The sequence below is a fragment of the Burkholderia sp. Bp8994 genome (genome assembly GCF_003853805.1).
GTDB lineage: Bacteria > Pseudomonadota > Gammaproteobacteria > Burkholderiales > Burkholderiaceae > Burkholderia.
On record NZ_QTQH01000014.1, the window covers coordinates 57,672 to 113,873 of the forward strand.

The following is a 56,202-nucleotide window of genomic DNA, read 5'->3' on the forward strand; positions in this document are numbered from 1 at the left end:
TCGAACGGCACGCGGATGCCGGTCTTCTGCTTGATCGCCGCGATCTGCGCGGCCCAGTCGGCCCATTCGGGCGGGCAGTTGTAGCAGATCGCCGATTCGTCGGCATGGGCCGCGGGTGCGAACGCGACGAGCGCGGCGCAGGCGACGGGGGCTGCGAGCACGCGCAGCAGCGAGGTCAGGCGAAAGGACACGATGGATCTCCGGGCGGGGGCGGGGTAGCTTGCGCGCGCCGTGCACGATGGCGCGGCGCGTGCGTTCAGGCTTGGTGCAACTGCAGGTCGGCGGCCGGCGGCGCGACCGTCGCGCCGTCGCGCACCGTATGCGGCAGGATCAGCGACGTGCGCTCGATCGTCGCGCCGCCGATGCATTCGACGAGGCGCTGCCATGCATGACGGCCGATGTCCTGGTTCGGCGTCGCGACGCTCGCGAGCGGCGGTGCGAGCAGCTCGCCGATCGCGATGCCGTCGAAGCCGAGCACCGACAGGTCGTCGGGAATCGAGAAGCCCGCGCGGCGCAAGCCGCGCATCACGACCATCGCGAGCAGGTCGTTGCTGCAGAAGAGGGCGGTCGGGCGCGTGGCTCGCGCGGTGAGGTGCGCGAGCACCGCGTCGGGCAGCTCGGCCGCGTTGAAGTCGACCTCGACCGGCGGCAGCGTCGCGACGCCGGCCTCCTCGAGCGCCTGCGCGTAGCCGAGATGGCGCTGGCGAGCGCGATCCGACGCGGCGAGCGAACCGGCCAGCATCAGCACGCGGCGATGACCGCGTGCCGTCAGCATGCGCACGCCGTCGTAGGCGGCGCTGCGGTTGTCGACCGACACCGACGGGCGGCGTTGCGTGTCGTTGTGCATCAGCACGTAGTGCGGGCCGTCGCGGTCGAGCATGTCGAGCAGCGGATGCGTGTCCGCATCGGCGACGGTCAGGATCAGCCCCTCGACGCGCTGCTCGCGCAGTGTCTCGATCGCGTGGCGCTCGCGCGCCGCGTCGTATTCGGTCGTCATCAGGATCAGCTTGAAGCCGGCCGCGGTCGCGAGTTCGTCGATGCCCTGCAGGCAGTCGGCGAATACAGGGTTCGACAGCGTCGGCAGGACGACACCGACGAGCCGCGTGCGCTCGCCGCGCAACTGCCGGCCGAGCGGGCTCGGGCGGAACTGCAGCGTGTCGATGGCGGTGCGGATGGTCGCCAGCGTGGCGGGGCTGACGGTATGCGGCGCGTTGATCGCACGCGAGACGGTGGCGATCGAGAAGCCGGCGAGCGCGGCGACGTCCTTGATGGTCGGGGGCATGAAGTTACGCGATGTAAACGTTTTCGACGGGAGAATTATCGAAAGCGTTTGTGACTTCGCGATGACTGACGAGACGTCTGTTTCGTAAAAGATGCGATACAAACATCAGACGGTTGGCGCCCGGCGAGCGGGGCGGATTCGATTGTATCGACGGATGCTGCGGCGCGGGAGGAAATCGGCGACGGTGTCGCGCCGACGTCGATTGCGGCGCTCGAGTTCGGGTATGGACAGGGCAGGCCGACATGCTGCATCGCGATGCAATGCGCGCGAATCAGCTAATGCATGCGCAAGCAATGGTAGAATCGCGTCCGCCCTTTTGCCGGGGTGATGAAATTGGTAAACATAGCGGACTTAAACGATTGAGTGCCCGGCCGGAAACGACCGGTGCAGAACCCTTCAAATTCGGTGAAACCCCTGACGCGCGCCGTGCGTCGAGGCAACGCCGAGCCAAGCCTCGCGGTACGACTGCAGCGAGGAAGGTGTAGAGACTAGACGGGGGGCGCCTAAGGCGCACGGGCGGTAATACCGCCCGCGCGCGACGGCGAAGGCATAGTCCAGCGCACGAACGGCGTCGTTTCGACGACGCCGGCTTTGAAAGAAGCAGTGTGACGAAAATCCGCCGCCTTAACTGGCTTGCCGGTTCGAGTCCGGTCCCCGGCACCAAGATCGCTTCCATGCGATTCCATGACGTTCCGAAAACCCGCGAGAAACAAGCCGCTCGCGGGTTTTTTGTTTTTCAGGTCGTGCTTCGCTTCGATGGCGGCGGCCGGTTCCCGTAGATCCCCCGCGCTGGCCAAACGCAAACGTACCGGCGATTGAAATATCGATTCCCCGCGATTTGCTTCAGGCGTCCGCTCGTCGCCCGAATGAGGCGCGCTTCAACACCCGGCTATCCGCTTTCCGCGCCGAAAAACAGCCGGCGTTCTGGAGAGCACCTTTCCGCTGCAGGCCACTAACAGCAGAAAAACGGCTCATTACACTGCGCCCGTCGCATCGCGGGGAAACATCGATGCGACGCACATTCGCAGCACGCAACCGTTGCGACCAGCAAACGAAAGACCTGGGGGTAAATCGTCATGAACATGCGTTTGGGGATCATCGCACCCGCCGCCTTGCTTGCTGCCGCGGCGCATGCACAAAGCAGCGTGACGCTGTACGGCAAGATCGAGGACGGTATCAACTACACGAGCAACGCACGCGGCCACGGCACCGTGCAACTGCAAAGCGGCTATGACTACGGCAGCCGCTGGGGCATCAAGGGCACCGAAGACCTCGGAGCAGGCTACCAGGCGATTTTCACGCTCGAGAGCGGCTTCGACGTCAACAACGGAAAAATGAGCCAGGGCGGCCGGGAATTCGGCCGTCAGGCGTTCGTCGGCATCGCGTCGGACCGATACGGCACCCTGACGTTCGGTCGTCAGTACGATCCGAGCGTCGACATCTTCTCGCCGCTCACCGCAAACGGCAACTGGACCGGCTACCTGTTCTCGCATCCGTACGACAACGACAACACCGACTACTCGTTCCGCGTGAACAATGCGGTCAAGTACGTGTCGCCCGTATGGCACGGCGTTACCGCGGAGGCGATGTATGGATTCAGCAATCAGGCGGGCGGCTTCGCGAACAACCGTCTATATGGCGCCGCGCTGCAATACCAGCAGGGCGGGCTGACGGTCGGCGCCTCGTATTTGAAGATCAACAACGCACGCAATGCCGATTCGAACGGGGCGATCACCGGCGACAACACGTTCGATGCATCGTCGCAGCAGAACATCGGCATCGGCGTGAATTATGCGTTCTCGAATGCCCTCGTGGGATTCACGTATTCGCACGTCGACGTCTACGATCCGACTTCGAACGCGTATTTCACCGGTACGACGCAGCCGGCGGGCGGTGCGTGGCAGTCGTGGAAATTCGACAACTTCGAGGTGAACGGCCTCTATCACTTCACGACCGCGTTCTACGTCGGCGCGGCATATACGTACACGCAGGCCCGCGTCGCGTCGACGGTCGGCGCGTTCAATCCGAAGTGGCATCAACTGAGCGCGAAGCTGAACTACGACTTGTCGAAACGCACGTCGGTATTCGTCGAAGGTGTCTATCAGCATGCGCTGAACGCGCACACTGGAACCGACTTCGACTACGCGTACGTTCCGGGCGCCGCCGATATCTCGTCGGGCCCGAATCAATTCGTCGCGCGAGTCGCGCTGCTGCATCATTTCTGACGCTGCTATCCGGGCGGTTATCGGTCATGTGTGGGTAAAAAAGTCCTGAACTTCGGGCTTGAAGGGAAATGTCGGCTCGACGGGCCATGGCGGGCCACTTCGCTGCGACGAAAGCGCCGCCGTGTGATACTTGGCACGTACGTCGCACAGGCCGTCGCCACCATCGTCGCGCACGTGACGCGGCCGATGGAATCAAACGACGTTTCCCTCCCGCAAGACCACCCGCCATGACCGACTCGAACTACCACTATTACGAACCGTCGCAAGGCCACGGGCTGCCGCACGATCCGCTGAACGCGATCGTGGGCCCGCGCCCGATCGGCTGGATTTCCTCCCGCGGCAACGACGGCACGCTCAACCTCGCGCCGTACAGTTTCTTCAACGCATTCAACTATCGTCCGCCGATCATCGGCTTTTCGAGCACCGCCGCGAAGGACAGCCTGCGCAACGTGCAGGAAACCGGCGAGTTCGTCTGGAACCTCGCGACGCGCGACCTCGCCGACCGGATGAACCAGACCTGTGCCGCCGTGCCGTACGACGTCGACGAATTCGAACTCGGCGGCCTGACCGCGATTCCGTCGCGCCTCGTCGGCGTGCCGCGCGTGGCGGAAAGCGGCGTCAACTTCGAATGCAAGGTGACCGACGTGATCCGGCTGCGCGATCACCGCGGCGTCGAGACGCCGGCCACGCTGGTGCTGGGCGAGGTCGTCGCCGTGCATATCCGTCACGACCTGCTGAAGGACGGCATCTTCGATACGTTCGGCGCGGGCATCATTCTGCGTGCGGGCGGCCCGTCCGCCTATGTGCACGTGACGCCCGACAGCCGCTTCGACATCGCGCGCCCCGACGCGTGATGCATTGCATCATCGACGCATCGCGCCATCGCGCCATCGCGCCATCGCGCTTTCGCGCTTTCTCGCCCATCGCACCATTACGCGCCGGAATGATCCGGCGCGCGAGCGCTGAAGCACGCGGACGCGCACCGACAAAGACAAAGACCCCGCCGAAATCCAGGATTTCGCGGGGTCTTTCGCTTCGTACCCTCCGACACGCGTGACAGACGCGCATCGATTCCGCGCTCCCCGACGCGTTGACGCATCGCAGCACACGCAACCGTCCTTCAAACCCACCGGCAATGCCGCTCGCCCATCGTCGCCGCCATGGCAAATCTGCTCACCCCGAACGAGCGGGTTGGGCATCGACGTCCGGTACTGCAAGGCATACATTCCCAAGGTTGGCGTGCTTATCCGCGTGCCAGCCCGCGCGTGAGCCGGCAACCGGCCGCGCGTTCCAATCAGCGTGAGACACAATCGAGCGTGGAGACGACACGATGAGCCTGTCAGAGCCATTGCGTCTGCATGTGCCGGAGCCCACCGGGCGCCCGGGCTGCAAGACGGATTTTTCCTATCTGCATCTATCGCCGGCCGGCGCGGTTCGCCGCCCGCCGATCGACGTAGCGCCGGCGGACACCGCCCATCTCGCCCGCAGCCTGGTGCGCGTGCTCGACGATCACGGCGAAGCCCTCGGCCCGTGGGCGCCGGATCTCGACGATGCGCGCCTGATCGCCGGGATGCGCGCGATGCTGAAGACCCGCATCTTCGACGCGCGGATGATGATCGCGCAGCGTCAGAAGAAAATCTCCTTCTACATGTTGAGCCTCGGCGAAGAGGCGATCGGCGCCGCGCATGCGATGGCGCTGCGTCACGGCGACATGTGCTTCCCGACCTACCGCCAGCAAAGCATCCTGATCGCGCGCGACGTGCCGCTCGAACGGATGATCTGCCAGCTGATGTCGAACGAAGGCGACCCGCTGAAGGGGCGCCAGCTTCCGGTGATGTACTCGGACCGCGAAGCCGGCTTCTTCTCGATCTCCGGCAATCTCGCGACGCAGTTCATCCAGGCGGTCGGCTGGGCGATGGCGTCGGCGATCAAGGGCGACACGAAGATCGCGTCCGCCTGGATCGGCGACGGCGCGACCGCGGAAGCCGACTTCCACACCGCGCTGACGTTCGCGCACGTGTATCGCGCGCCGGTCGTGCTGAACGTCGTCAACAACCAGTGGGCGATCTCGACGTTCCAGGCGATCGCGGGCGGCGAGGGGACGACCTTCGCCGGGCGCGGCGTCGGCTGCGGCATCGCTTCGCTGCGCGTCGACGGCAACGACTTCCTCGCGATCTACGCGGCGTCGACCTGGGCCGCCGAACGCGCGCGCCGCAATCTCGGCCCGACCTTGATCGAGTGGGTCACCTATCGCGCCGGCGCGCATTCGACGTCGGACGATCCGACCAAATACCGGCCGGCCGACGACTGGGCCCATTTCCCGCTCGGCGATCCGATCGCCCGCTTCAAGCAGCACCTGATCGCGAAGGGCATCTGGTCGGACAGCGCGCACGACGCGCTCACGGCCGAACTGGAAGCCGAGGTGATCGCCGCGCAGAAGGAAGCGGAGAAGTTCGGGACGCTGGCCGACGACCGCATTCCGTCGCCGGCGTCGATGTTCGACGACGTGTACAAGGAGCTGCCCGCGCATCTGCGCCGTCAGCGCCAGGAACTGGGAGCGTGATCATGGCGCAACATGAAACAACGACGGCATCGGCCCAGCCGATGACGATGATCCAGGCGCTGCGCTCCGCGATGGACGTGATGCTCGGCCGCGACGACGACGTGGTCGTGTTCGGGCAGGACGTCGGCTACTTCGGCGGCGTGTTCCGCTGCACCGAGGGGCTGCAGGCCAAGTACGGCAAGTCGCGCGTGTTCGATGCGCCGATCTCGGAAGGCGGGATCGTGGGCGCTGCGGTCGGGATGGGCGCGTATGGCTTGCGGCCGGTCTGCGAGATCCAGTTCGCGGACTACTTCTACCCGGCCTCCGACCAGATCGTGTCGGAAGGCGCGCGGCTGCGCTATCGCTCGGCGGGCCAGTTCACCGCGCCGATGACGATCCGGATGCCGTGCGGCGGCGGCATCTACGGCGGCCAGACGCACAGCCAGAGCCCGGAAGCGATGTTCACGCAAGTCTGCGGACTGCGCACGGTGATGCCGTCGAATCCGTACGACGCGAAAGGACTCCTGATCGCGTCGATCGAGAACGACGATCCGGTGATCTTCCTCGAGCCGAAACGCCTGTACAACGGGCCGTTCGACGGCCATCACGAGCGTCCGGTCACGTCGTGGCTCAAGCATCCGGGCAGCGAGGTGCCGGAAGGCTATTACACGGTGCCGCTCGACACGGCCGCCGTCGTGCGGCCCGGCAACGACGTGACGGTGCTGACGTACGGCACGACCGTCCACGTGTCGCTGGCGGCCGCCGAGGAGACCGGCATCGATGCGGAAGTGATCGACCTGCGCACGCTGTGGCCGGTCGATCTCGACACGATCGTCGCGTCGGTGCGCAAGACCGGCCGCTGCGTGGTGGTGCACGAGGCGACGCGCACCTGCGGCTACGGCGCGGAGCTGGTGTCGCTCGTCCAGGAACACTGCTTCTACCATCTGGAGGCACCGGTCGAGCGGACGACGGGCTGGGACACGCCGTATCCGCACGCGCAGGAATGGGCGTATTTCCCCGGGCCGGCCCGGGTCGGCGAAGCGTTGCGACGCGTGATGGAGGCCTGAGATGGGGATTCATGTCATCAAGATGCCGGATATCGGCGAAGGGATCGCCGAGGTCGAGCTGGTGGCCTGGCACGTGCAACCGGGGCAGACGATCGCCGAAGACCAGCCGCTCGCCGATGTGATGACCGACAAGGCGGCGGTGGAGATTCCGTCGCCGGTGGCGGGCAAGGTGCTGGAGCTCGGCGGCCGGATCGGCGAGATGATGGCGGTCGGCAGCGAGCTGATTCGTCTCGAAGTCGAAGGCGACGGCAACCTGAAATCGGGCGCGAAAGCACACGATGCAGGCCCGGATGCGACGCAGCGAGCGGCGGCGGTCGACGTGCCTGCCGATTCATCTTCTACCGCTGAGGGATCCGAAACACATGCGTCGTCGAAGGCAGCGACGCACGCCGCATCCCGCGCGCCGGCCGAGCCGCGCCGCGCGGAACATGCGGCGCCGCCGCGCGCGGCGCTCGCGCCGGGCGAACGGCCGCTCGCGTCGCCGGCGGTGCGCCAGCGCGCGTGGGACATGGGCATCGAGCTGCGCTACGTGCGCGGCACCGGCGAGGCCGGGCGGATCCTGCATGCGGACCTCGACGCGTATGCGCGCACGGGCGGCGGCGCCGCGCGCGGATCGCAAGCGCGCGGCTACGCCGAGCGCAACGACGCAACCGAGGTGCCGGTGATTGGCCTGCGGCGCGCGATCGCGCGCAAGATGCAGGAAGCGAAGCGCCGCATTCCGCACTTCAGCTACGTCGAGGAGATCGACGTCACCGAGCTCGAAGCGCTGCGCGCCGAGCTGAACCGGCGCCACGGCGACACGCGCGGCCGGCTCACGCCGCTGCCGCTGCTGATCCGCGCGATGGTGATCGCGCTGCGCGACTTCCCGCAGATCAACGCGCGCTACGACGACGAAGCCGGTGTCGTCACGCAATACGGCGCGGTGCACATGGGCGTCGCGACGCAGACGGACGGCGGCCTAACGGTGCCGGTGCTGCGTCATGCGGAGGCGCGCGACGTATGGTCGATCTCGGCGGAAATCGCGCGGCTCGCCGACGCGGTGCGCGCGAACCGCGCGCAGCGCGACGAGCTGACCGGCTCGACGATCACGATCTCGAGCCTCGGCGCGCTCGGCGGCATCGTGTCGACGCCGGTCATCAACCATCCCGAGGTCGGCATCGTCGGCGTGAACCGGATCGTCGAGCGGCCGATGATCCGCGACGGCGCGATCGTCGCGCGCAAGATGATGAACCTGTCGTCGTCGTTCGACCATCGCGTCGTCGACGGAGCGGACGCGGCCGAATTCATCCAGGCCGTGCGCGAGGTGCTCGAGCGCCCGGCGCTGCTGTTCGTGGAGTGAGCCCGATGAAGAACGAACACACCACGCTGCTCGTGATCGGCGGCGGGCCGGGCGGTTACGTCGCCGCGATTCGCGCGGGGCAGCTCGGCATTCCGACGGTGCTCGTCGAGCGCGACCGGCTCGGCGGCACGTGCCTGAACATCGGCTGCATTCCGTCGAAGGCGCTGATCCACGTCGCCGACGCGTTCGAGCAGGCGCGCGGGCAGGCCGGCGAGGGGATGCTCGGGATTCGCGTGCGCGCGCCGGAGATCGACATCGCGAAAAGCGTCGCGTGGAAGGACGGCATCGTCGAGCGGCTCACGCGCGGCGTCGGCGCGCTGCTGAAGAAGCACGGCGTGCGCGTGCTGCACGGCGACGCGCGCGTCGTCGACGGCAAGACGGTCGACGTCGTCGCCGGTGACCACACGACGCGGATCGCCTGCGAGCACCTGTTGCTCGCGACGGGTTCGGAGCCGGTCGCGCTGCCGTCGATGCCGTTCGGCGGCCACGTCGTCTCGTCGACCGAGGCGCTGTCGCCCGCGTCGTTGCCGAAGCGGCTGGTCGTCGTCGGTGCCGGCTACATCGGGCTCGAACTCGGATTCGTCTATCGCAAGCTCGGCGTCGACGTCAGCATCGTCGAGGCGGCCGAGCGCGTGCTGCCCGCATACGACGCGGAACTCGCGAAGCCGGTCGCCGATTCGCTCGCGCGGCTGGGCGTCGGGCTATGGACGGGCCACAAGGTGCTGGGCCTCGCGAGCGACGGCGCGGTGCGCGTGCAGGCACCCGACGGCGCGGAGAAAACCCTGCCGGCCGATCGCGTGCTGGTCGCGGTCGGCCGCCGGCCGCGCGTCGACGGCTTCGGGCTCGAATCGATGCCGCTCGATCGCAACGGCCGCGCGCTGCGTATCGACGACGAATGCCGGACGTCGATGCGCAACGTATGGGCAATCGGCGACGTCGCCGGCGAGCCGATGCTCGCGCATCGCGCGATGGCGCAAGGCGAGATGGTGGCCGAGCTGATCGCGGGACGGCGCCGCAAGTTCACGCCGGCCTCGATCCCGGCCGTGTGCTTCACCGATCCCGAGGTCGTCACGTCCGGCTGGTCGCCCGACGACGCCAAGGCGGCCGGTGTCGACTGCATCGGCGCGTCGTTCCCGTTCGCGGCGAACGGCCGCGCGATGACGCTGCAGGCGACCGACGGTTTCGTGCGCGTCGTCGCGCGGCGCGACACGCACCTGATCGTCGGCTGGCAGGCGGTGGGGCGTGGCGTGTCGGAACTGGCCGCCGCGTTTTCGCAGTCGCTCGAGATGGGCGCGCGGCTCGAGGACATCGGCGGCACGATCCACGCGCATCCGACACTCGGCGAAGCGATGCAGGAGGCGGCGTTGCGCGCGCTGGGACATGCGCTGCACGTGTGAGCATCAGCCGGCCCGCGCGGCTGATCGAAGCCCCGCCACGGCGGGGCTTCTTGTTTGTGTCGATCGCGGGCGTCGGCTTCGTGTCTCCCGCGCCGGATTCGACATGACGGTTCGCGCTTCGACTATCCGGATTGCCGACGATCGGTCAAGGCCGACGCCGCGCTCGACGCGCGCCCGGGCGCGCATGTGATCGGTTCGGAACGCTTGGCCTGAACCGGAACCGGCGACGCCAAGCTGCCGGCGGCACGGCTGAACGAACGGACGGCCAGCGCCGGCGGTTCGCGCACGACGCCGTCAAGCGGGCCGACCCGTTGCAAGACTGTTTCGTCATACCAGGCAATAGCGGACATGTGGCGTGCATGCTGACCTACGATGAAGACATCGCGTCCATCGTCTGCCCAACCATGTGCACCCACTACCGCGCCCCCGATGAAGACCCGGGCATCAGCGAGCTGAGGATCGGCATCGGCGACCTGTTCCGCCGCGATCCGTGGGAACCCGACGTATATCCCGATTACGCGGCGCCCATCGCGCGTGCCGACGGCGACGGTCTCGCGGTCGTCAGCGCGGTGTTCGGCTTCTGGCCGAAGTTCATGCAGCCCGAGCGTCTCGACGAGCACGGCCGCAAACGAAAGAAGCTCGATACGGTGAATGCGCGCGCGGAGACGGTCGGCGCGTCGCGGCTCTACGGCAATGCCTGGCGCAACGGCCAGCGCTGCCTGATTCCGGTGCGCTGGATCTTCGAGCCGTGCTACGAGACGGGCCGCAACGTGTGGCACCGGATCGGTGTCGACGGCTGGCAACCGTGCTGCGTCGCCGGCCTCTGGCGGCGCTACGAAGCGGCCGACGGCCGCGAGCGGATCGGCATGACGATGCTCACGGTCAACGCCGACGATCATCCGGTGTTCGCGCGCATGCACCGGCCCGGCGACGAGAAGCGGGGCGTCGTGATCCTGCGTCGCGACGACTACGACGAATGGCTGCATGCGCGCGACGTCGAGGCCGTGCGGCGCATGCTGACACTCCTTCCTGCGACCGACATGGTCGCCGCACCCGATCAGGTGTCGCCCGCCGGCGCCTGAGCTTTCATTTTTCATACACTTTTCATACGCAACCGATTGCTGCGCAGGTCGGACGTATCCCGTTCTCTCAGACGATTTCTAAAATTCCCGGATTCCGGGTAATCACCGATATCAGCCAAGTTGTATATACAAGATCATCCGCTGGCAATGTCGGCACACGTCGTGCCCGTTGCGCGCCAGCGTGCTGACCGTGCGTGCGTGGCGCATGCCGGCGATCCACGGCGCCCCGCACCCGGCGAGCCGAAAGGGCGGCTCGGCACGTTTTTCGTCTCGTCCCAACCATTTGTGATCCTCAGTATCTTGGAGATTTACCCGTGTCAACGAATCCCAGTGGAAAAGCCGGCGGTCTGATCGAGGTACGCTCGATCGATTTCATTCCCGACGCCGAACGCCACGGCGGACTGCTGAGCCAGTTCACGCTGTGGCTGTCCGCGAACATGCAGATCACGGCCATCGTCACGGGCGCGCTGGCGGTCGTGCTCGGCGGCGACGTGTTCTGGTCGCTGATCGCGCTGCTGCTCGGCCAGCTCGTCGGCGGCGCGGTGATGGCGCTGCACGGCGCGCAGGGGCCGCAGCTCGGGTTGCCGCAGATGATCTCGAGCCGCGTGCAGTTCGGCGTCTACGGCGCGATGATCCCGATCGTGCTCGTGTGCCTGATGTACATCGGTTTTTCCGCCAGCGGCTCGGTGCTCGCCGGGCAGGCCGTCGCGCAATTGCTGCACGTCGACGACGCGGCCGGCATCCTGTTGTTCGCGGCCGTGATCGTCGTGCTGACGGTGTTCGGCTATCGCGCGATCCACTTCGTCGGCCGGATCGCGAGCGTGATCGGCATCGTCGCGTTCGTCTACATGTTCACGCAGCTGTTCGCGAACCACGACGTCGGCGCACTGCTCGCGAACCGGCACTTCTCGCTCGCGAGCTTCCTGCTGTCGATGTCGCTGTCCGCGTCGTGGCAGATCGCGTTCGGCCCGTACGTCGCCGACTACTCGCGCTACCTGCCGCGCTCGACGTCGTCGGTCGCCACGTTCCTCGCGGTCGGCCTCGGCTCGGTGATCGGCGCGCAGGCGGCGATGGTGTTCGGCGTGTTCGCGGCGGCGCTGGCCGGCAGCCAGTTCGCGCACCACGAGGTGTCGTACATCGTCGGCCTCGGCTCGACGGGCGCCGTGGCCGCGCTGCTGTACTTCAGCATCGCGTTCGGCAAGGTGACGGTGACCGCGCTCAACGCGTACGGCAGCTTCATGTCGATGGCGACGATCGTCAGCGGCTTCCGCGGCAAGGGCGCGGTGTCGTCGAAGAGCCGTCTCGTGTACATCTTCGGGATGATCTGCGTGTCGACGCTGATCGCGCTCGCCGGCCGCCATTCGTTCCTGAAGGAATTCACCGCGTTCATCCTGTTCCTGCTCGCGTTCTTCACGCCGTGGAGCGCGATCAACCTGGTCGACTACTACTGCTTCACGCGCTCGCGCTACGACGTGCCCGCGCTGTCCGATCCGGACGGCCGCTATGGCCGCTGGAACGCGATGGCGATCACGATCTACGTGGTCGGCATCCTGGTGCAGCTGCCGTTCATGTCGACGCACATCTATACCGGTGCGCTCGTCGACGCGCTCGGCGGCACCGACATCTCGTGGATCCTCGGCCTCATCGTGCCGGCCGTGCTGTACTACGTCGGCGCGCGTGCGTCGCGGCGCAGCATCCCCGAGCGCCTGATCCTGCCGCTCGAACGCGGCGAGGTTCATCACTGACGCATCGCGTCGTCCGCCGGGCCGGCCTGCAGCCGGCCTGAGCGGCCCGCCGCGCCGAACCGGGCGCGACCGGCTGCCGCGCTGTACCTCACCTTCGTTATCCGCGATGCCGGCATGGCAGACCACCGTGCCCGGCATCGTTCCATTCTCCTTTCATTGAATAGTATGACTAAGCAGATGAACGCACGAGACAATCGTTCCCGAGCGCGATCGGCGCATGCCGGTCTTCGCATGGCCGTTACGGCCGCATGCCTGGGTGGGTCGGGCGCCGCGCTCGCGCAGGACGGCGTCACGCTGTACGGCGTGATCGACGAATTCGCGCAGTACGTGAATACCGGCAACGGCTACACGGCGGCGATCGGCTCGGGCGGCCAGTGGGGCAGCCGCTTCGGGCTGAAGGGCGGCGAGGACATCGGCGGCGGCCAGAAGATCGAGTTCGCGCTCGAGAACGGCTTCAACGCGAACGACGGTTCGCTGGCAAGCTCGGGCAGCATGTTCAACCGGCAGGCGTGGGTCGGCATCGCGGGGCAGTGGGGCAAGGTGCGCGCGGGCCGCCAGAATTCGCCGCTGTTCAACGACCAGGGCGGGCAGGACGCGTTCGGCGGCGTCACGCAGGCGTCCGGCATGGACAACCTGACCGTGTTCGCGTTCCGCACCAGCAATACGCTGTCGTACCAGAGCCCCGAGATCGCCGGTTTCCAGGCCGGCCTGTATTTCGGATTCGGCGACGCGGGCGGCGTGCGCTCGGCAGGCTCGAGCCAGCAGTTCGACCTGACCTACGAGCACGGGCCGTTCGCGGCATTCGTCGCAGGCCAGTGGCTGAAGAACAAGACCGCGACCACGACCGATCGCACGATCATGGCCGGCGCGTCGTACGCAATCGGCAAGGCGACCGTGTACGGCGGCTTCTCCGCGGTGAAGTGGGCCGACCTCGGGATCGATTCGCGCGTGTACGGGCTGTCGGTCAAGTACCAGCTCAATCCGGCGAACTACGTCGCGCTCGGCTATGCGTACCTGCATGACCAGACTTCGCAGGGCGACAACGCGGACCAGTTCGGGCTGATGTACGAATACGACCTGTCGAAGCGCACGAGCTTCTACGGCGCGCTGTCGTACCTGCGCAACCGCAACCAGGCCGGCTACACGCTCGCCGGCGCGGCGAACCCGGGCCTGCCGCTCGCGTATCCGGGCGCGAATGCGCGCGGCGTGCAGCTCGGCATCGTGCATCGCTTCTGACGAGGCATCGGGCGCCGGGCCGCGGGTCGGCGCCTGTTTCCCGTCACGGGTGCGCGCAATCGCGCGCCGGCATGCGTGCGCCCGCATTCGCGCGCCAACATCCGCGCGCTCACATCCCCAGCCGTTCCGCGAGCGAATGACGCTGCATGCAGCGCTCCATCGCGTCGAGGAACGCCTGCTCGGCCGCGTTCATCTTGCGGTCGCGATGCCACAGCAGGAACACGTCGACGTCGACGAGCCCATCGTCCGGCGGCAGCCGCCACAGGCGTTGCTGCGCGATGTCGTCGCGCACGATGTGCTCGGGCAGGCAACCGATGCCGTAACCGGCGAAGATCAGCCGCCGCACTTCCTCGAGGCTCGGCGACGACGCGACGATGCGCCCGGTGAAACCCTTCTGGTCGCGGAACACGGTGAGCGGCGACAGGCTGTCGCCGATCTGGTCGCTCGTAAACGACACGAAGTTTTCCGCGAGCAGGTCGTCCATCCGCAACTGCGTCTGCCCGAACAGCCGGTGATGGCGGCCGCAGTAGATCGCATAGCGCTGCCGCAGGAAGCAGCGCATCTCCAGCTTGTCGTGCGGCGTGCGGCACAGGCCGAGCCCGGCGGTGGCCGTCTTCTGCAGCAGCGACGACAGGATGTCCGACGAGCGCATCACCTCGATCTGCAGGTCGATGCGCGGATACGCGCGATGGAAGTCGGCGAGGAATTCGTCGTAGACGGGCGACTCGATGCGGCTCACCGTCAGCAGCCGGATCGAGCCGGTGAGGTCGGCCGTGCTGTCGTCGAGCTCCGTTTCGAGCCGCGACACGCCGCCGTAGATGTCGCTCGCGATCCGGTACACGGCTTCGCCGGCCGGCGTCGGCGCGAAGTGCGCGCCGCGCCGCTCGATCAGCTTGCGCTCGAGGGCCTCCTCGAGCCGCCGCAGCGCCTGGCTCACGGCCGGCTGCGTCACGTGCAGGCGCGCGGCCGCGCGGCTCACGCTGCGCTCCTGCATGATCACCAGATACGTGCGCAGCAGGTTCCAGTCGAGGCGGTCGTTGAGGAAGGGGGCGAGGTCGGCGCGCATCGGGTCAGTCATTAGCTGAATTTATACGCGAAATAATAACTTGAAATTTGACTAATGATGTGCGGTCGCCGATAAAGGAGGGGCGCCGCACCGTGCGGCGCGAGGCCGCGACAGACGGCCGGCCATCACGATATCGCGCGTGCCGCGGCGCGCGCCAGGAGCCCGCATGACCCAGTCCCTTCCTTCCGCCCGCCAGCCGGCGCGTGCCGCGACGGCCGCGTTCATCGGCACGATGATCGAGTGGTATGACTTCTACATCTACGCGACCGCCGCCGCGCTCGTGTTCGGCGAACTCTATTTCCCGTCGCATGACCGCTTCGTCAGCACGATGGCGTCGTTCGCGACGTTCGCCGTCGGCTTCTTCGCGCGCCCGCTCGGCGGCATCGTGTTCGGCCACCTCGGCGATCGCATCGGCCGCAAGAAGGCGCTGATGACGACGCTGATGATGATGGGCGTCGCGACCGTCTGCGTCGGGCTGCTGCCCGACTATTCGAAGGTCGGCATGCTCGCGCCGGTGCTGCTGGTCGCGCTGCGCGTCGTGCAGGGGATCGCGGTCGGCGGCGAGTGGGGCGGCGCGGTGCTGATGGCGGGCGAACACGCGCCGCAGGGGCGCCGCACCTTCTTCGCGTCGTTCGCGCAGCTCGGCAGCCCGGCCGGGCTGATCCTGTCGCTGGTCGCGTTCCGCGCGGTCACGTCGATGGACAAGGCCGACTTTCTCGCCTGGGGCTGGCGCCTGCCGTTCCTCGCGAGCTCGGTGCTGCTCGTCGTCGGCATCCTGATCCGGCTCGGCGTGAACGAGTCGCCGGAGTTCGCGCGCGTGAAGGAGACGAACCGTACCGTGAAGCTGCCGGTCGCCGAAGTGTTCCGCTCCGCATCGGGGCTCGTGCTGCTCTGCATCGGCGCGAACACCATCGGGATCGCGGGCGTCTATTTCACCAACACGTTCATGATCGCGTACACGACGCAGTACGTCGGCGTGTCGCGCTCGCTGATCCTCGACAGCCTGTTCGCGGTCGCGATCATCCAGTTCATCGCGCAGCCGATCGCCGCGTGGATCGCCGAGCGCATCGGCGGCGCGCGTTTCCTGAAGATCGCCGCGCTGCTCGCGATGCTGTCGCCGTACCCGATGTTCATGCTCGTGCAGGGCGGCACGTCCGCGTCGCTCGTCGCGGGCATCGCGCTCGCGGTCGTCTGCATGGCCGGTTTCTATTCGGTGATCGCCGGCTTCGTGAGCGGCGTGTTTCCCGCGCACGTGCGCTATTCGGCGATCTCGCTCGCTTATCAGATCTGCGGCGCGATCGCGGGCGGCCTGACGCCGCTCGTCGGCACCTGGCTCGCGCATCGCTTCGCGGGCCAGTGGTGGCCGCTCGCGGTGTTCTACACGGGGCTCGCCGGCGTCTCGCTGCTTTGCATCGTTGCGCTCGACGCGCGCCGCGCGGCCCGGCCGGCCGCCGCCGAAGCGCTCGGCTCGCGCTGAAACTCAACGAACGAATTCATCGGAGTGCAAATGAAAGACCTGCTGGAAATCGACGGTGCCCGCCTGTGGCGGAGCCTGGCCGAGATGGCGCGCATCGGCGCGACGCCGCGCGGCGGTGTGCGGCGCCTTGCGCTGACCGACGACGATCGGCGCGGGCGCGACCTGTTCGCGCAGTGGTGCCGCGACGCGGGAATGACGGTGAGCGTCGATGCGGTCGGCAACCTGTTCGCGCGGCGCGCCGGCACCGATGCGCAGGCCGCGCCGGTGCTGATCGGCAGTCATCTCGACACGCAGCCCGAAGGCGGGCGCTTCGACGGCGTGTACGGCGTGCTCGCCGCGCTGGAGCTCGTGCGCACGCTGAACGATGCGGGCATCGCGACCGACAAGCCGCTCGAGATCGTGTCGTGGACCAACGAGGAAGGCGCGCGTTTCGCACCGGCGATGCTCGGCTCGGCGGTGTTCACGGGCGCGCTGCCGCTCGACGACGCGCTCGCGAAGCAGGATGCCGACGGTGTCACGCTCGGCGCCGCGCTGGACGCATGCGGCTACCGCGGCACGCGCGCGCCGGGCGGCGCGCTCGACGCGTATTTCGAAGCGCATATCGAACAGGGCCCGGTGCTCGAGGCGAACGGCACGACGATCGGCGTCGTCACGGGCGGGCAGGCGATCCGCTGGCTCGACGTGAGCGTGACGGGCGTGGCCGCGCATGCGGGCACGACGCCGATGCCGTATCGCAAGGACGCGTATTTCGCGAGCGCGCAGATCGCGCTCGAACTGGAACGGATCGTCGCGGGCTACGCGCCGCGCGGGCTCGCGACGATCGGGCAGGTCGGCATCCGCAACGCGTCGCGCAACACGATCGCAGGCGACGTGACGTTCACGGTCGACCTGCGCCATCACGACGATGCGCAGGTCGATGCGATGGAGCGCGAGCTGCGCGATGCCGGCGCGCGCGTGGCCGCCGCGCGCGGCGTTCAGGTGTCGATCGAGAGCTGCTGGCGCAGTCCGGCGGCGCCGTTCGACCGCGCCTGCGTCGAACTGGTCGCGCAGGCGGCGGACGCATTCGGCTACACGAACGAGCGGATCGTCAGCGGCGCCGGTCACGACGCGATCCTGCTCGCGCGCCGCGTGCCGACCGCGATGGTGTTCATCCCGTGCGTCGACGGGCTGTCGCACAACGAGGCCGAGGACGCGTTGCCCGACGACGTGACGCGCGGCACGAACGTGCTGCTCCACGCGGTGCTCGCACGAGCGGGCGTCGCGACGCGCGTGGCCGCGGCCGCGCACGACGCATGACACGGCGAATCGACGAGGACCCACGATGAAAACCTATTTCCACCCCGAACAGTTGCTGCACCATCCGCGCACCTACCTGTCGCGCGGCAGGATGCGCGAGCCGCAGGAGGTGCCCGAGCGCGCGGCGCGGCTGGTCGCGGCGGTGCATGCGCTTGACTTCGACGTGCGCGAGCCGGCCGACCGCGGCACCGCGCCGATCGCGGCCGTGCACGACATGAACTACCTGCGTTTTCTCGAGGAAGCGCATCGCGACTGGAAGCGGATGCCCGACGACTGGGGCGACGAAGTGATGTCGAACGTGTTCGTGCGCGACCCGAACCCGCTGCGCGGCGTGCTCGCGAAGGCCGCGCGCTATCTCGCCGACGGCAGTTGCCCGGTCGGCGCGAACACGTGGCGCGCCGCGTACTGGTCCGCGCAGAGCGCGCTCGCGGCCGCGTCGGACGTGAACGACGGCGCGCGCGATGCGTACGCACTGTGCCGGCCGCCCGGCCATCACGCGCGCCGCGATGCGGCCGGCGGCTTCTGCTACCTGAACAATGCGGCGATCGCCGCGCAGGCGCTGCTCGGCCGCCATCGCAGGGTTGCGATCCTCGACACCGACATGCATCACGGGCAGGGCGTGCAGGAGATCTTCTACGGCCGCGACGACGTGCTGTACGTATCGATTCACGGCGACCCGACCAATTTCTATCCGGTCGTCGCCGGTTACGAGGACGAGACGGGCGCGGGCGCCGGCGACGGCTACAACCTGAACCTGCCGATGCAGCATGGCGCGCCCGAGTCGGCGTTCTTCGAGCGGCTCGACGACGCGCTGCGGGCGCTCGCGCGGTTCCAGCCCGACGCGCTCGTGCTCGCGCTCGGCTTCGACATCTACAAGGACGACCCGCAATCGCAGGTGGCCGTCACGACCGACGGGTTCGGCCGGCTCGGCGGCGCGATCGGTGCGCTCGGCTTGCCGACGGTGATCGTGCAGGAGGGCGGCTATCACCTCGAGAGCCTCGACACGAATGCGCGCGCGTTCTTCGGCGGGTTCGCCGGCGCGCGCTGAGGCGCTGAGGCGCTGAGACGTCGATACGTCGATACGTCGATACGTCGATACGTCGAAGCGGCGGCCCGCGATGCGCGATGTGCGGCCGTCAACGAAAATGCCCGCACCGGAATCCCGGCGCGGGCATTTCTCAATCGCGGTGCCGCGTATCGGCACCACGCGGGTCACCGGGCGCTCACGAATTCGCGGCGACCGGCGCGCGGCGGCGCTGGATCATCTGCAGCGCGACGAGCGCGAGCCCCGCCGCCGCGATCAGCCCGCCGACGAGCGGCACCGCCGCGTAGCCGAAGCCGGCCGAGATCGCTGCGCCGCCCGCTGCCGCACCGACTGCGTTGCCGAGGTTGAACGCGCCGATGTTGACGGCCGACGCGAGGCCCGGGGCTTCGTGTGCGGCACGCATCACGCGCATCTGCAGCGGCGGGACCACCGCGAACGTCGCGACACCCCAGACCAGCAGCGTGACAGCGGCGCCGGCATGGGTGCGCGCGAGCAGCGGGAACGCGGCCATCGTCACGATCAGCAGCACCAGGAAGCCGATCAGCGTGCCGTCGAGCGAGCGGTCGGCGAGGCGGCCGCCGGCGATGTTGCCGATCGAGAAGCCGACGCCGATCAGCACGAGCATCGCGGTGACGAAGCCGGGCGTCGCGCCGGTCAGGTGTTCGAGCGTCGGGGCGACATACGTGTACAGCGTGAACATCGCGCCGGCGCCGAGCACCGTGGTCCCGAGCGCGCCGAGCACGACCGGGCGCGTCAGCACCGACAGTTCGGCACGCAGGTTCGGCATCCTGCCGGCTGCGCCCTTCGGCAGCGCGGCGAACAGGCCGGCGATCGCGATCAGGCCGAGCACGGCGGTCGCCGCGAACGACATGCGCCAGCCGATCATCTGGCCGAGCCAGGTCGCGGCCGGCACGCCGCCGACGTTCGCGATCGTAAGGCCCATGAACATCGTCGCGACCGCGCTGGCCTGCTTTTCGCGCGGCACGAGGCTGGCCGCGACCACCGAGCCGAGCCCGAAGAACGCGCCGTGGTTCAGGCTCGTGACGAGTCGTGCGAGCAGCAGCGTCGTGTAGTCGGGCGCGACGGCCGACAGCAGGTTGCCGATCGTGAAGATCGACATCAGCGCGATCAGCGCCGAGCGGCGCGACCAGCGCGCGAGCAGCAGCGTCATCAGCGGCGCGCCGACCATCACGCCGATCGCATACGCGCTGATCAGCATGCCGGCCTGCGGAATCGACACGTGGACGCCGTCGGCGATCACGGGCAAGAGGCCCATCGGCGAGAACTCGGTCGTGCCGATGCCGAACGCACCGGCGGCGAGCGCCAGCAGCGGCAGCGTGGCGCTGCCGCCCGGGCGGGAAGGGGAAGAAGTCGTGGTGTTCACGCGATGCGCTCCGGTAAGCATGGGGCAACGGCACCGGGCCGTTGTGGACAGGGTGAAGTGTGCCTGCGTTACTTTTGCGGAAAAAGCCGTGCTCGGGCGAAATTATCTTGATTTCATGTCAACAATGCGCGATTGGGACGGCACGCGCGTACGGCCGCCGGGCGGGGCTTCCCGCGATGCGACGGCCGGCCGCCGGCCGTGCGGACGATCGAACCGTATCCGGAGCAAGGTTTTCGTCGTCGGACGGAACGCGGCGTCCGGGTGGGTGCGCGATCCGCTTGCGCGCCGCGCTCGATGCGCGGCGGGTGTTCGACGTGATGCGGGCGGCAGGCGGGGGCGTGCGGGGCGGGCCGGCGCGCGGCGTCGTCAGGCCGGTCGGGCGACGGGCCGCACAGCCGGCGAGGCCCGGCGCGAGCGCGTCATCCTTCCCGCCAACCCACCCTTTGCCGGCGCGGCTTGCCGCCAAAAAAATCCCCGGTCACAGGGGGACCGTGGCCGGGGCGGAAAGGCATCCTCTCTTTGGCACGAGGGCGGATGCGGGCGCAGTATATTTCGGTGCATAACGTTTCGAAGTGACGTTAAACGGCCTTTTTTGGCGTCAATTTGAAAATTCCGGCGTGATGGCGTCGATCGTCACCCATTCGAAAGATTGGTCGTGCACTCGGACGGACGTTCCGGGGGCACGATGACGGCAATGCCGGCCGTCGTCCGAAGCGACTGCGCGCAGACGGCCGAATCCGCTGCCGCGCGACGAGGCGGAATCCGCCGGCGTCGCGCGGGTCGCGCATGCCAGGCCGGTCGGTCAGTCCGCCTGCCCGGCCGCATCGCGCACCGCCTCGAGAAACCGCGCGACGACGGGCGAGCCCGGCGCCGCCGCACCGTCGAACACGAACTCGATGTCGAAGCGGCTCGCGAGTTCGTCGAGTGCGACGAGCCGGACCGTGCGCGGGCACGTCGGCGACGCGCTTTCCGGCACGAATGCGCAGCCCATGCCGGCTGCGACGAGACCGATCAGCGTCGGGATGTCGCTGCCGACCTGCGCGATGCGCGGCGTGAAACCGGCCCGGTCGCACTGAGCCATCAGGAAGCGGTGGTGCGCGGCGGAGCGCTGCGCGTCGAACCAGACGAACGGCTCGTGCGCGACGTCGGCGAGCGTGCGCGGCGCGTGGAAGCGGCCGCCGGGCGGCGCAGGCATCGCGAGCACGAAGCGATCGCTCAGCAGCCGCACGCCCGACAGATGCGGCGCCTCGTCGCGGCGCCACGCCATGATGCCGCCGTCGAGCTGGCCGAGCATCAGCGCCGCCGCCTGTTCGGCCGACAGCATCGGCGCGATCGACAGCTTCACGTCCGGACACGCGTCGCGAAACGCCTTCAGCACGTTCGCGACGACCGGCAGCGGCAGGCAGTTCGGCAGCGCGCCGAGGCGCAGTTCGCCGAGCTGGCCGGCCGCGCTGCGCAACGCGCGTTCGCGGCTGTCCCGCAATGTCGCGAGCAGGCCCGTCGCATCCTGCAGGAAACTCGCGCCGGCCGCCGTGAGCGTGACGCCCGTCGCGCGGCGGATCAGCAGCGGCGTGCCGATCGCATCCTCGAGTTCGCGGATCTGCCGCGACAGCGCAGGCTGGACGATGCCGGCCGCGCGGGCGCCGGCCATCACGCTGCCGGCTTGCGCGACGGCCACGAAGTAACGCAGGTGACGCAGTTCGATCTGGCGCATGCGGTGTCGGCTCCGGTGTTCGGCCTCGATTCTATGGGTATGCCTGTCAAGCATGGTAAGTGCCATCCAATGGTATTGGAAAGCATGGCGAGCGTGCCGTACGATGGTCGTCGTTGGCGGGCCGGTTCACCGGCCCGTGCGTTCTCCTTGCCCCGATTCCCGACCGTGTCCCGCATCATGCCGCTTCATATCCAGACCCCCTATATCCGCTCGCAAATCGCGTCGCGCCGTCTCGGCAAGAACATCCGGCTGAAGCTCGACGCGCTGCAGCCGTCCGGCTCGTTCAAATTGCGCGGCATCGGCGCGGCGTGCGAAACACGGCATGCGGCCGGCGCGCGCCGGTTCGTGTCGTCGTCGGGCGGCAATGCGGGCATCGCGGTCGCGTATTGCGGCCGCGAGCTCGGCGTGCCGGTGCTCGTCGTCGTGCCGGAAACCGCGTCGGCCCGCGCGCGGGAGCTGATCCGCGTCGAGGGGGCGGAGGTGGTCGTGCACGGTGCGAGCTGGGCCGAGGCGAATGCGTTCGCGCTGTCGACCGTCGGTACGCAGGACGCGTTCGTGCATCCGTTCGACGATCCCGTGCTGTGGCAGGGGCACGCGACGATGATCGACGAGATGGCGGTGGCCGGCCCGAAGCCCGACGCGGTCGTGCTCGCGGTCGGCGGCGGCGGGCTGCTGTGCGGCGTGCTCGAGGGGCTCGCGCGCAACGGCTGGCACGACGTGCCGGTCGTCGCGGTCGGGACGGAAGGCGCCGACAGCTACGCGCGCTCGGTCGCGCACGGGCATCCGGTCGAATTGCCGGCGATCACGAGCATCGCGACGTCGCTCGGCGCGAAGCGGCCGTGCGACGCGGCGGTCGCATGGGCGAAGCGGCACGCGATCCATCCGGTCGTCGTGTCGGACGCGCAGGCGGTGGCTGCGTCGCTGCGGTTCCTGGACGAGCACCGGATCGTCGTCGAGCCGGCGTGCGGTGCTGCGCTGGCCGCGCTCGAAGAACCGGTGCCGGTGCTTGCTTCGGCGTCGGAGATCGCGGTGATCGTGTGCGGCGGCGTGACGGCGACGGCCGAGCAGATGCGGACGCTGAACGCGACGCTGCGGTAACGCGCTCGGGCATGTGACGCAGCGCAGCCGGATCGTGATGCGGACGAAGATGTCACGGTGAAGTGACGGCGAAGTGACGGCGGGGCGGGACCGGTCGCGGGCATCCGCGGAATCGGGGGCGTGTCGTCTGTCGCGACGGGCTGTTTCCGCTCGCGGGTTAAGTCACGCCGGGCGCGCGCAGCCAGTGGCCGGGGGCAAGATCTTCTCGTCTGAGGGTGACGGGGCGGGGATCGGCCGGCGCACCGCGCGCACGGCGCGCGGCGCGGCGAGGGCGCGCGCGGTCAGTTCGCGGACGGCGCGCTGGCGCCGGTCGGCGCGGACGACGCGACGGGGCCGGCAGCAGCGGGTGCGGACGTCTTGCCTGCCGGCGCCGGAGCGGCGTTCGAGGGCGTCGGCGCGGACGCCGCCGGCGCAGGCACGGACGATGCCGCCGTGGTAGCGGCAGACGTCGACGTGGCCGGCGCCGAAGCGGAAGTGGGCGTCGAAGCTGAAGCGGGTGCGGAGGCTGACGCGGGCGTCGAAGCCGAGGTGGGCGCCGAGGTCTTAGCAGGTACCGCAGCCGAAGCAGGCGCCGAAGCCCGCGCCGAGGCCGAAGCTTGTGCCGAACCCGAACCCGAACCCGAACCCGAACCCGAACCCGAACCCGGCGCGGCACCCGCCGCAGCCGCCGAACCCACGCCGGCTTCCAACCCCGACCCGACGGCCCGCATCGTCCCCGGCGCGACCACGGACGATGCCGCAGCAGGCACGGCCGGCACGACCGACGTGCCCTGCGTCGGCGCGACGCTCGGCACGGACAGCGGCACCGGCGCCGCCGGCGGCGTCGGCACGACCGGCGTCGTCATCTTCATCGGCTCGCCCTGCGGCGTCGGCGCGGGCTCGGGCAGCGGCGTCACGGGCTCCTTCTCGGCCGCCTTCACGGTCGCGCGATCGCGGCGGGCCGGATCGATCTTCAGGAAATGCTCGACGAGATTGAAGAAGCGCTCGTAGAACACGCCGGCGGGAATCGTCTCGCTCGCGGTCTTCACGAGCGCGTCGTCGCTCGACCCGATCGGCAGCGACAGCGAACCGAACACGCTGAGCCCGACGCTCGCCGACGTATTCGACTTCTTCAGCGTGTAGCGGTCCTGCACCGCGTTCACGTACGCGATGCTCGACGAGCCGTCGGCAGTCGCGTCCGCGCACACGACGTGAAACTCAATCACGACATGCATGTCGTTGCTCGGCTGGAAATTCTTGCTGCCGTCGACCGCGTCGTTGCGCGACGAGGACACGACATAACCCTGGCTCAGCAGCGCGCGCCGCGCGGCCTCGCAGGAAGCGTCGGATTTCGAGTGGAACGTGTGCGCATACGGGCTGCTCGTCGCGTCGAACTGCTCCTGCTGGTAGATCGGCTTGGGTGGCGACGAGCACGCCGCCAGCACGGTCGCGGCCGCGAGCGCGCACGAAACGGAAAACAGGCGAAATCGGTTGTGCATGGCGTCTTTCAATAGGCTCGGCGAGATGCCGCGCGGGGCTGCGGGCGCAACGCACGCGGCGGCGGGGCCGGTGCGATGCGCGTGGCAATCTCGTATGGCCGGGGCGTCATTATAGTTTCGTTTGATGTCGCGCTCGCTTCAGCCGGCCGGCGCCGGCCGCGCGGCGGCGAGCAAGCGCGACGCCAGCGGGTGGTGTTCGCCGCGCCGCGAGCGGATCGCATGGATCTCCTCGGTCACGTCGGCCGCGCGGCCGAGCCGGCGCAGCCCGCGCAGCAGCGATGCGTCGTTCGCGCCGAGTTCGCTGAGCGGAAACACGCCGAGGCCGCGCGCCGCGAACACGGCCATCAGCGCGCTGTCCTCGAATTCGCCGGCAATGCGGGGCACGATCCGTTCCCGCTCCAGCCACAGGTCGAGGCGCGCGCGCAGCGCCGAGTGGGCGGTCGGCAGCAGCACCGGCAGCTCGGCGAGGCACGCCGGAAAGCGCTGCCGCGCGGCCGGCGTGACGAGCGCCGCGGGCCCGTACCAGTCGACCGGCGACGCGACGAGCCGCTCGCTCGTCACGCGCAGGTTCGACCCCGACGGTGCACCCTGGCCCGCCAGCACGAGGTCGAGGTGATGGAGCGCCAGTTCCGCGAGCAGCGCGTCGTGCTCGCCCTCGTGGCACAGCAGCCGCAGCGTGGGCGTATCGAGCACCGGCGCGAGGAGCGCATGCGCGGCGAGCTTCGAGATCCCGTCCGCGAGGCCGACCGCGAGCCGCACGGTCGGCTGGCTGGCCGCCGCGCGCACTTCGTCGGGAATCAGCCGGCCCATCTCGAAGATGACCTCCGCACGCGCATACGCGGCCTGGCCGGCGTCGGTCATCGCGACACCGCGCCCGGCCGGGCGCAGCAACTGGTGGCCGAGCGACTTTTCCAGTTCGCGGACCTGCGCGCTGATCGTCTGCACGGCCATGTCGAGCCGCTCGGCGGCCCGCGCGAAGCCGCCTTCCTTCACCACGACCCAGAAATAGTACAGGTGTCGAAAATTCAGCATCGGATCGTTATTTCGTAAAAACCGAACCAAAGATCAGATTCTCTCTGATTTTTTCGAAGTCGTGGGGTGACTATCATCGGGCTTTCCACCTTCGAATCGGCCCTTTTCATGGACTACCTGCTGACGCTTGCCGCCGACCCCGCCGTCTGGGCCGCGCTCCTGACGCTCGTCGTGATGGAAGTCGTGCTCGGCATCGACAACCTGATCTTCATCTCGATCCTCAGCAACAAGCTGCCCGAAGCGCAGCGCGCCCGCACACAGCGCCTCGGCATCGCGCTCGCACTCGTGATGCGCCTCGCGCTGCTCGGCAGCGTCGCGTGGATCGCGAGCCTGACCGAACCCGTGTTCACGCTGTTCGATCACGCGTTCTCGTGGCGCGACATGATCCTGCTGTCGGGCGGCCTGTTCCTCGTGTGGAAGGCAACCACCGAGATCCATCACCACGTGTCGCATGACGGCGACGGCGCGGGCGCGTCCGGCGGCGCGGCCGGCCTGACGATGTGGGCCGCGATCGGCCAGATCGTGATGCTCGACATCGTGTTCTCGATCGACAGCATCGTGACCGCGATCGGCATGACCGAGCACGTCCCGATCATGTTCGTCGCGGTGATCGTCGCGGTGTCCGTGATGCTGTTCGCCGCCCAGCCGCTCGCACGTTTCATCGACCGCAACCCGACCATCGTGATGCTCGCGCTGTCGTTCCTCGTCGTGATCGGCATGACGCTGATCGCGGAAGGCTTCGGGTCGCACGTGCCGAAGGGCTATATCTACGCGGCCATGGCGTTCTCGGCGTTCGTCGAGGGCATGAACATGCTGGCGCGGCGTGCGAAGGCGAAGCGCGTGGCGCGGCGCGAAGGTCATTGAGCCAAGCGGGCGGGACGTGGCCCGCCCGCGATTCGGAATGTCCGACGAAAGGAGAAACGCGATGAAATGTCCGGTCTACAAGACGCCCGACCTGCTGATGGCCGAGCGGCAATCGATCGAGATCGACTACTGTCCGACGTGCCGCGGCGTGTGGCTCGATCGCGGCGAACTCGACAAGCTGATCGCGCGCGAAACCGGCGACGGGCCGGCGCGCCGCGACGAGGTGCCGGTGCGGCACGATGCGCAGGCGCCGCGCGGGCGTGACGACGGCTGGGGGCGCGACGGCCGCGTGCCCGACGACCGTTACCGGCACGACGGCCGGCGTCGCAAGAAGTCGGTGTTCGACCTGTTCGATTTCGATTGAACGCGACGGCGAGCGTGTACTGCTCGGCACATCGAAAAAAAGCCCCGCCGCGCGTCATGCCCGGCGGGGCTTCGTCATTCGTCATTCGTCATGCGCGTCGCGTGACGAACACGCGCCGACGTTACGCGTTGCCGGCCGTCACGTCGATGCGGCGCGGGCGCGTTTCCTCGCGGCGCGGAATCGTCAGCGTGAGCACGCCGTCGCGCAGGCCCGCATCGATCCGCGACGTGTCGAGGTCGGGGCTCAGCACGAACGTGCGCACGTAGCGCGGCGCGCGGACTTCGGCGTGACGCACGCGCAGGTCGGCCGGCGTGTCGATGCGTGTGTCGGCTTCGATCGTCAGCGTGTTGTCGTGCACCTTCACGTCGAGGTTTTCGCGCGGCACGCCGGGCAGGTCGGCACGCAGCGTGACGCGCTGCCTGTCTTCGACGATATCGACGGCCGGCGTGATCGCGGGCCGGCGCACGGCTTCGGCGGCGGCTGCCTGCGCGGCACCGGTCTGGCGTTCGGTCAGGGTCTGGCTCTGGCTCGTATTCATATCGTTCTCCTGAAGGTTACTGAACGGTGATCGCGCGCGGCTTCGAGGCCTCGCGCCGGCCGACGCGAATCAGCAGGCAGCCGTTCTCATAGCGGGCGCTGACGTTGTCGGCGTCCGCGTTCTGCGGCAGCTCGACCACGCGGCGGAACGCGCCGTGAAAGCGCTCCTGCGCGTAGGTGCGTACGTCGTCGCCGGCGTCGTGCGGTGCGGGTTTGCGCTCGCCGCTGATCGTCAGCAGGTCCTTGTCGATCGAGACGTCGAAGTCGGCCGCGGCCATGCCGGGAGCGAACGCGACGATCTCGATCGCGTCGTCGGTCGCGCCGACGTTCAGCGCGGGGAACGCGCTCGGACGCACCGCGCGGATGCCGGTCGGGGGCTCGCCGAACAGGCTCGCCATCTGCCGCTGTACCCGGGCGAACTCGTCGAACAGGTCGTGACCGAAATGAATACCGCTCATGAGGATCCTCCGGAACATGAGACGCGAAAGACACGATGGCGCGACGCCGATGGCGAGTGCGACGCACGGTTTTCCGCTGAGTCGAAACGGGGGCAGTGCGCGTGACGGGCACTGCCTGGCAACGGGTAATTAGAGGCCGCCGCGGTCGTTTTCAAGAGGGAAAGTGCAATCGGCATCAACGCGTCGTGACGGGGATCGATGCGACAATCGTCGCGCTATCCACAGACCACGGAGACGGAACGGACATGGAGATTCAACGCATCGCGATCGTCGGGGCCGGCGTGATCGGCGCGAGCTGGGCGGCTTTCTATCTGTCGAAGGGCTTCGACGTCGTCGCGACCGATCCCGCACCACAGGCCGACGCGCGGCTGCGCGACGCGCTCGCGGCCTTCCTCGGCGAGCGGGCCGCCGAACTTTCCGCGCGGCTGTCGTTCGACGCCGATCTCGTGCGCGCGCTCGACGGCGTCGATTTCGTGCAGGAAAACGGCCCCGAGCGGCTCGACCTGAAGCGCGCGCTGTACCGGCAGATGGACGACGTGCTGCCCGCGCGCGTGCCGATCGCGTCGAGCTCGTCGGGCCTGAAGATGTCCGAGATCCAGACCGCGTGCGACAGGCATCCGGAACGCTGCCTGATCGCGCATCCGTTCAACCCGCCGCACCTGATTCCGCTCGTCGAGCTGGTCGGCGGCAGCGCGACCGACCCGAGCGTGATCGCGCGCGTGAAGGCGTTCTACGACGCACTCGGCAAGCAGACGATCGTGCTCAACAAGGAGATGACCGGCCACGTCGCGAACCGGCTCGCGGCCGCGCTGTTTCGCGAGGTGTATCACCTCGTCGGCGAAGGCGTGGTGAGCGTCGCCGATGCGGACAAGGCGGTCGCGTGGGGGCCGGGCCTGCGCTGGGGCTTGATGGGGCAGTGCCTGACCTATCACCTCGGCGGTGGCGCGGGCGGGATCGCACACTTCCTCGAACACCTGTCGGGGCCGATCACGACGTGGTGGGACGACCTCGGCACGCCGTCGTTCGATCCGGCCGTCGATCGCAAGCTGAACGACGAACTGCGCGCGATCCAGGGCGAGCGTTCGATGCAGGAACTGGCGGCCGAGCGCGACCGGCTGCTCGTCGAGCTGATCGACGCGCGCCGCCGCAGCTTCCTGCCCTGAGCGCGTCGCCGCGCGGCGTTCCGGTCGCGCCGGGAAGGCTATTGCTGCAGGGCCGTTTGCGGTGCCGGCTGCGGCGTCTGCGCGAGCCACGCGGGCAGCGCGGCCTGCACCAGTTCGCGATTGCGCGCGCGCGTCGCGGTATCCGGCGGATAGTTACCGTCGTTGGTCGGCAATTCGCCGTCGAGGTAGGCCTGCTTCAGCTGGGCGACGACTTCCGCGCGCGTGAGGCCCTGCGCGGGGGCGGCGGCATCGGTTTGCGCAAAGGCGGGGGACAGCAGCGCGGCTGCGGCGGCCGCGACGGCGATTCGCACGACGTTCATGGTGTGCTCCGATCAAGGGGACGGGACAGCGGACGCGCGGCACACTGCCGTGCGTTCCGATGCGGCCCATTGTCGCGAGCGGGGACTGCGCGGACGCTGACGCGTTCCGGGCAAGATGGTCAGTTGCGCGCGAACACCGCGGCGGCGTTGGCGTGAAGGCGGCAGCCAGCCTTACAGCTCGGCCGCCGCCGCGATCAGCGTCGCTTCGAGCGCGAGCGTCGAGCGCGACGCGGCCGCCGGCCGGTCGATCACGTATTCGAGTTCGCCGAGTTCGGGGAGCCCCGCGTCGAGCCGCGCGAGCCCGGCCGGAATCACGTAGCCGGCGAACGCGCTGACGCCGAGCCCCGCGCTCGCGGCCGCGCGCAGCACCGCGATGCTGCTGCTCACGACGGCGATCCGGTAAGGGCGGCCGACCGCCTCGAGCGACTCGAGCACGCGGCGGCGCGATACGCTCGGCTCCGGATGCATCGCGAGCGGCAGCACGGCCTCGTGGCCGGTGATCCGCGAATCGGGGCCGGTGCACCAGTACAGCGGTTCGCTGCGGATCACGCGGCCGCGCCGGCTGCCCGCGACGCGTTTCGCGAACACGAGGTCGTGACGGCCTTCGTCGAGCGCATCGAACAGGTCGCCCGACAGCCCGGTCGAGATCGCCAGCTCGACTTCCGGATTGCGCTGCACGAAGCTCGCGAGCGCGGCCGTCAGGTGCGCGGACGCGAAATCCTCCGACATCGCGAGCCGCACCTTGCCCGACAGCGGCGGGCCACACACCGACGTGACGGCCTCGTCCATCAGCTCGAGGATGCGCACCGCGTAGCGGAACAGTGCATCGCCGTGCTGCGACAGGTGCACGTTGCGCGTGTCGCGCTCGAACAGCGGCCGGTCGAGCAGCTCCTCGAGGCGGCGAATGTGCTGGCTGACGGTCGACTGCGACAGGCTCACGCGTTCGGACGCGGCGGTGAAACTGCCGGACTGGGCGACGGCGACGAAGCTGCGCAGCAGCTCGGGCGGTAATGGACGCATTGCTAAATCCACTGAATCGGTTTCGACAACTTCATAAATGGCCGGATGGTGCGGCGCTAGTATCGGATCACGCGCTGGTGCGGCCCATGCAAACGGGGCGCACCGGACGCGTAGCCCGTGTCGCGCCGCCGGCTCCATCGGTCAGTCTAAGCCATCCGGCGTCCGGCCCGAAACCGCATCATCCCATCGACCGCCTGAGAACGCGCTCGCACGACGAGCCGCCGGGCCGCGGCGCCCCGCCGCAGGAGACACCCAGTCCGCGCCCGGAACCGGCATGCGGGCCCGACTCCCGCACGCGTCAGGCACCCGTCACGAAGAGACTGGAGACGACTCATGATCATCTACGGAACCGCGCTGCTGGCGTTCTGCCATCTGGCCGGACTGTTCCTCGGCGACCTGCTGGGCGCAGCGATCGGCGTGAAGACCAACGTCGGCGGCGTCGGCATCGCGATGCTGCTGCTGATCTGCCTGCGCCTGTGGCTGCACCGGCGCGGCTGGCTGCCGAAGGAGACCGAGGCCGGCGTCGGTTTCTGGGGCGCGATGTACATCCCGGTCGTCGTCGCGATGGCCGCGAACCAGAACGTCGTCGCCGCGCTGAAGGGCGGGCCGGTCGCGCTGCTCGCCGCCATCGGCGCGGTCGCGATCTGCGCATGCTGCATCGCGGTACTCGTGCGCACCGGGCGCGACGACACGGCCTTCGCGGGCATTCCCCAATTCGAAGAACAGTAACGGAGGCCGCCATGCTGCAGATGCTCGAAAAAACCGTCGCCCACAACGGGCTCGTCGCGTCGTTCGCGCTGGTCGGCCTGATCATGTGGCTGTCGTCGCTCGTGTCGCGCAAGCTCACCTTCGGCCGCGTGCACGGCTCCGCGATCGCGATCGTGATCGGCCTCGTGCTTGCGTACGTCGGCGGCGCGTTCACCGGCGGCGAGAAGGGGCTGGCCGACGTCAAGCTGTTCGCCGGCGTCGGCCTGATGGGCGGCGCGATGCTGCGCGATTTCGCGATCGTCGCGACCGCGTTCGAAGTGCAGCCGACCGAGGCGCGCAAGGCCGGCCTCGTCGGCGTCGTGTCGCTGCTGCTCGGCACCGTGCTGCCGTTCATCGTCGGCGCGTGCATCGCGCGCGCGTTCGGCTATACCGATGCGGTCAGCATGACGACCATCGGCGCGGGCGCGGTCACCTACATCGTCGGGCCCGTCACGGGCGCCGCGATCGGCGCGAGCTCCGACGTGATCGCGCTCAGCATCGCGACAGGCCTCGTGAAGGCGATCATCGTGATGGTCGGCACGCCGGTCGCGGCGAACTTCATGGGCCTGAAGACGCCGCGCTCCGCGATGATCTTCGGCGGCCTCGCCGGCACCGTGAGCGGCGTGAGCGCGGGCCTCGCGGCGACGGATCGCCGGCTCGTGCCGTACGGCGCGCTGGTCGCGACGTTCCATACCGGCGTCGGCTGCCTGCTCGGGCCGTCGGTGCTGTTCTTCACGACGCGCGCGCTGGTCGGCGCATAGCCGCCCAAGCGTGCGATCCGGGCGACCGGTGCGCAAGCGCCGGCGCGCGCGGGCCGCGGCGGGGCCGCATCCATCGCGGCGTCCTCTGAGTCGCATTCGTCAACATCATCAATCGGCGGCGGCGCCAGGCTTAGAATGCCGCTGAACCATCGAAGCGGGAGAACTGTTCATGACGGGATGGAATCACGCGCGGCAGGCGCGCGATGCACGCCTCACGGCCGGCGCGGCTTTCGCGTGGCCCAAGGCCACTTCCTCCGGGGCGCGCGGCAAGCGGGTCGATGCGCGCGACACCGTCGCGTTGCTCGAAGCGGTGCTGCGGCCCGGCGACCGCGTTTGCCTCGAAGGCGACAACCAGAAGCAGGCCGACCTGCTCGCCACCGCGCTCGCCGACGTCGACAGCGCGAAGATCCACGACCTGCACATGGTGCAGTCGGGCGTCGTGCTGCCCGAGCATCTCGACGTGTTCGAGCGCGGCATCGCGAAGCGTCTCGACTTCGCGTATTCGGGCCCGCAGTCGCAGCGCATCGCGAAGCTGCTGTTCGGCGGCAAGATCGCGCTCGGCGCGGTGCACACCTATCTTGAACTGTTCGCCCGCTACTTCATTGATCTCACGCCGCAGGTCGCGCTGATCGCGGCGGTCAGCGCCGATGCCGACGGCAACCTGTACACCGGCCCGAACACGGAAGACACGCCGACCGTCGTCGAAGCCACCGCGTTCAAGGACGGCATCGTGATCGCGCAGGTCGACCGCATCGTCGACAAGGTGCCGCGCGTCGACATTCCGGGCGATCGCGTGCATTTCGTCGTCGAGGCCGGCCGGCCGTTCTACGTCGAGCCGCTGTTCACGCGCGACCCGGCCGCGATCACCGAGACCCAGATCCTGACCGCGATGCTCGCGATCAAGGGCATCTACGAACCGTACGGGATCAAGCGCCTGAACCACGGGATCGGCTTCAACACGGCCGCGATCGAGCTGCTGCTGCCGACCTACGGCGCGAAGCTCGGGCTGAAGGGCAAGGTCTGCACGCACTGGGCGCTCAATCCGCACCCGACGCTGATTCCCGCGATCGAATCGGGCTGGGTCGAGCAGGTTCACTGCTTCGGCTCCGAAGTCGGGATGGACGACTACATCCGCGCGCGCTCCGACGTGTGGTTCACGGGCCCCGACGGGTCGCTGCGCTCGAACCGCGCGTTCTGTCAGACCGCAGGCCTCTATGCGTGCGACATGTTCATCGGTTCGACGCTGCAGATCGACCTGTCGGGTCATTCGTCGACGGTCACGGCCGAGCGCATCGCCGGGTTCGGCGGCGCGCCGAACATGGGCAGCGACGCGCGCGGGCGGCGTCACCCGAGCGCGCCGTGGCTGAAGGCCGGCGCGGAGGCCGACCCCGACACGCCGGCGGCGCTCAGGCGCGGCCGCAAGCTCGTCGTGCAGATCGGCGAGACGTTCGGCGACAAGAACGTGCCGATGTTCGTCGAGAAGCTCGACGCGCTGAAGCTCGCCGACAAGCTGCAGCTCGACCTCGCGCCGATCATGGTCTACGGCGACGACGTCACGCACATCGTCACCGAGGAAGGGATCGCGAACCTGCTGATGTGCCGCGACAAGGACGAACGCGAGCATGCGATCCGCGGCGTGGCCGGCTATACGGAAGTCGGCCGCGGCCGCGATCGCAGGCTGGTCGAGCGGCTGCGCGAGCGCGGCGTGATCCGCCGCCCGGAGGATCTCGGTATCGATCCGCTCGACGCCGACCGCCGCTGGCTTGCCGCGCGCTCGATCAAGGATCTCGTGCACTGGTCGGGCGGCCTGTATGCGCCGCCGGCCCGGTTCCGCAACTGGTGAGGACAAGGGCATGGAACAGTTGAACTATCGCTTCACCGCGCGCGAACGCGCGCAGGGCGAACTGGCCACGGCGCTCGTCGGCGTGGTCGCGTCCGGCAATCTCGAGGTGCTCGTCGAGCGCGTGCTGCCGGGCAACGAATGCGAGATCGATATCCGCACCGCGGCGGTCGGTTTCGGCGCGGTGTGGCAGGCCGTCGTGTCGGACTTCGTCGAACGGCGCGCGCCGGGCGGCCTGAAGCTGTCGATCAACGACGGCGGCGCGCGGCCCGACATGGTGTCGCTGCGGCTCGCGCAAGCCGTGCGCGCGATCGAGGGAGGCGCATGATGACCGACGCGATCCACGACGCACCCGCATTCGTCGCGAACCGCGCGAGCTGGTACGAAGCGTCGGCGCGCCAGCGCGTCGACGGGCTGCTCGACGCGGGCAGCTTCACCGAATTTCTCGGGCCGGGCGATCGTGTGACGAGCCCGCACCTGCCGCTGTTCGACCTGCCGCAGCAGTTCGACGACGGGATGGTGGTCGGCCGCGGCCGGCTCGACGGCACGCCGGTGTTGATCGCCGCGCAGGAGGGCCGCTTCATGGGCGGCGCGTTCGGCGAAGTGCACGGCGCGAAGCTCACGGGGCTGCTGCGTGCGGCGCGCGACCTCGGCACGCCGGTGCTGATCCTGTTCGATACGGGTGGCGTGCGGCTGCAGGAAGCGAATGCGGGCGAACTGGCGATCGCCGAGATCATGCGTGCGCTCGTCGAGGCGCGTGCGGCCGGCGTGCCGGTGATCGGGCTGATCGGCGGGCGCGCGGGCTGCTACGGCGGCGGCGGCCTGCTCGCCGCCTGCTGTTCGGCGCTCGCGGTGTCCGAGCAGGGGCGCATCAGCGTGTCGGGGCCCGAGGTGATCGAGACCAATCGCGGCGTCGAGGAATTCGATGCGAAGGACCGTGCGCTGATCTGGCGCACGATGGGCGGCAAGCACCGCCGGCTGATCGGCGGCGCGGACCGCTACGTGGCCGATACGCCCGACGCGTTTCGCGCGGCCGCGCTCGACCTGATCGGCCGTGCGCCGAAATTCGACGCGGCGATGCTGCGCGCGGAGCAGTCGCGTCTCGAAGCGCGCGTCGAACGGTTCGGCGCATGCAAGGACGCGCTCGACGTGTGGCGCGCGCTCGGCGCGAGCGAGCCGGAAACGATTCCCGGCATGTCCGACGGTGAATTCGCGAAGCTCGCCGATCAACTGCAGGAGCCGCAGCATGACGCTCGATGAAGTACTGACCTCGCTGTTCCCGAACGGCCACGCGATCACGCGAACCGGCGGCTTGCTGGCGGGCCACGCTGATCTGACCGGCACGCGCGTCGACGTGATCGGCGTCGCCGACCGGCTGCCGTTCGGCATCGACGAAGCCGTGACGCTCGCGTCGCACGTGCTCGACACGATCGGGCGCGGCGGCGACACGCCGATTCTCGTGCTCGTCGACAGCGACAGCCAGCGGATGAGCAAGCGCGACGAACTGCTCGGCCTGAACGAAGGCTTGTCGCATCTCGCGAAATGCCTGATGCACGCGGAGCTCGCCGGGCACCGGACGATCGGCCTGCTGTACGGCCATACGGCCGCGGGCGCGTTCATCGCGACCGCGCTCGCGACGCGCACGCTGCTCGCGTTGCCGGGCGCGGAGCCGGAAGTGATGGACCTCCCGTCGATGTCGCGCGTGACGAAGCTGCCGATCGACGTGCTGAAGGAGATGGCGCGCTCGACGCCGGTGTTCGCGCCGGGGCTCGACAATCTCGTGAAGATGGGCGCCGTCGACGCCGTGCTCGACCCGGCACGCGCGCTCGACGCGCAGGTCGCCGAATGGCTCGGCAAGCCGGCCGATCGCAACGACGTGCGTGCGGCGCGCGGCCGGCCGGTCGCGGCCGACGTCACGCGCCGTGTCGAGGCACTCGCGCGTGCCGCACGCTGACACGCCGCTGCGCCGCCACACGCTCGTCACGCTGACGGCGGCAGGGTGGGGCGCGGCCTGCGCGCGCGATCCCGCGCTGGCGGCCGATCCGCTCGTGCAGGCGTGGGCCGCGCACGGCTGGCCGCTGATCGTGCGCCGCGCGTCGCCCGACGAGGCCGATGCGGGGCGCATCCCGCTCGGCTTGCCGCTGCCGCCTTCGGCGGGCAAGCGGCGCATTGCAATGAACGTCGCCGCCGACGCCCTCGCGTCGGTCGGTCCGCTGCCCACGCTCGCCGATGTGCTCGCTGTCGCGCCCGACGCATGGCACGCGACGCTGCGCGACCTGGCTGCGCTCGGCGCCCGCTGCGGCGTGCAGGGCCGCGTATTCGGCAGCCTCGCATGGCAGGCGCTGACGGGCGAGCGCTACCTGAGCGCGTCGTCCGATCTCGACCTCGTGTTTCCGCTGCCTGACGCCGCATCGCTCGCCGCGCTGCTCGACGGCCTGGCGACACTCGATGAACACGCGCCGATGCGCATCGACGGCGAACTGCTGCGCGACGACGGCGCCGGCGTGAACTGGCGCGAGCTGCATGCGCGGCTGCCTGAAGTCGCGGTCAAGACGGCGATCGCCGTCGAATTGATGCCTGCCGACGCATTCACCGGAGGCACGCGATGAGTGCGTGGGCCGCCTGCCGCGCGCCGGCGCCGTCCGATGCCGAGCGCATCGCCGAACTCGCCGAGCACAGCCTCGTGCTGGAAATCGACACCTATCCGAAGCCGGGCCTCGTCAGTCACGTCGACACCGGCAGTCACGCGGACATGGATGCCATGATGTTCGTGCGCAGCGCGGCCGTGCTGCGGCCGTACTTCGCGGAGCTCGCCGAAGCCGGTGCGCGTGACGCCGACATGGCCGTGCTGCGCAAGATCGGGCTGCGCGCGGAACACGCGATGCTTGCCGCGACCGGCGGCGTCAACACGCATCGCGGCGCGATCTTCGGGCTCGGGCTGCTGTGCGCGGCCGCCGGCCGCCGCACGGTGCCGGGCACCGCGGCACGCACGCTGACGCTCGGCGCGTTCGTCGCGCGGCGCTGGGGCACTGAGATCCTCGGCGGCCCGCGGCTGCCCGACAGTCACGGCGAGCGCGCGAGCCGCCGCTACGGCGTCGGCGGCGCGCGTCGCGAGGCGGCCGACGGGTTCACGACCGTGTACGACGTCGGGCTGCCGGCCCTGCGCCGCGCGCAACGCCGCGTGCCGGACGATCCGGAGGCCGCGCGCGTCGACGCCTGCTTCGCGCTGATCGCCGCGCTCGACGATACGAACCTGCTGCACCGCGGCGGGCAGGCCGGCCTCGATTTCGCGCGCGCCACGGCACGCGCATTCGTTGCCCGCGGCGGCATCCGCGCCCGCGACTGGCGACTGCGAGCGGCCGCCGCGCACCGCGCGTTCGTCGCGCGCCGGCTGAGCCCGGGCGGCGCGGCCGACCTGCTGGCGATGAGCGTGTTCGTCGATGCGCTCGAGACGAACGAGGCGGGACGATGACGCTGGCGATCCTCTGTTCGGGGCAAGGTGCGCAGCGTGCGGACATGTTCGAGCTGACCGGCGCGGTGCCGCAAGCCGATGCGCTGTTCGCGCACGCCGGCCGGCTCCTCGGCGACGATCCGCGCGACTGGGTGCGGCACGCCGAACCGGATGCGCTGCGCGAGAACCGCGCTGCGCAGATCCTCTGCACGGTGCAGGCGCTTGCGGCGACGATGTTGCTCGAGGCGATGTGGCCGCGGCGTCGTTGCGTCGCGGGGTACAGCGTCGGCGAAGTCGCATCGTGGAGCGTCGCGGGGATGATCGATCCGCACGATGCGCTGGCGCTGGCCGAGGCGCGCGCGCGCGCCATGGATGCCGCGAGCGGCGGCGATGAACGGATGGCATTCGTGCGCGGGCTCACGCGTGCGCGGCTCGCGCAACTCTGCGACGGCCGCGATGCGGCGATCGCGATCGCCAATCCGGGCGATGCTTACGTGCTGGCCGGGCGGCAGGCCGACGTCGCCGCGGTGGCCGACGCCGCCGCACGCGACGGTGCGCTGCGTGTCGCGCCCGTGTGCGTGCGGATCGCGTCGCACACGCACCGGCTCGCGGCGGCGGTGCCCGCGTTTCGCGCATCGCTGGCCGCTGTCAACGTGCGCCGGCCGCCGCCCGGCACGCGACTGTTTTCGGGGATCGACGGCGCGTCGGTGCTCGATGTCGACGCCGGGCTCGACAAGCTTGCGCGCCAGATCGCGGAGCCGGTCGAGTGGGCGGCCTGCCTGGCCGCGTGCGTCGAGGCCGGCGCGACCGCGTTTCTCGAACTCGGCCCGGGCCGCGCACTGGCCGAGATGGCGGGCAGCGCGTATCCGGCGCTGCCGGCACGCAGCGTCGCGGATTTCCGTTCCGTCGACGGTATCGCGAGCTGGCTCGCGCGCGTCGCGGCCGGCTGACCGGCGGCGGGCGAGCGGCCGGATCACGCGCCGCAACCGCTTCGAATCCGCGTCGAATCCAGTTCGAAATCTGCCTGCCGACCGGTCGTTCCGCGCCGGGTGTTGCGCCGGCGCAGCAGCGCTGCAGCAGGCGCTTGTCAAGCGAATTGGCGTCGCTACAATGGCGCCCGCCATGAGACCAGCCGCCTTCCTCGTCGCCGCGCTTTGCTGTGCGGCGACCGCCCACGCCAGCCCGATTCCGTCCGACGCCGCCGCGGTCGGCAGGTACTTTTCGTATGACAATGCGGCGGCCGACGCGACCGTCGACCTGATCGGTCAGGCACAGCGCCGCGTGCTGCTGGCCGGCTACGCGTACGTGCCGCCCGCGGTCGCGGCGGCGCTGCGCGCGGCGCGTTCGCGCGGGATCGACGTACGGGTCGTGCTGGTGCGCTCGCCGCGTGCGGGCAAGTACAGCGGCGCGGGCTATCTGAAATCGGCCGGCATCGACGTCGCGATCGATTCGCGGCACGGCGACCCCGCACCGCGTTTCGTGATCGTCGACGACAGCGTCGCGCTGACGACGCTGTCCGACGACGCGGCCGCGCACGCGGAAACGGTCAACGTGTTCCAGCGCGCGCCGGAACTCGCGCAGTCGTACGCGCAGTCGTTCTGGCGGCTGTATCGGCAGGCCGGCGGGCTCTGAGCGCGTGACGGCAGCCCGCCCCGGGCGAACGCCATCCATCCTTGTCAGTGCCGCGATCCGCCTGCCGCGCACGCCGGTATGACCCCGCTTGCATCGGCGTGTCCGATGAACCATGCTCGTTGAACAGGTGCCGGCGCGCAGGTCGCGCATCCGGCCCAACGGCAGGGAGCCGATCTTGACCGAGTGTTTTGCCGATCGCGCCGACGCGGGTCGTCAGCTTGCGCTCGCGCTGCACGACTATGCGGGGCGTCGCGACGTCGTCGTGCTCGCGCTGCCGCGCGGCGGCGTACCGGTTGCATTCCCGATCGCGCAGGCGCTGCGCGCGCCGCTCGACGTGCTGGTCGTGCGCAAGCTCGGCATGCCCTCTGATCCCGAATTCGCGATCGGCGCGATCGCGACCGGCGGGGCGATCCACCTGCAGCACGCGGCGATCCGCGCGATGGGCGTGTCCGATTCCCAGCTGGCCGACGTGATCGTGCGCGAGACCGCCGAACTGCAGCGCCGCGACACGCTGTATCGCGGCGCGCGGCCGCCGCTGCCGGTCGACGGCCGCATCGCGATCGTCGTCGACGACGGCATCGCGACCGGCGCGTCGATGCGCGTCGCACTGCAGGCGCTGCGCAAGCGCCATCCCGCGCGCATCGTGGTCGCCGCACCCGTCGCGCCGGCCGGCGCCCAGCATGCGTTCGACGATCTGGCCGATGCGTTCGTGACGGTGTCGCAGCCGCTGCGCTTCTTCGGGATCAGCCAGTTCTACGCGCGTTTCGACCAGACCGGCGACGACGAGGTGCGCGCGCTCCTCGATGCTGCCCGCGGGCCGGACGACGACCTCACGTCCGCCTGACCCGGCGCCGGCGCGATCCCGGGCGAACGGCTTCGGCCTGCGCGAACATGCGCTGCAGCGCCGGATGGACGTTGCCGTGCCAGCGCGCGCCCGTGAACAGCCCGTAGTGATCGCAATCGTCGATATCGAGACGCTGGCGCTCGCCGGCCTTGAGGCCGCGGCACATGTCGAGTGCCGCATGCGTCTGGCCGGCGCCGGTGACGGCGTCGCAACCGCCTTCGACCGTCAGCAGCGCGACGCCGCGCAGCGCGGCCGGCTCCACGCGCTGGCCGCCGACTTGCCACGTGCCGTTCGCGAGGCACATCCGCTGGAACACGATATCGACGGTGTCCAGGAAGTATTCGGCCGGCATGTCGAGCAGCGCCGTGTATTCGCGCAGCGCGCGCCGCGCGTCCGCCAGCGCCGTCAGGTCGAAGTGCGACGCGGCGCGCGCGTAGTCCTCGATCAGCGTCAGGAAGCGTTGCGGATACAGCAGCGCGATCTCGCCCTGCTGAAGATAGGTCGGGAACACGTGCCGGCCACGGCCGGGGAAGCGGGGCGGCACGATGTCGATCAGGTGGCGGCGGCACCACGCGAGCGAACGGGACGCGGCCGTGGTGCCGAGCGTGGTCGGGTTGATGCGTGCGTCGAGCGGCCCGCCGATCAGCGTGACGCTCGCGGGCGGTGCGTGGCCGCGCGCGGCGCGCAGCGCGAGTGCGCCGAGCGCGGGAACGGTGGCCTGGCATACGGCGACGACATGCAGCGGCCGGTCGTCGCGGGCGAGCGCGTCGACGAAGCCGTCGAGCGTCGCCACGTACTCGTCGAGCCCGAAGCGGCCCGCCGCGAGCGGGACGTCGCGCGCATTGACCCAGTCGGTCACGCAGACGTCGCCGTCCGCGAGCAGCGCCTCGACGGTCTCCCGCATCATCACGGCCGCGTGCCCCGCTAGCGGCGCGCACAGCAGCACCGCGCGCCGCGCATCGTCGCGTGCGAAGCGCCGCAACTGGCAGAACGGCGTGCGCGCGACGATCCGCTCGTCGACGGCCGGCCGCCGGATCTCGAAGCGCGGCGGCCCGGCGGCCGGCCCGAGGAGCGGTTCGAACAGGTCGTCGTAGCACGACGACACGGCGTGCGGCAGCGTCGCGGCGGGCCATACGTCGAACGCGTGGCGCGTCGCTTCGCGCCAGGCGCGCATCCATTCCCGCTGCTGCTCGACGACGTCGTACCACATGGCGAACCTCGAGGCGGAAGGGGGATGAATCTGCATTATGGTCACTCCGGGCGCGCAGCGGGTGTCGGAAACGTGACCGGACGACGCGGATTTCGCCGCGCGTTTCGGCGGCATCGCGCTAGGCACCGGCGCACGGCGCTGCTACAGTCGTCGGTCCCATTCCCTCAAGCGGAGCGTTTGCGATGAAGCTGATCGGCATGCTGGATTCCCCGTTCGTGCGCCGTGTCGCCATATCGGCGAAGCTGCTCGACCTGCCGTTCGAACACGAGTCGGTCTCGGTGTTTCGTCAGTTCGACCGGTTCCGGTCGTTCAGCCCGGTCGTGAAGGCGCCGACGCTCGTGACCGACGACGGTGCGACGCTGATCGATTCGTCGCTGATCGTCGACTACCTCGACCATCGCGTCGCGCCGGAGCGGCGCCTGTTGCCCGACGCCGCCGACGCGCGGCTGCGCACGCTGGTGCCGGTGGGCCTCGCGCTGGCGGCGGCCGAGAAGACGGTGCAGGTGGTGTACGAGCACGCTTTGCGGCCGACCGACAAGCAGCACGCGCCCTGGCTCGAGCGCGTGCTGAGCCAGCTCGAGGCTGCGTACGGCGAACTCGAGCCGCTCGTCGCGGCCGCGAACGGCTGGTTCGGCGGCGCGCGGCTGCTGCAGTCCGACGTGACCGTCGCCGTCGCCTGGCGCTTCACGCAATTCATGGAAGCCGATTACCCGGCGCTCGCGCGGATCGATCCGGCCCGGTATCCGGCGCTGGCCGCGCATTCGGCGCGTGCGGAAGCGCTGCCGGCGTTTGTCGAGACGCCGCTCGCCTGAACCCGGCGTCGATCGCGGCGGCACCGGAACGACGGCGGGCGAGGGCGGCGCGTCCGGCCCCGCCGCGTCGGAACCGGGCCGGCATTCTGCGCGTATCGACCCAACCGCAGTCCGCGGCGCGTCCGACCGCGCGTTATTGTTCGGCGCGACGTGCTGAAAACCACGTCGCGCCGCTGCGTCTTATGCGCCCGCGCGCTCGTGCGCTGCCCGCCCGGCCCCGTCCGGCAAGGACGTGCCGATTGTTCTCCGCCGCTGACAAGTGACTTCGCATTCGCGCTGTTTATCCGGATGCGGGCCGTCCCTAGAATCCACTCCATCGAATATGCATTGCCTGATGGAGCCGATGATGAGAGCGCTGATCGAATCGAGTTTGTACCACCCGTCCGTCGTGTTGCCGCTTGCCGCGCTGACGCAGCTGATGGTCGAGCGCGACTTCAATCTCGGCCAGGTCGGCCTGATCGTCGCCGCGCGCGGCGCCCAGGCAGCCGTGTCGCGTTCGCGTGCGCTGATCTTCTGCCGCCACTGCGAAGCGCACGCATGAACCCGCGTCGCATCGTCGGATGAAAAAACGCCCGGCCGGCGCAAGCCGGTCGGGCGGATCGGGTTCGATCAGGCCCCGGCTTCGGCCGGGGCTTTTTCATGGGCGAGCGGGCGACGCTCAGGCGCGCGCGGGCGACACGACGCCGTAGATTTCCGCGTCGTCTTCCTCGCGCAGCTGGCGCGCCAGCTGGTGTGCCTCGCGGCGCGACGCGACGGCCGGCGGCGAGCCCTTGAGCGGCTGGCGTGCGGTTTCGGCGAGTGCGACGACCGACACGATGCCGATCACGGCCGCGCCCATCATGTAGTACGCGGGCATCATCAGGTTGTGGGTCACGTCGACGAGCCACGCGGTGACGAGCGGCGTCGTGCCGCCGAACAGCGACACCGATACGTTGAAGCCGATCGCGAGCGCGCCGTAGCGGATCTCGGTCGGGAACAGCGCCGGCAGCGCCGACGGCATCACGCCGGTGAAGCACGACAGCAGCACGCCGAGGATCAGGAGGCCGCCGAACACCGACGCGGTGGTGCCCGCATGAATCAGCATCATCGACGGAATCGACAGCGCGAGCAGGCCGACGCAGCCGGCCAGCATCACGGGCTTGCGGCCGACCTTGTCCGACAGGCGGCCGGCGGCGAGCGTCAGCGGCATCATCAGCACCATCACGATCAGCACCAGCACGAGGCTGTGCGACTCGTCGAAGTGCAGCGTCGACGACATGAAGCTCGGCAGGTACGACAGCACCATGTAGTCGGTCACGTTGAAGATCAGCACGAGGCCGACGCAGAGCAGCAGCGCGCGCCAGTTGCGCATCAGCGTCTCGCGGAAGCGCGCTTTCGGCACGGCCTTGTCCTGCGCTTCGCGCTCCTCGGCCTGGCGCTTGAACGCCGGCGTTTCCTCGAGCTTCATCCGGATGTACAGGCCGATCAGGCCGAGCGGGCCCGCGATCAGGAACGGCACGCGCCAGCCCCACGACAGCAGCGCTTCCTGCGACAGCGACGCGGTGAGCAGCGCGACGACGCCGGCGCCCATCACATAGCCGATCAGCGTGCCGAACTCGAGGAAGCTGCCCATGAATCCGCGGCGCTTGTCGGTCGAGAACTCGGCGATGAAGGTGGCGGCGCCGCCATATTCGCCGCCGGTCGAGAAGCCCTGCACGAGGCGGGCGACGAGCAGCAGCACGGGCGCGATGATGCCGATCGACGCGTAGCTGGGGATCAGGCCGATCGCGAAGGTGCCGACGGCCATCATGATCATGGTGGCGGCGAGTACGCGCTGGCGGCCGATGCGGTCGCCGAGCGGGCCGAACACCATGCCGCCCAGCGGGCGCACGAGGAACGCGGCCGCGAACGTGCCGAAGGTCGCGAGCAGCTGCGCGGACGGACTGCTGGACGGGAAGAACACCTTGCCGAGCGTGACGGCGATATAGCTGTAGACGCCGAAGTCGAACCATTCCATCGCATTGCCGATGGCCATCGCGCTGACGGCGCGCTTGAGCAGGCTCTGGTCGACGACGGTGATGTCGTCCGCGGCGAGCGGAGCCTCGCCGGACGACGTGGAGGAAGAAGCAGCGGTCGGGCTGACGTGTGTTGCGGTCAAGGTCATGCACTCCTTTGACTGCGCCGGAACGGGCGGGCCGTCCGACACGGTTTGCCGGCGAGCGCGATGTCGTGTGCTGCGCGTCGGGGCAGGCCATTTAAGCGCTTACTGCACATGAGGCGGTAAAGGGCCGTAAGGGACTGCTTCGACGCGGGCCCGATGGGCCGTCGCGACGGTGCGCTCATGAAGAATGGGCCGCGTGATGCGAGCGGCAGATGCCGGCGCGGACGGAGTCCGGCGTTCCGGCAAGCGCCCCGGAGGGGCAACGAAACGAGAAAAGCGGGCCTGTCGGGCGGGCTTTCCTGTGGATGCAATTTCGGTCGAAGCACCGGCCCGCAATGCGCGGACGGACTTCTTGCGAAATCGAATAGACAGAGATTGAATGTTGAAACAGGCGACATGATAGCACGATGACAGACGATCGTGCAAATTGCCCGGAATCCCCCGTCTGGCGGCGGTTCCGGCGGGGTCGGCTCCGGTATGATCGGCGGCGCGCGGCGGGGTCGCGCGGGCCTGCCGGATGGGGCCGAATTTGCGAGGAACCGGATGACCGAACTGATCAGGATTGCGGCGTTGTTCGCTGTCACTGCACTGGCCGAGATCGTCGGCTGCTACCTGCCGTGGCTCGTGCTGAAAGGGGGAAGGCCTGTCTGGCTGCTGGTGCCGGCCGCGCTGTCGCTCGCGTTGTTCGCGTGGCTGCTGACGCTGCACCCGAGCGCGGCGGGGCGCACGTATGCGGCGTACGGCGGCGTGTATATCGCGGTGGCGCTGATCTGGCTGCGGGCAGTCGACGGCATCGCGCTGACCCGCTGGGATGTGGCGGGTGCGATGCTCGCGCTCGGCGGGATGGCCGTCATCGCACTGCAGCCGCGCGCTTGAGCGCGGCTGCAGGCACGGCTTCGGCGCGTGAGGCGCCGCGTCAGGCGGCTTCGGCGGCGTCCGCGTCGGCGGACTTGCGCCATACGCAGGCGCCCTTGACCGACTTGTCGAGTTCGTCGAGCTGGGCCTGGTGAGCGGCCAGTTCGTCGTCGCTCGCCGCGAGCACCGGCAGGTCGAGCGATGCGAGCGCCACGCGCTGGCCGTTCGCCGCGCCGCCGTCGGCGCCTGTGTCGTCGAGCATGTCGATCACGAGGCTGTCCTGGCCGCGCGTCATCGCGAGATAGACTTCGGCGAGCAGTTCCGAGTCGAGCAGTGCGCCGTGCAGCGTGCGGTGCGCGTTGCTGATGCCGAACCGGTCGCACAGCGCGTCGAGCGAATTGCGCTTGCCCGGGAACATCTGCTTGGCCTGCACGAGCGTGTCGATCACGCCGCCGCAATGCTCGGTGAACGGCGGCAGGTCGAGCCGCGCGAATTCTGCGTCGAGGAACCCGAGGTCGAACGGCGCGTTATGGATGATCAGCTCGGCGTCCTTCACGAAGTCGCGGATCTGGTCGACGACTTCCGCGAACTTCGGCTTGTCGCTCAGGAATTCGGTCGTGAGGCCGTGCACGGCCAGCGCGCCCGGATCGCTGTCGCGCTCGGGGTTCACATAGATGTGCAGGTTGTTGCCGGTGAGCCGCCGGTTCAGCAGCTCGACGCAGCCGATTTCGATCAGGCGGTCGCCCGTGCGGGGGTTCAGGCCGGTGGTTTCGGTATCGAGAATGATCTGGCGCATGTCGGATAAATCGGGAAAGACGGTAGGGCGGCCTGCGTTCAGGCTGCGATTCAGGCCGCGAGCGATGCGACGCCGCGGTTCGCGAGCGCGTCCGCGCGTTCGTTTTCGGGATGGCCCGCATGGCCCTTCACCCAGCGCCACTCGACCTCGTGCTGCACGACGAGTGCGTCGAGCCGCTTCCACAGGTCGGCGTTCTTCACCGGGGTTTTCGCCGCGGTGACCCAGCCCTTCTTCTTCCAGCCGTGGATCCACTCGCTGATGCCTTTCTGCACGTACTGCGAGTCGGTATGGACGATCACGCGGCACGGCCGCTTCAGCGCCTCGAGCGCGGCGATCACGCCCATCAGCTCCATGCGGTTGTTGGTCGTGTTGGGCTCGCCGCCGAACAGTTCCTTTTCGCGGTCGCCGTAGCGCAGCAGTGCGCCCCAGCCGCCGGGGCCGGGGTTGCCCTTGCAGGCGCCGTCGGTATAGATGTCGATGGTGTCGGTGGTCATGAGTGTTCTTGATGGGTGGTCGGGGTGGCCGCCGGCGTCAGGCCCGGCGCGAGCACGGGCTTCTTCATTTTGATCGGGCCGACGAGACGCATGCCGCGCACGCGCTTGACGGCGGTGATCATGTAGACGGCGCCGAAGATCGGCCACCAGCGGTCGCCGGCGGCTTCCATGAAGCCGTAGCGGGCAAGCCATTTGTCGGTGACGAGCGGCGGCCGGTAGCAGCCGAAGCGGCCGCGCTCGAGATCGAAGCCGAGCAGCTTGATCCAGTCCTTGAGCCGGATGAACGCGATCTGGTCGCGTGCGGCCGGCACGAACGGGCGGTTGGCCATGCGCCCGAACGACTGCCGCATGCCCCACAGGCTCAGCGAATTGAAGCCGGTGATCACGAGCTGGCCTTCCGGCATCAGCACGCGTTCGGCCTCGCGCAGCAGGCGGTGCGGGTCGGACGTGAATTCGAGCGTATGCGGCATCACGATCAGGTCGACGCTTTGCGACTCGAACGGCAGGTCGAGCAGGTCGCACCAGGTCGTGCTGCGGTCGGCCGGCGCATGCTCGGGCGCATGCGCCTCGCGCGCCCACGGATACTGGTAGGGCGCGCTCGCGCCGCTCGCCGGGTCGAGCACGAGGCCGCGATACGGCATGCGGTTCTCGCGCAGCGCGTCGAGCTGCGGCAGGCCGAGCTGCAGCGCGTGAAACCCGAAGACGTCGGACACGATCCGGTCGAGCTGCGCCTGCTCCCAGTCCAGCACGTAGCGGCCGGGTGGCGAGTCGGTCCAGGCGGGCCAGTCTATAATTTGACGATCGGACATAACGATGATTGCGTGCCCATGAACGAGCTGGAATATGTGCCGGTGCCGGCATTCGAAGACAACTATATCTGGCTCGTCTCGGACGGCCGCGATGCGATCGCCGTCGATCCGGGTGAAGCCGCGCCGGTACGCCGTGTTCTTGCCGAACGCGGCTGGCGCTTGACCGCTATTTTACTCACGCACCATCACGCCGACCACGTCGGCGGTGTCGCGGCGCTGCGCGATGGCCAACCGGACGATGTGCCGCTGGTCGTTTATGGCCCGGCGGAAGAATCGATCGACGTGGTCACGCGCCCGCTCGCGGGCGGCGATCGCGTGACGCTCGGCGCACCGGCGCTTGCGTTCGACGTGCTCGACGTGCCGGGTCATACGCGCGGCCACATCGCCTATTTCCAGGCGGCCGGGCAGGGCGCGGCCACGCCTCACGTGTTCTGCGGAGATACACTGTTCTCATGCGGTTGCGGCCGGCTGTTCGAGGGCACGCCCGCGCAGATGCTCGCGTCGCTCGACGCGCTCGCGGCGCTGCCCGGCGACACGCGCGTGCATTGCGCACACGAATACACGCTGTCGAACATCCGCTTCGCGCTCGCGTGCGAGCCGGGCAATACGGCGCTCGCCGCCTGGCGCGACGATGCGCAGGCGCTGCGCGCGCGCGGCGTGCCGACGCTGCCCACGACGATCGCGCACGAACGTGCCGTCAACCCGTTCATGCGGTCGGACAGCGCGGCCATCCATGCGACGCTCGAGGCCGAGCTGCACGAAACGGTGCCGGATCGACTGGCGGCATTCACGCTGATGCGCGAGTGGAAAAACCGGTTCCGATGACGATTTCGGGAGGACTCCAAACCTCAGGTAGCGTCTGTAAAAATTGCTGCAAATGTAGGATTTCGCTGAGTTTTCGGTGTTTTTATTGACGTGAAGCACGCACTTCCGTAGTATCGCCAGCAATTTCCAGCCGTCGGAAGCCGAGATTTTCATGCGACTTATATTGAGTGCGATGGTGGTCCTGCTGCTCGCCGCTTGCGCGAGCCAGGCCCCTGTCGCCAACAACGCCGCCGATTCGCAGGCGACGTCCAACTACCTCCGTAAATCAGCCACCGCCAAAGAAACTGTCGACGTCGACAAGCAATCCGTCGGCGACCTGACCAGTGCGGACTCCGATCTCTGGGGCCGTATTCGCCGCGGCTTCCAGATGCCCGACCTGCAGAGCGACCTCGTCGACATGCAGACGACCTGGTACACGCAACGTCCCGATTACGTGCAGCGCATGACCGAGCGCTCGCAGAAGTACCTCTATCACATCGTCGAGGAGCTCGAGGCGCGCCACATGCCGACCGAGCTCGCGCTGCTGCCGTTCATCGAATCCGCGTTCAACCCGCAGGCGCTGTCGGTCGCGAAGGCGGCCGGCATGTGGCAGTTCATGCCGGGCACGGGCCGCACGTACAACCTGAAGCGCAACATGTGGCAGGACGAGCGTCGCGACGTGCTCGCGTCGACGAGCGCCGCGCTCGACTACCTGTCGCGCCTGCATGACATGTTCGGCGACTGGTATCTCGCACTGGCCGCGTACAACTGGGGCGAAGGCAACGTGCAGCGCGCGATCGCGCGCAACCAGGCGGCCGGCCTGCCGACCGACTACCAGAGCCTGCGGATGCCGAACGAGACGCGCAACTACGTGCCGAAGCTGCAGGCGGTGAAGAACATCATCGCGAATCCGCAGCAGTTCGGCCTGACGCTGCCGGAGATCCCCAACCACCCGTATTTCGTGACGGTCACGACGGCGCGCGACATCGACGTGGCGGTGGCCGCGAAGCTCGCGAATCTGTCGCTCGACGAGTTCCGCTCGCTGAACCCGTCGTTCGCGAAGCCGGTGATCCTCGGCGCGACCGAGCCGCAGATCCTGCTGCCGTTCGACAACGCGGCGGCGTTCGAGAAGAACCTGAAGGCCTACAACGGCCAGTTGTCGACGTGGACCACCTATACGGTGAGCGAGCGCGCGCGCCCGGCCGCGATCGCCGAGAAGATCGGCGTGGACGCCGACACGCTGATGTCGGTCAACAAGATTCCGGCCGGCATGCGCCTGAAGCCGGGCTCGACGATCGTCGTGCCGCGCGGCGATGACGACGACGAGGACATCAGCGCGGACGTCGCGGAAAACGGCGTGCTCGCGATGGAGCCCGACGTGCCCGACACGCGCAAGATGCTGATCCGCGTGCGCCGCAAGCAGTCGATGGCGGCGATCGCCGGCCGCTACGGCGTGTCGGTCGCGCAGCTGAAGGCATGGAACCGCACGCATCGCGATCTCGCGATGCCGGGCCAGGCGCTCGTGCTGCACGTGCCGGTCGGCCGCGCGGTGCCGGCCGAGCCGGGGCCGGAGCGGATCGCGACGTCGACCGCCGGCGCGCATATCGAGCGCGCGAGCCTGTCCGTCGGCGGCAAGTCGCGCGGCGCGAAGCACGGTGCCGCGAAGCCAGCGGCCCGTGCGGCCAAGGCCGCGCCCGCGAAGGCTGCACCGAAGGCCGCTGCGCACAAGGGCAAGAAGTAACGCGGCCGCGATCGCGGCGCGGCGGCCCGACCGGGCCGCGCGATTGCGTTATCATCCGACGAAACGCGTAGCAACGCCGTCACCGAGGTGACGGCGTTTTCGTTTGTGCGCGGCAGCGCGGCCGCCGCTGCGCGCAGTCACAAGGAGAAGCGATGTCGTCGGTGCAGGTGAGGGTGCTCGCGCTGTTTGCGATCGGATATTTCGTGTCGTACGTGTTCCGCGGCGTCAATCTCGGCTTCGCGCCGTTCGTCACGCACGAGCTCGGGCTGTCGGCCGCCGATCTCGGGCTGCTCACCAGTCTCTATTTCCTCGGCTTCGCCGGCGCGCAGATTCCGGCCGGCGTGCTGCTCGACCATTTCGGCCCGCGCCGCGTGGCGGCCGGGATGCTGCTGTTCGCGGCCGCCGGCGCCGCCGTGTTCGGTATCGCGCACGATCTCGGCACGATGATGGTCGGCCGGCTCCTGATCGGTGTCGGCGTATCGGTGTGTCTCGGCGCGGCGTTCAAGGCGCTCGCGCAGCATTTTCCGGTCGGCCGGCTTCCGCTCGTCAACGGTCTCGTGATGGCGGTCGGCGGCCTGGGTGGTGTCGCGGTCGGCTCGCCGCTGACTTGGCTGCTCGGCGTGACGAGCTGGCGCGTGATCTGCGGCGGCCTCGCGGTGCTGACGATCGTCGTCGCGGCCGCGATCGGCCTCGGTGCGCCGGAAGCCGAGCGGCCGCGTCAGCAGGGCGGGATCGTCAGCCAGTTCAAGGGCACGTGGCACATCCTGGGCAGCCGTGCGTTCTGGAAGATTTCGTCGTTCTCGATCGTCACGCAGGGCGTGTTCTATGCGATGCAGTCGCTGTGGGTCGGCCCGTACCTGCGCGACGTCGCGGGGTTCGATGCGCAGCACACCGCGCGGCTCGTGTCGGTGCTCGGCTTCGCGATGATGGCGGGCTGCGTCGGCTTCGGCGCGGCGGCGCGCGTGCTCGAGCGCCGCGGGGTGTCCGTCCAGGCATTTTGCGGCATCGGCATGGCGCTGTTCGTCGCCACGCAGGGCGCGATCGTCGCGCGCGTGCCGCTGCCGCCGGCCGTGCTGTGGGCGGCCTACGGGATGTTCGGCGGCGTCGGGATCCTGACCTACGCGGTGCTGGCCGGTCGCTTTCCGGCGCATCTGATCGGCCGCGCGAATACGACGCTGACGCTCGTGATCTTCGTGCTGATCTTTGCGTTCCAGATCGGCATCGGCGCGGTGCTGTCGCACTGGCCGGCCGTCGACGGCCATTACCCGGCCGCCGCGCACGTTACCGCATGGAGCGTGCTGCTCGCGCTGCAGCTCGCGAGCGCGGTCTGGTGCGTGTGGCCCGCGCGCAGCGTTGGCAAGCACGTTGATCCGGCGGTACGCTGACGGGTAGGGCGGCTGCGGAAACGGGGCCGCAGCAACGAGTGTCGTGCGCGACCGCGCGCCGTCACGCGCGCCGCATGCACGATCGGACGGCCATATCGATTGAAGATAAGGCCATTTTCGGGCTATAATTTGAAAGTTTGTGCTGATCAACCTCGCACCCTAGCGCCTACCTCACTCATCCCGTTCATCCGCCGCACGCCGCCTGTCGGGCGATGCCGCGAAGCCTCGTGCGCCACGCGCCGGGTTCGCGTCTCGACAACGCAGGTCGCGTCCAGCTAGCGATTCCGCGCGCCTACGCAGCGCGGCGCTCGCGCGGCAGGGTAAACAGGTCGGCAGCAGGGTGTTCCCCAAGGAGCCTCCCGTGTTGCCGTCTTTTTCTCCCGCCTTGCTTGCACTCGCCGACGGCACGGTCTTTCGTGGTTATTCGATCGGGGCCGAAGGCCACACGATCGGTGAAGTCGTGTTCAACACCGCGATTACCGGCTATCAGGAAATCCTGACCGATCCGAGCTACGCGCGTCAGATCGTCACGCTCACCTACCCGCATATCGGCAACGTCGGCGTCAACGCCGAAGACGTCGAAGCCACGAAAGTCCATGCCGCCGGCCTGATCATCCGTGATCTGCCGACGCTCGCATCGAACTTCCGCATGGACCGCACGCTCGGCGATTACCTGCGCGACGAAGGCGTCGTCGCGATCGCCGGCATCGATACCCGCAAGCTGACCCGGATCCTGCGCGACAAGGGCGCGCAGAGCGGCTGCATCCTGGCCGGCTCGGACGACGAGGCGAAGGCGATCGAGCTCGCGCGCTCGTTCGCGGGCCTCGCGGGCATGGATCTCGCGAAGGTCGTATCGACCACCAAGCCGTTCGAGTGGAAGCAGACCGAATGGCGCCTCGGCAGCGGCTACGGCATGCAGGAAGCGCCGAAGTACCGCGTCGTCGCGTATGACTTCGGCGTCAAGTACAACATCCTGCGCATGCTCGCGGAGCGCGGCTGCCACGTGACGGTGCTGCCGGCACAAGCGAGCGCGGAAGATGCGCTCGCGCTGAATCCGGACGGCATCTTCCTGTCGAACGGCCCCGGCGATCCGGAACCGTGCGACTACGCGATCGCGGCCACGAAGCAGTTCATCGAGCGTGGCGTGCCGACCTTCGGCATCTGCCTCGGCCACCAGATCATGGGCCTCGCGGTCGGCGCGAAGACGCTCAAGATGAAGACGGGCCACCACGGTGCGAACCACCCGGTGAAGGATCTCGGCGACGGTCGCGTGGTGATCACGTCGCAGAACCACGGCTTCGCGGTCGACGCGGATTCGCTGCCGGCCAACGCACGCGTGACGCACGTGTCGCTGTTCGACGGCACGCTGCAGGGCTTCGAGCTGACCGACAAGCCGGCATTCTGCTTCCAGGGCCACCCGGAAGCGTCGCCCGGCCCGCACGACATCGGCTATCTGTTCGACCGTTTCACCGCACTGATGGACGCGGCGAAGCAGCGCAACGCCTGACGCAACAGAAGCAACCGAAGAACGGGAGATTCGCATCATGTTCGGCCACGCACTCGGCATCACGGATATCTGGACCTACGTGTTCGGCGTGATCTTCATCATCCTGCTGCCGGGGCCGAACTCGATGTACGTGCTGTCGCTCGCGGCGCAGCGCGGCGTGAAGGCCGGCTATCGCGCGGCCTGCGGCGTGTTCGTCGGCGATACGGTGCTGATGGTGCTGTCCGCCGCGGGCGTCGCGTCGCTCCTGAAGGCGAACCCGCTGCTGTTCTCCGTCGTCAAGTACGGCGGCGCCGCGTATCTGCTCTACATCGGCTCCGGCATGCTGCGCAGCGCGTGGCAGAAGCTGCGCGCGCGCAGCGATGCCCCGGCTGACGCACCGCAGGCGGTCGACGGCGAGCGGCCGTTCCGCAAGGCGCTGATCGTGAGCCTCCTGAATCCGAAGGCGATCCTGTTCTTCATCTCGTTCTTCATCCAGTTCGTCGACCCGGCATTCCCGCATCCCGCGCTGTCGTTCGTCGTGCTCGGGGCGATCGCGCAATGCGCGAGCTTCCTGTACCTGAGCACGCTGATCTTCGCGGGCGCACGGCTCGCCGAGCATTTCCGCCGCCGCCGCAGGCTCGCGGCGGGCGCGGCGAGCAGCGTGGGCGGCCTGTTCATCGGTTTCTCGGTGAAGCTCGCGCTCGCCACCATGAGCTGAGCGCGGCCTGCCGACCGACGACAACGCCACGACAAAGATTACTTACTGAATTCACAAGCCATGCCAAAACGCACAGACATCAAAAGCATCCTCATCATCGGCGCCGGCCCGATCATCATCGGCCAGGCTTGCGAGTTCGACTATTCGGGCGCGCAGGCTTGCAAGGCGCTGCGTGAAGAGGGCTACAAGGTCGTCCTCGTGAACAGCAACCCGGCGACGATCATGACCGACCCGAACACGGCCGACGTCACGTACATCGAGCCGATCACGTGGGAAGTGGTCGCACGCATCATCGAGAAGGAGCGCCCGGACGCGATCCTGCCGACGATGGGCGGCCAGACCGCGCTGAACTGCGCGCTCGACCTGCACCACCACGGCGTGCTCGAGAAGTTCGGCGTCGAGCTGATCGGCGCGTCGCCGGAAGCGATCGACAAGGCGGAAGACCGCCAGAAATTCAAGGAAGCGATGACCAAGATCGGTCTCGGTTCCGCGAAGTCGGGCATCGCGCACTCGATGGAAGAAGCGACCCAGGTGCACGCCGAGATCATGGTCGGCACCGGCGGCAGCGGTTACCCGGTCGTGATCCGTCCGTCGTTCACGCTCGGCGGCTCGGGCGGCGGCATCGCATACAACCGCGAAGAATTCGAAGAGATCTGCAAGCGCGGCCTCGACCTGTCGCCGACGCGCGAACTGCTGATCGAGGAATCGCTGCTCGGCTGGAAGGAATACGAGATGGAAGTCGTGCGCGACCGCGCCGACAACTGCATCATCGTGTGCTCGATCGAGAACCTCGACCCGATGGGCGTGCACACCGGCGACTCGATCACGGTCGCGCCGGCGCAGACGCTCACCGACAAGGAATACCAGATCCTGCGTAACGCATCGCTCGCGGTGCTGCGCGAGATCGGCGTCGACACGGGCGGCTCGAACGTGCAGTTCTCGATCAACCCGAAGGACGGCCGCATGGTCGTCATCGAGATGAACCCGCGCGTGTCGCGTTCGTCGGCGCTCGCGTCGAAGGCAACCGGCTTCCCGATCGCGAAGGTCGCGGCGAAGCTGGCGGTCGGCTACACGCTCGACGAGCTGAAGAACGAAATCACCGGCGGCCAGACGCCGGCGTCGTTCGAGCCGACGATCGACTACGTCGTCACGAAGATCCCGCGTTTCGCGTTCGAGAAGTTCCGCGAAGCCGATTCGCGCCTGACCACGCAGATGAAGTCGGTCGGTGAAGTGATGGCGATCGGCCGCACGTTCCAGGAATCGTTCCAGAAGGCGCTGCGCGGCCTCGAAGTCGGCGTCGACGGTCTCGACGAGAAGTCGACCGACCGCGACGAGATCGCGATCGAGATCCACGAGCCGGGCCCGGACCGCATCTGGTACGTCGGCGATGCGTTCCGCATCGGCATGACGGCCGAGGAAATCTTCGCGGAAACCGCGATCGACCCGTGGTTCCTCGAGCAGATCGAGCAGATCATCCTGAAGGAAAAGGCGCTCGCGGGCCGCACGCTCGCGTCGCTGACGTTCGACGAGTTGCGCTTCCTGAAGCAGAGCGGCTTCTCCGACCGCCGCCTCGCGAAGCTGCTCGGCGCGACGCCGGAAGACGTCCGTCGCCGCCGCATCGAACTGAACGTGCGCCCGGTCTACAAGCGCGTCGACACCTGCGCGGCCGAGTTCGCGACCAAGACGGCCTACATGTACTCGACCTATGAGGAAGAGTGCGAGGCGCAGCCGACCACCAACAAGAAGATCATGGTGCTGGGCGGCGGCCCGAACCGGATCGGCCAGGGCATCGAGTTCGACTACTGCTGCGTGCACGCGGCCCTCGCGATGCGCGAGGACGGCTACGAAACGATCATGGTCAACTGCAACCCGGAAACGGTGTCGACCGACTACGACACGTCCGACCGCCTGTACTTCGAGCCGCTGACGCTGGAAGACGTGCTCGAGATCGTCGACAAGGAAAAGCCGGTCGGCGTGATCGTCCAGTACGGCGGCCAGACGCCGCTGAAGCTCGCGCTCGACCTCGAGGCGCACGGCGTGCCGATCGTCGGCACGTCGCCGGACATGATCGACGCGGCCGAAGACCGCGAACGCTTCCAGAAGCTGCTGCAGGACCTCGGCCTGCGCCAGCCGCCGAACCGCACCGCGCGCGCCGAAGACGAAGCGCTCGCGCTGGCGGCCGAAATCGGCTACCCGCTCGTCGTGCGTCCGTCGTACGTGCTGGGCGGCCGCGCGATGGAAATCGTCCACGAGCCGCGCGACCTCGAGCGCTACATGCGCGAGGCCGTGAAGGTGTCGAACGATTCGCCGGTGCTGCTCGACCGCTTCCTGAACGACGCGATCGAATGCGACGTCGACTGCATCTGCGACGGCGAATCGGTGTTCATCGGCGGCGTGATGGAGCACATCGAGCAGGCGGGCGTCCACTCGGGCGACTCGGCATGCTCGCTGCCGCCGTACTCGCTGTCGAAGGAAACCGTGGCCGAGCTGAAGCGCCAGACGGGTGCGATGGCGAAGGCGCTGAACGTGGTCGGCCTGATGAACGTGCAGTTCGCGATCCAGCAGGTGCCGCAGGCGGACGGTTCGAAGCAGGACATCATCTACGTGCTCGAAGTGAACCCGCGCGCGTCGCGCACGGTGCCGTACGTGTCGAAGGCGACCAGCCTGCCGCTCGCGAAGATCGCGGCGCGCGCGATGGTCGGCCAGAAGCTCGCGCAGCAGGGCGTGACGAAGGAAGTCGAGCCGCCGTACTTCAGCGTGAAGGAAGCGGTGTTCCCGTTCGTCAAGTTCCCGACCGTCGATCCGGTCCTCGGGCCTGAAATGCGTTCGACCGGCGAAGTGATGGGCGTCGGCCAGACCTTCGGCGAAGCGCTGTTCAAGTCGCAGCTCGCGGCCGGTTCGCGCCTGCCGGAGTCGGGCACGGTGCTGCTCACCGTGATGGATGCCGACAAGCCGAAGGCGGTCGAAGTCGCGCGCATGCTGCACGACCTCGGCTACCCGATCGTCGCGACCAAGGGCACGGCTGCCGCGATCGAAGCGGCCGGCGTGCCGGTGAAGGTCGTGAACAAGGTGAAGGACGGCCGTCCGCACATCGTCGACATGATCAAGAACGGCGAGATCGCACTCGTGTTCACGACGGTCGACGAGACGCGCCAGGCGATCGCCGATTCGCGTTCGATCCGCATGAGCGCGCAGGCGCACAAGGTCACGTACTACACGACGATGTCCGGCGCGCGCGCGGCCGTCGAAGGCCTGCGCTACCTGAAGGATCTGGAAGTCTATGATTTACAAGGTCTTCACGCTCGCCTAAACTAAGCAGTCAGTTACCTGTCGAAGCAACACGTGCCGCGATTAAGCGGTGTTTCCGGTTCACCGGAAATACGTTTAATCGCGGTGATTTTTTTTATAGCCGTTTTTAGCGATTGAGCCGTTTATGAGCACCATTC

53 protein-coding genes (2 of these 53 running past the window's edge) are annotated in these 56,202 nt (G+C 68.7%); 37 read left to right on the top strand and 16 right to left on the bottom strand.

Translation table 11 applies throughout. From position 1 onward, the window contains the following. Both DIE04_RS16960 and DIE04_RS16965 read right to left on the bottom strand, forming a co-directional pair. On the bottom strand, window positions 1-191 hold the beginning of the coding sequence (locus DIE04_RS16960; protein WP_124487543.1) for an ABC transporter substrate-binding protein. It extends 838 nt beyond the left edge of the window; 191 of the gene's 1,029 nt are visible here — the first part of the coding sequence; it begins with the start codon at window positions 189-191; its stop codon lies beyond the left edge, outside the window. A gap of 65 nt (window positions 192-256) precedes the next feature. Next, entirely contained in the window at window positions 257-1,282 is a 1,026-nt protein-coding gene (locus DIE04_RS16965; RefSeq protein ID WP_044844945.1) for a substrate-binding domain-containing protein, read from the bottom strand. Between the two features lie 1,076 nt (window positions 1,283-2,358). On the opposite strand from DIE04_RS16965, the gene DIE04_RS16970 reads away from it, so the two are divergent. The 9 genes from DIE04_RS16970 to DIE04_RS17015 all read left to right on the top strand — a co-directional run bounded on the left by DIE04_RS16970 (window position 2,359) and on the right by DIE04_RS17015 (window position 13,915). Beyond that, window positions 2,359-3,507, top strand: a complete 1,149-nt coding sequence (locus DIE04_RS16970) for a porin (protein WP_124487544.1) — start codon at window positions 2,359-2,361, stop codon at window positions 3,505-3,507. A gap of 227 nt (window positions 3,508-3,734) precedes the next feature. After that, window positions 3,735-4,361 carry a flavin reductase family protein gene (locus tag DIE04_RS16975; RefSeq protein WP_124487545.1) on the top strand — a complete coding sequence of 209 codons (627 nt, stop codon included), beginning with the start codon at window positions 3,735-3,737 and terminating at the stop codon, window positions 4,359-4,361. A 476-nt stretch (window positions 4,362-4,837) separates the two neighbouring features. Beyond that, the gene (locus tag DIE04_RS16980) at window positions 4,838-6,070 is read left to right on the top strand and encodes a 3-methyl-2-oxobutanoate dehydrogenase (2-methylpropanoyl-transferring) subunit alpha (RefSeq protein ID WP_044844942.1); all 1,233 of its coding nucleotides are present in this window, start codon (window positions 4,838-4,840) and stop codon (window positions 6,068-6,070) included. Window positions 6,071-6,072: 2 nt separating this feature from the next. After that, complete coding sequence (locus DIE04_RS16985; RefSeq protein ID WP_124487546.1) at window positions 6,073-7,116, top strand: alpha-ketoacid dehydrogenase subunit beta; 1,044 nt, start codon at window positions 6,073-6,075, stop codon at window positions 7,114-7,116. Between the two features lies 1 nt (window position 7,117). After that, a complete protein-coding gene (locus DIE04_RS16990) occupies window positions 7,118-8,455 on the top strand; it encodes a dihydrolipoamide acetyltransferase family protein (RefSeq protein ID WP_124487547.1) in 1,338 nt (445 codons plus the stop codon). A gap of 5 nt (window positions 8,456-8,460) precedes the next feature. Continuing rightward, complete coding sequence (lpdA, locus tag DIE04_RS16995; RefSeq protein WP_124487548.1) at window positions 8,461-9,852, top strand: dihydrolipoyl dehydrogenase; 1,392 nt, start codon at window positions 8,461-8,463, stop codon at window positions 9,850-9,852. Window positions 9,853-10,256: 404 nt separating this feature from the next. Then, entirely contained in the window at window positions 10,257-10,934 is a 678-nt protein-coding gene (locus DIE04_RS17000; RefSeq protein ID WP_124487627.1) for an SOS response-associated peptidase family protein, read from the top strand. A 314-nt stretch (window positions 10,935-11,248) separates the two neighbouring features. Next, complete coding sequence (locus tag DIE04_RS17010) at window positions 11,249-12,679, top strand: cytosine permease (protein ID WP_124487549.1); 1,431 nt, start codon at window positions 11,249-11,251, stop codon at window positions 12,677-12,679. A 165-nt stretch (window positions 12,680-12,844) separates the two neighbouring features. After that, entirely contained in the window at window positions 12,845-13,915 is a 1,071-nt protein-coding gene (locus DIE04_RS17015; RefSeq protein ID WP_124487550.1) for a porin, read from the top strand. Window positions 13,916-14,024: 109 nt separating this feature from the next. On the opposite strand, the gene DIE04_RS17020 is transcribed toward DIE04_RS17015, so the two are convergent. After that, on the bottom strand, window positions 14,025-14,981 hold the full coding sequence (locus DIE04_RS17020; RefSeq protein WP_124487628.1) for a LysR family transcriptional regulator: 957 nt from the start codon (window positions 14,979-14,981) through the stop codon (window positions 14,025-14,027). A 166-nt stretch (window positions 14,982-15,147) separates the two neighbouring features. Between DIE04_RS17020 and DIE04_RS17025 the strand changes: the two genes are divergently transcribed. From DIE04_RS17025 to DIE04_RS17035, 3 genes are read left to right on the top strand one after another with little or no spacing between them, the layout of a single operon-like run. After that, window positions 15,148-16,458, top strand: coding sequence for an MFS transporter (locus tag DIE04_RS17025; protein WP_044844932.1), 1,311 nt, complete (start codon window positions 15,148-15,150; stop codon window positions 16,456-16,458). A gap of 30 nt (window positions 16,459-16,488) precedes the next feature. After that, window positions 16,489-17,754 carry a Zn-dependent hydrolase gene (locus tag DIE04_RS17030; protein WP_124487551.1) on the top strand — a complete coding sequence of 422 codons (1,266 nt, stop codon included), beginning with the start codon at window positions 16,489-16,491 and terminating at the stop codon, window positions 17,752-17,754. Between the two features lie 25 nt (window positions 17,755-17,779). Beyond that, complete coding sequence (locus DIE04_RS17035) at window positions 17,780-18,802, top strand: histone deacetylase family protein (protein ID WP_124487552.1); 1,023 nt, start codon at window positions 17,780-17,782, stop codon at window positions 18,800-18,802. Between the two features lie 175 nt (window positions 18,803-18,977). Here DIE04_RS17035 and DIE04_RS17040 read toward each other — a convergent pair whose 3' ends face one another. Beyond that, window positions 18,978-20,183, bottom strand: a complete 1,206-nt coding sequence (locus tag DIE04_RS17040) for an MFS transporter (RefSeq protein WP_124487553.1) — start codon at window positions 20,181-20,183, stop codon at window positions 18,978-18,980. Between the two features lie 802 nt (window positions 20,184-20,985). Further along, entirely contained in the window at window positions 20,986-21,897 is a 912-nt protein-coding gene (locus DIE04_RS17045) for a LysR family transcriptional regulator (RefSeq protein ID WP_124487554.1), read from the bottom strand. Window positions 21,898-22,074: 177 nt separating this feature from the next. Between DIE04_RS17045 and DIE04_RS17050 the strand changes: the two genes are divergently transcribed. Next, entirely contained in the window at window positions 22,075-22,995 is a 921-nt protein-coding gene (locus DIE04_RS17050; protein ID WP_124487629.1) for a pyridoxal-phosphate dependent enzyme, read from the top strand. 281 nt (window positions 22,996-23,276) lie between these two features. Here the strand turns inward: DIE04_RS17050 and DIE04_RS17055 are convergent, their stop codons facing one another. Both DIE04_RS17055 and DIE04_RS17060 read right to left on the bottom strand, forming a co-directional pair. Then, entirely contained in the window at window positions 23,277-24,473 is a 1,197-nt protein-coding gene (locus tag DIE04_RS17055; protein ID WP_124573127.1) for a DUF2242 domain-containing protein, read from the bottom strand. 138 nt (window positions 24,474-24,611) lie between these two features. After that, a complete protein-coding gene (locus DIE04_RS17060) occupies window positions 24,612-25,505 on the bottom strand; it encodes a LysR family transcriptional regulator (protein WP_124487556.1) in 894 nt (297 codons plus the stop codon). A gap of 108 nt (window positions 25,506-25,613) precedes the next feature. On the opposite strand from DIE04_RS17060, the gene DIE04_RS17065 reads away from it, so the two are divergent. Further along, complete coding sequence (locus tag DIE04_RS17065; protein ID WP_124487557.1) at window positions 25,614-26,369, top strand: TerC family protein; 756 nt, start codon at window positions 25,614-25,616, stop codon at window positions 26,367-26,369. A gap of 61 nt (window positions 26,370-26,430) precedes the next feature. After that, window positions 26,431-26,733 carry a zf-TFIIB domain-containing protein gene (locus DIE04_RS17070; protein WP_124487558.1) on the top strand — a complete coding sequence of 101 codons (303 nt, stop codon included), beginning with the start codon at window positions 26,431-26,433 and terminating at the stop codon, window positions 26,731-26,733. Window positions 26,734-26,854: 121 nt separating this feature from the next. On the opposite strand, the gene DIE04_RS17075 is transcribed toward DIE04_RS17070, so the two are convergent. Next, the gene (locus DIE04_RS17075; protein ID WP_124487559.1) at window positions 26,855-27,271 is read right to left on the bottom strand and encodes an Hsp20/alpha crystallin family protein; all 417 of its coding nucleotides are present in this window, start codon (window positions 27,269-27,271) and stop codon (window positions 26,855-26,857) included. A 16-nt stretch (window positions 27,272-27,287) separates the two neighbouring features. After that, window positions 27,288-27,728, bottom strand: coding sequence for an Hsp20/alpha crystallin family protein (locus DIE04_RS17080; RefSeq protein WP_044844922.1), 441 nt, complete (start codon window positions 27,726-27,728; stop codon window positions 27,288-27,290). A 245-nt stretch (window positions 27,729-27,973) separates the two neighbouring features. Here DIE04_RS17080 and DIE04_RS17085 point away from each other — a divergent pair, with 245 nt between their 5' ends. After that, window positions 27,974-28,891: a 3-hydroxyacyl-CoA dehydrogenase NAD-binding domain-containing protein gene (locus DIE04_RS17085; RefSeq protein ID WP_124487560.1), complete on the top strand. Its 918-nt coding sequence runs from the start codon at window positions 27,974-27,976 to the stop codon at window positions 28,889-28,891. 38 nt (window positions 28,892-28,929) lie between these two features. On the opposite strand, the gene DIE04_RS17090 is transcribed toward DIE04_RS17085, so the two are convergent. Beyond that, on the bottom strand, window positions 28,930-29,211 hold the full coding sequence (locus DIE04_RS17090; RefSeq protein WP_124487561.1) for a DUF4148 domain-containing protein: 282 nt from the start codon (window positions 29,209-29,211) through the stop codon (window positions 28,930-28,932). Window positions 29,212-29,382: 171 nt separating this feature from the next. Next, entirely contained in the window at window positions 29,383-30,231 is an 849-nt protein-coding gene (locus tag DIE04_RS17095) for a LysR substrate-binding domain-containing protein (protein ID WP_039322076.1), read from the bottom strand. A 333-nt stretch (window positions 30,232-30,564) separates the two neighbouring features. On the opposite strand from DIE04_RS17095, the gene madL reads away from it, so the two are divergent. The 11 genes from madL (at window position 30,565) to DIE04_RS17150 (ending at window position 39,506) form a co-directional block, all read left to right on the top strand. Further along, the gene (gene madL, locus DIE04_RS17100; RefSeq protein WP_124487562.1) at window positions 30,565-30,960 is read left to right on the top strand and encodes a malonate transporter subunit MadL; all 396 of its coding nucleotides are present in this window, start codon (window positions 30,565-30,567) and stop codon (window positions 30,958-30,960) included. Window positions 30,961-30,971: 11 nt separating this feature from the next. After that, the gene (gene madM / locus DIE04_RS17105) at window positions 30,972-31,739 is read left to right on the top strand and encodes a malonate transporter subunit MadM (RefSeq protein ID WP_124487563.1); all 768 of its coding nucleotides are present in this window, start codon (window positions 30,972-30,974) and stop codon (window positions 31,737-31,739) included. Between the two features lie 169 nt (window positions 31,740-31,908). Next, window positions 31,909-33,582 (top strand): malonate decarboxylase subunit alpha, encoded by a 1,674-nt coding sequence (gene mdcA, locus DIE04_RS17110; RefSeq protein WP_124487564.1) that lies wholly within the window; start codon window positions 31,909-31,911, stop codon window positions 33,580-33,582. 10 nt (window positions 33,583-33,592) lie between these two features. Next, complete coding sequence (gene mdcC, locus DIE04_RS17115) at window positions 33,593-33,907, top strand: malonate decarboxylase acyl carrier protein (protein WP_044844916.1); 315 nt, start codon at window positions 33,593-33,595, stop codon at window positions 33,905-33,907. Further along, a complete protein-coding gene (locus tag DIE04_RS17120; protein WP_124487565.1) occupies window positions 33,904-34,839 on the top strand; it encodes a biotin-independent malonate decarboxylase subunit beta in 936 nt (311 codons plus the stop codon). The genes mdcC and DIE04_RS17120 overlap by 4 nt, the downstream gene beginning before the upstream one ends. Beyond that, window positions 34,826-35,533 (top strand): biotin-independent malonate decarboxylase subunit gamma, encoded by a 708-nt coding sequence (gene mdcE, locus DIE04_RS17125; RefSeq protein WP_124573129.1) that lies wholly within the window; start codon window positions 34,826-34,828, stop codon window positions 35,531-35,533. Before DIE04_RS17120 ends, mdcE begins: the two co-directional genes overlap by 14 nt. After that, window positions 35,520-36,188: a malonate decarboxylase holo-[acyl-carrier-protein] synthase gene (mdcG, locus tag DIE04_RS17130; RefSeq protein ID WP_124487567.1), complete on the top strand. Its 669-nt coding sequence runs from the start codon at window positions 35,520-35,522 to the stop codon at window positions 36,186-36,188. The genes mdcE and mdcG overlap by 14 nt, the downstream gene beginning before the upstream one ends. Further along, a complete protein-coding gene (mdcB, locus tag DIE04_RS17135) occupies window positions 36,185-37,051 on the top strand; it encodes a triphosphoribosyl-dephospho-CoA synthase MdcB (protein WP_124487568.1) in 867 nt (288 codons plus the stop codon). Before mdcG ends, mdcB begins: the two co-directional genes overlap by 4 nt. Beyond that, window positions 37,048-37,980 carry a malonate decarboxylase subunit epsilon gene (gene mdcH / locus DIE04_RS17140; RefSeq protein ID WP_124487569.1) on the top strand — a complete coding sequence of 311 codons (933 nt, stop codon included), beginning with the start codon at window positions 37,048-37,050 and terminating at the stop codon, window positions 37,978-37,980. The genes mdcB and mdcH overlap by 4 nt, the downstream gene beginning before the upstream one ends. Before the next feature lie 160 nt (window positions 37,981-38,140). Then, entirely contained in the window at window positions 38,141-38,662 is a 522-nt protein-coding gene (locus DIE04_RS17145) for a phospholipase D-like domain-containing protein (RefSeq protein ID WP_124487570.1), read from the top strand. Window positions 38,663-38,837: 175 nt separating this feature from the next. Further along, window positions 38,838-39,506, top strand: a complete 669-nt coding sequence (locus DIE04_RS17150) for a phosphoribosyltransferase (protein WP_124487571.1) — start codon at window positions 38,838-38,840, stop codon at window positions 39,504-39,506. Here the strand turns inward: DIE04_RS17150 and phaZ are convergent. Next, the gene (gene phaZ / locus DIE04_RS17155) at window positions 39,493-40,716 is read right to left on the bottom strand and encodes a polyhydroxyalkanoate depolymerase (protein WP_124487572.1); all 1,224 of its coding nucleotides are present in this window, start codon (window positions 40,714-40,716) and stop codon (window positions 39,493-39,495) included. The two genes, DIE04_RS17150 and phaZ, sit on opposite strands and share 14 nt — an antisense overlap. 182 nt (window positions 40,717-40,898) lie before the next feature. On the opposite strand from phaZ, the gene DIE04_RS17160 reads away from it, so the two are divergent. Beyond that, a complete protein-coding gene (locus tag DIE04_RS17160; RefSeq protein ID WP_124487573.1) occupies window positions 40,899-41,528 on the top strand; it encodes a glutathione S-transferase family protein in 630 nt (209 codons plus the stop codon). A 343-nt stretch (window positions 41,529-41,871) separates the two neighbouring features. Further along, window positions 41,872-42,069: a hypothetical protein gene (locus DIE04_RS17165; protein ID WP_044844954.1), complete on the top strand. Its 198-nt coding sequence runs from the start codon at window positions 41,872-41,874 to the stop codon at window positions 42,067-42,069. Between the two features lie 117 nt (window positions 42,070-42,186). On the opposite strand, the gene proP is transcribed toward DIE04_RS17165, so the two are convergent. Then, window positions 42,187-43,671, bottom strand: a complete 1,485-nt coding sequence (proP, locus tag DIE04_RS17170) for a glycine betaine/L-proline transporter ProP (RefSeq protein ID WP_124487574.1) — start codon at window positions 43,669-43,671, stop codon at window positions 42,187-42,189. 540 nt (window positions 43,672-44,211) lie between these two features. On the opposite strand from proP, the gene DIE04_RS17180 reads away from it, so the two are divergent. After that, window positions 44,212-44,544 carry a YnfA family protein gene (locus tag DIE04_RS17180; protein WP_044844907.1) on the top strand — a complete coding sequence of 111 codons (333 nt, stop codon included), beginning with the start codon at window positions 44,212-44,214 and terminating at the stop codon, window positions 44,542-44,544. 40 nt (window positions 44,545-44,584) lie between these two features. Here DIE04_RS17180 and dnaQ read toward each other — a convergent pair whose 3' ends face one another. The 3 genes from dnaQ to DIE04_RS17195 are packed head-to-tail and all read right to left on the bottom strand — an operon-like array spanning window position 44,585 to window position 46,622. After that, a complete protein-coding gene (gene dnaQ / locus DIE04_RS17185; RefSeq protein WP_124487575.1) occupies window positions 44,585-45,319 on the bottom strand; it encodes a DNA polymerase III subunit epsilon in 735 nt (244 codons plus the stop codon). 50 nt (window positions 45,320-45,369) lie between these two features. Next, on the bottom strand, window positions 45,370-45,813 hold the full coding sequence (gene rnhA, locus DIE04_RS17190; protein WP_124487576.1) for a ribonuclease HI: 444 nt from the start codon (window positions 45,811-45,813) through the stop codon (window positions 45,370-45,372). Further along, window positions 45,810-46,622 carry a class I SAM-dependent methyltransferase gene (locus DIE04_RS17195; protein ID WP_124487577.1) on the bottom strand — a complete coding sequence of 271 codons (813 nt, stop codon included), beginning with the start codon at window positions 46,620-46,622 and terminating at the stop codon, window positions 45,810-45,812. Before DIE04_RS17195 ends, rnhA begins: the two co-directional genes overlap by 4 nt. Window positions 46,623-46,640: 18 nt before the next feature. On the opposite strand from DIE04_RS17195, the gene gloB reads away from it, so the two are divergent. From gloB to greA, 7 genes are all read left to right on the top strand, one after another. Then, complete coding sequence (gloB, locus tag DIE04_RS17200; protein ID WP_124521313.1) at window positions 46,641-47,447, top strand: hydroxyacylglutathione hydrolase; 807 nt, start codon at window positions 46,641-46,643, stop codon at window positions 47,445-47,447. A gap of 151 nt (window positions 47,448-47,598) precedes the next feature. After that, complete coding sequence (locus tag DIE04_RS17205; RefSeq protein ID WP_124487579.1) at window positions 47,599-49,167, top strand: transglycosylase SLT domain-containing protein; 1,569 nt, start codon at window positions 47,599-47,601, stop codon at window positions 49,165-49,167. A 152-nt stretch (window positions 49,168-49,319) separates the two neighbouring features. Next, entirely contained in the window at window positions 49,320-50,552 is a 1,233-nt protein-coding gene (locus DIE04_RS17210; protein WP_124487580.1) for a nitrate/nitrite transporter, read from the top strand. A gap of 361 nt (window positions 50,553-50,913) precedes the next feature. After that, window positions 50,914-52,059, top strand: a complete 1,146-nt coding sequence (gene carA, locus DIE04_RS17220) for a glutamine-hydrolyzing carbamoyl-phosphate synthase small subunit (protein ID WP_044844900.1) — start codon at window positions 50,914-50,916, stop codon at window positions 52,057-52,059. A gap of 37 nt (window positions 52,060-52,096) precedes the next feature. Further along, entirely contained in the window at window positions 52,097-52,756 is a 660-nt protein-coding gene (leuE, locus tag DIE04_RS17225; RefSeq protein ID WP_124487581.1) for a leucine efflux protein LeuE, read from the top strand. Between the two features lie 60 nt (window positions 52,757-52,816). Beyond that, a complete protein-coding gene (gene carB, locus DIE04_RS17230) occupies window positions 52,817-56,071 on the top strand; it encodes a carbamoyl-phosphate synthase large subunit (RefSeq protein WP_124492230.1) in 3,255 nt (1,084 codons plus the stop codon). 118 nt (window positions 56,072-56,189) lie between these two features. Then, window positions 56,190-56,202, top strand: the start of a protein-coding gene (greA, locus tag DIE04_RS17235; protein ID WP_021163362.1) for a transcription elongation factor GreA. It continues 464 nt past the right edge of the window; the window shows 13 of its 477 coding nt (coding positions 1-13); the start codon lies at window positions 56,190-56,192; its stop codon lies off the right edge, out of view.

Bases quoted from the DNA above. Each gene is read 5' to 3' on its own strand.
- DIE04_RS16965 (WP_044844945.1), bottom strand. From the start codon at position 1,282: ATGCCCCCGACCATCAAGGACGTCGCCGCGCTCGCCGGCTTCTCGATC.
- DIE04_RS16970 (WP_124487544.1), top strand. From the start codon at position 2,359: ATGAACATGCGTTTGGGGATCATCGCACCCGCCGCCTTGCTTGCTGCC.
- DIE04_RS16975 (WP_124487545.1), top strand. From the start codon at position 3,735: ATGACCGACTCGAACTACCACTATTACGAACCGTCGCAAGGCCACGGG.
- DIE04_RS16980 (WP_044844942.1), top strand. From the start codon at position 4,838: ATGAGCCTGTCAGAGCCATTGCGTCTGCATGTGCCGGAGCCCACCGGG.
- DIE04_RS16985 (WP_124487546.1), top strand. From the start codon at position 6,073: ATGGCGCAACATGAAACAACGACGGCATCGGCCCAGCCGATGACGATG.
- DIE04_RS16990 (WP_124487547.1), top strand. From the start codon at position 7,118: ATGGGGATTCATGTCATCAAGATGCCGGATATCGGCGAAGGGATCGCC.
- lpdA (WP_124487548.1), top strand. From the start codon at position 8,461: ATGAAGAACGAACACACCACGCTGCTCGTGATCGGCGGCGGGCCGGGC.
- DIE04_RS17000 (WP_124487627.1), top strand. From the start codon at position 10,257: ATGTGCACCCACTACCGCGCCCCCGATGAAGACCCGGGCATCAGCGAG.
- DIE04_RS17015 (WP_124487550.1), top strand. From the start codon at position 12,845: ATGACTAAGCAGATGAACGCACGAGACAATCGTTCCCGAGCGCGATCG.
- DIE04_RS17020 (WP_124487628.1), bottom strand. From the start codon at position 14,981: ATGCGCGCCGACCTCGCCCCCTTCCTCAACGACCGCCTCGACTGGAAC.
- DIE04_RS17025 (WP_044844932.1), top strand. From the start codon at position 15,148: ATGACCCAGTCCCTTCCTTCCGCCCGCCAGCCGGCGCGTGCCGCGACG.
- DIE04_RS17030 (WP_124487551.1), top strand. From the start codon at position 16,489: ATGAAAGACCTGCTGGAAATCGACGGTGCCCGCCTGTGGCGGAGCCTG.
- DIE04_RS17035 (WP_124487552.1), top strand. From the start codon at position 17,780: ATGAAAACCTATTTCCACCCCGAACAGTTGCTGCACCATCCGCGCACC.
- DIE04_RS17045 (WP_124487554.1), bottom strand. From the start codon at position 21,897: ATGCGCCAGATCGAACTGCGTCACCTGCGTTACTTCGTGGCCGTCGCG.
- DIE04_RS17050 (WP_124487629.1), top strand. From the start codon at position 22,075: ATGCCGCTTCATATCCAGACCCCCTATATCCGCTCGCAAATCGCGTCG.
- DIE04_RS17055 (WP_124573127.1), bottom strand. From the start codon at position 24,473: ATGCACAACCGATTTCGCCTGTTTTCCGTTTCGTGCGCGCTCGCGGCC.
- DIE04_RS17060 (WP_124487556.1), bottom strand. From the start codon at position 25,505: ATGCTGAATTTTCGACACCTGTACTATTTCTGGGTCGTGGTGAAGGAA.
- DIE04_RS17065 (WP_124487557.1), top strand. From the start codon at position 25,614: ATGGACTACCTGCTGACGCTTGCCGCCGACCCCGCCGTCTGGGCCGCG.
- DIE04_RS17070 (WP_124487558.1), top strand. From the start codon at position 26,431: ATGAAATGTCCGGTCTACAAGACGCCCGACCTGCTGATGGCCGAGCGG.
- DIE04_RS17075 (WP_124487559.1), bottom strand. From the start codon at position 27,271: ATGAATACGAGCCAGAGCCAGACCCTGACCGAACGCCAGACCGGTGCC.
- DIE04_RS17080 (WP_044844922.1), bottom strand. From the start codon at position 27,728: ATGAGCGGTATTCATTTCGGTCACGACCTGTTCGACGAGTTCGCCCGG.
- DIE04_RS17085 (WP_124487560.1), top strand. From the start codon at position 27,974: ATGGAGATTCAACGCATCGCGATCGTCGGGGCCGGCGTGATCGGCGCG.
- DIE04_RS17090 (WP_124487561.1), bottom strand. From the start codon at position 29,211: ATGAACGTCGTGCGAATCGCCGTCGCGGCCGCCGCAGCCGCGCTGCTG.
- DIE04_RS17095 (WP_039322076.1), bottom strand. From the start codon at position 30,231: ATGCGTCCATTACCGCCCGAGCTGCTGCGCAGCTTCGTCGCCGTCGCC.
- madL (WP_124487562.1), top strand. From the start codon at position 30,565: ATGATCATCTACGGAACCGCGCTGCTGGCGTTCTGCCATCTGGCCGGA.
- madM (WP_124487563.1), top strand. From the start codon at position 30,972: ATGCTGCAGATGCTCGAAAAAACCGTCGCCCACAACGGGCTCGTCGCG.
- mdcA (WP_124487564.1), top strand. From the start codon at position 31,909: ATGACGGGATGGAATCACGCGCGGCAGGCGCGCGATGCACGCCTCACG.
- mdcC (WP_044844916.1), top strand. From the start codon at position 33,593: ATGGAACAGTTGAACTATCGCTTCACCGCGCGCGAACGCGCGCAGGGC.
- DIE04_RS17120 (WP_124487565.1), top strand. From the start codon at position 33,904: ATGATGACCGACGCGATCCACGACGCACCCGCATTCGTCGCGAACCGC.
- mdcE (WP_124573129.1), top strand. From the start codon at position 34,826: ATGACGCTCGATGAAGTACTGACCTCGCTGTTCCCGAACGGCCACGCG.
- mdcB (WP_124487568.1), top strand. From the start codon at position 36,185: ATGAGTGCGTGGGCCGCCTGCCGCGCGCCGGCGCCGTCCGATGCCGAG.
- mdcH (WP_124487569.1), top strand. From the start codon at position 37,048: ATGACGCTGGCGATCCTCTGTTCGGGGCAAGGTGCGCAGCGTGCGGAC.
- DIE04_RS17145 (WP_124487570.1), top strand. From the start codon at position 38,141: ATGGCGCCCGCCATGAGACCAGCCGCCTTCCTCGTCGCCGCGCTTTGC.
- phaZ (WP_124487572.1), bottom strand. From the start codon at position 40,716: ATGTGGTACGACGTCGTCGAGCAGCAGCGGGAATGGATGCGCGCCTGG.
- DIE04_RS17160 (WP_124487573.1), top strand. From the start codon at position 40,899: ATGAAGCTGATCGGCATGCTGGATTCCCCGTTCGTGCGCCGTGTCGCC.
- DIE04_RS17165 (WP_044844954.1), top strand. From the start codon at position 41,872: ATGATGAGAGCGCTGATCGAATCGAGTTTGTACCACCCGTCCGTCGTG.
- proP (WP_124487574.1), bottom strand. From the start codon at position 43,671: ATGACCTTGACCGCAACACACGTCAGCCCGACCGCTGCTTCTTCCTCC.
- DIE04_RS17180 (WP_044844907.1), top strand. From the start codon at position 44,212: ATGACCGAACTGATCAGGATTGCGGCGTTGTTCGCTGTCACTGCACTG.
- dnaQ (WP_124487575.1), bottom strand. From the start codon at position 45,319: ATGCGCCAGATCATTCTCGATACCGAAACCACCGGCCTGAACCCCCGC.
- rnhA (WP_124487576.1), bottom strand. From the start codon at position 45,813: ATGACCACCGACACCATCGACATCTATACCGACGGCGCCTGCAAGGGC.
- DIE04_RS17195 (WP_124487577.1), bottom strand. From the start codon at position 46,622: ATGTCCGATCGTCAAATTATAGACTGGCCCGCCTGGACCGACTCGCCA.
- gloB (WP_124521313.1), top strand. From the start codon at position 46,641: ATGAACGAGCTGGAATATGTGCCGGTGCCGGCATTCGAAGACAACTAT.
- DIE04_RS17205 (WP_124487579.1), top strand. From the start codon at position 47,599: ATGCGACTTATATTGAGTGCGATGGTGGTCCTGCTGCTCGCCGCTTGC.
- DIE04_RS17210 (WP_124487580.1), top strand. From the start codon at position 49,320: ATGTCGTCGGTGCAGGTGAGGGTGCTCGCGCTGTTTGCGATCGGATAT.
- leuE (WP_124487581.1), top strand. From the start codon at position 52,097: ATGTTCGGCCACGCACTCGGCATCACGGATATCTGGACCTACGTGTTC.
- carB (WP_124492230.1), top strand. From the start codon at position 52,817: ATGCCAAAACGCACAGACATCAAAAGCATCCTCATCATCGGCGCCGGC.